The organism is Streptomyces sp. C10-9-1, assembly GCF_024497955.1.
Classification (GTDB): domain Bacteria; phylum Actinomycetota; class Actinomycetes; order Streptomycetales; family Streptomycetaceae; genus Streptomyces; species Streptomyces sanyensis.
The window spans coordinates 286,087-343,252 of the sequence record NZ_JANHKP010000002.1; the positions used below are offsets into that span (position 1 = coordinate 286,087).

The 57,166-nt window shown below is 73.3% G+C and carries 51 protein-coding genes (2 of these 51 running past the window's edge); 21 read left to right on the plus strand and 30 right to left on the minus strand.

Translation table 11 applies throughout. The features are described 5' to 3' along the window. Together NPS70_RS03785 and NPS70_RS03790 are read left to right on the plus strand one after the other, a co-directional pair. A protein-coding gene (locus tag NPS70_RS03785) for an MFS transporter (protein WP_256522508.1) crosses the window boundary here: on the plus strand, positions 1–83 show its final stretch. The gene continues 1,153 nt to the left of window position 1, outside the view; the window shows 83 of its 1,236 coding nt (coding positions 1,154–1,236); its start codon lies beyond the left edge, outside the window; it ends in the stop codon at positions 81–83. Between the two features lie 89 nt (positions 84–172). Then, positions 173–1,879, plus strand: a complete 1,707-nt coding sequence (locus NPS70_RS03790; protein ID WP_256522509.1) for an NAD(P)/FAD-dependent oxidoreductase — start codon at positions 173–175, stop codon at positions 1,877–1,879. Between the two features lie 170 nt (positions 1,880–2,049). Here NPS70_RS03790 and NPS70_RS03795 read toward each other — a convergent pair whose 3' ends face one another. The 15 genes from NPS70_RS03795 to NPS70_RS03865 form a co-directional block, all read right to left on the minus strand. Next, entirely contained in the window at positions 2,050–3,423 is a 1,374-nt protein-coding gene (locus NPS70_RS03795; RefSeq protein ID WP_256522511.1) for an FAD-binding oxidoreductase, read from the minus strand. Between the two features lie 2 nt (positions 3,424–3,425). Next, positions 3,426–3,812, minus strand: a complete 387-nt coding sequence (locus NPS70_RS03800; protein WP_256522513.1) for a VOC family protein — start codon at positions 3,810–3,812, stop codon at positions 3,426–3,428. Positions 3,813–3,931: 119 nt separating this feature from the next. Further along, positions 3,932–5,302, minus strand: coding sequence for an aldehyde dehydrogenase family protein (locus NPS70_RS03805; protein WP_256522514.1), 1,371 nt, complete (start codon positions 5,300–5,302; stop codon positions 3,932–3,934). After that, positions 5,303–6,409 carry an AMP-binding protein gene (locus NPS70_RS03810; RefSeq protein WP_256522515.1) on the minus strand — a complete coding sequence of 369 codons (1,107 nt, stop codon included), beginning with the start codon at positions 6,407–6,409 and terminating at the stop codon, positions 5,303–5,305. It lies immediately after the preceding gene. A 49-nt stretch (positions 6,410–6,458) separates the two neighbouring features. Then, entirely contained in the window at positions 6,459–6,896 is a 438-nt protein-coding gene (locus NPS70_RS03815) for a DUF4440 domain-containing protein (protein ID WP_308314974.1), read from the minus strand. A 5-nt stretch (positions 6,897–6,901) separates the two neighbouring features. Beyond that, the gene (locus tag NPS70_RS03820; protein WP_256522516.1) at positions 6,902–7,705 is read right to left on the minus strand and encodes an arylamine N-acetyltransferase; all 804 of its coding nucleotides are present in this window, start codon (positions 7,703–7,705) and stop codon (positions 6,902–6,904) included. Positions 7,706–7,727: 22 nt separating this feature from the next. Beyond that, on the minus strand, positions 7,728–8,657 hold the full coding sequence (locus tag NPS70_RS03825; protein WP_256522517.1) for a ketoacyl-ACP synthase III: 930 nt from the start codon (positions 8,655–8,657) through the stop codon (positions 7,728–7,730). Between the two features lie 328 nt (positions 8,658–8,985). Further along, positions 8,986–9,624, minus strand: coding sequence for a flavodoxin family protein (locus NPS70_RS03830; RefSeq protein ID WP_256522518.1), 639 nt, complete (start codon positions 9,622–9,624; stop codon positions 8,986–8,988). A gap of 240 nt (positions 9,625–9,864) precedes the next feature. Further along, positions 9,865–11,067, minus strand: coding sequence for an FAD-dependent monooxygenase (locus NPS70_RS03835; protein ID WP_256522519.1), 1,203 nt, complete (start codon positions 11,065–11,067; stop codon positions 9,865–9,867). A gap of 67 nt (positions 11,068–11,134) precedes the next feature. Further along, complete coding sequence (locus tag NPS70_RS03840) at positions 11,135–11,773, minus strand: transketolase C-terminal domain-containing protein (protein WP_256522520.1); 639 nt, start codon at positions 11,771–11,773, stop codon at positions 11,135–11,137. Between the two features lie 268 nt (positions 11,774–12,041). After that, positions 12,042–12,431, minus strand: a complete 390-nt coding sequence (locus NPS70_RS03845; protein WP_308314976.1) for a hypothetical protein — start codon at positions 12,429–12,431, stop codon at positions 12,042–12,044. Beyond that, positions 12,428–14,305, minus strand: a complete 1,878-nt coding sequence (locus NPS70_RS03850) for an anthranilate synthase family protein (RefSeq protein ID WP_256522521.1) — start codon at positions 14,303–14,305, stop codon at positions 12,428–12,430. The genes NPS70_RS03845 and NPS70_RS03850 overlap by 4 nt, the downstream gene beginning before the upstream one ends. After that, positions 14,302–14,964, minus strand: a complete 663-nt coding sequence (locus NPS70_RS03855; RefSeq protein WP_256522522.1) for an isochorismatase family protein — start codon at positions 14,962–14,964, stop codon at positions 14,302–14,304. Before NPS70_RS03855 ends, NPS70_RS03850 begins: the two co-directional genes overlap by 4 nt. A 202-nt stretch (positions 14,965–15,166) precedes the next feature. After that, positions 15,167–15,937: a 2,3-dihydro-2,3-dihydroxybenzoate dehydrogenase gene (locus tag NPS70_RS03860; RefSeq protein WP_256522523.1), complete on the minus strand. Its 771-nt coding sequence runs from the start codon at positions 15,935–15,937 to the stop codon at positions 15,167–15,169. Between the two features lie 22 nt (positions 15,938–15,959). Next, on the minus strand, positions 15,960–17,126 hold the full coding sequence (locus NPS70_RS03865) for a 3-deoxy-7-phosphoheptulonate synthase (protein WP_256522524.1): 1,167 nt from the start codon (positions 17,124–17,126) through the stop codon (positions 15,960–15,962). Between the two features lie 333 nt (positions 17,127–17,459). Between NPS70_RS03865 and NPS70_RS03870 the strand changes: the two genes are divergently transcribed. Further along, positions 17,460–18,476 (plus strand): transaldolase family protein, encoded by a 1,017-nt coding sequence (locus NPS70_RS03870; RefSeq protein ID WP_256522525.1) that lies wholly within the window; start codon positions 17,460–17,462, stop codon positions 18,474–18,476. Here NPS70_RS03870 and pabB read toward each other — a convergent pair. Together pabB and NPS70_RS03880 are read right to left on the minus strand one after the other, a co-directional pair. After that, positions 18,403–20,598: an aminodeoxychorismate synthase component I gene (gene pabB / locus NPS70_RS03875; protein WP_256522526.1), complete on the minus strand. Its 2,196-nt coding sequence runs from the start codon at positions 20,596–20,598 to the stop codon at positions 18,403–18,405. The two genes, NPS70_RS03870 and pabB, sit on opposite strands and share 74 nt — an antisense overlap. 28 nt (positions 20,599–20,626) lie before the next feature. Beyond that, the gene (locus NPS70_RS03880; RefSeq protein WP_256522527.1) at positions 20,627–21,397 is read right to left on the minus strand and encodes a class I SAM-dependent methyltransferase; all 771 of its coding nucleotides are present in this window, start codon (positions 21,395–21,397) and stop codon (positions 20,627–20,629) included. A 274-nt stretch (positions 21,398–21,671) separates the two neighbouring features. Here NPS70_RS03880 and NPS70_RS03885 point away from each other — a divergent pair, with 274 nt between their 5' ends. Then, positions 21,672–23,600, plus strand: coding sequence for a helix-turn-helix domain-containing protein (locus NPS70_RS03885; protein ID WP_256522528.1), 1,929 nt, complete (start codon positions 21,672–21,674; stop codon positions 23,598–23,600). On the opposite strand, the gene NPS70_RS03890 is transcribed toward NPS70_RS03885, so the two are convergent. From NPS70_RS03890 to NPS70_RS03900, 3 genes are all read right to left on the minus strand, one after another. After that, a complete protein-coding gene (locus tag NPS70_RS03890) occupies positions 23,557–24,750 on the minus strand; it encodes a transposase (protein WP_256522530.1) in 1,194 nt (397 codons plus the stop codon). The two genes, NPS70_RS03885 and NPS70_RS03890, sit on opposite strands and share 44 nt — an antisense overlap. A 429-nt stretch (positions 24,751–25,179) precedes the next feature. Next, positions 25,180–26,160, minus strand: coding sequence for a pirin family protein (locus NPS70_RS03895; protein ID WP_256522531.1), 981 nt, complete (start codon positions 26,158–26,160; stop codon positions 25,180–25,182). Between the two features lie 137 nt (positions 26,161–26,297). Beyond that, positions 26,298–26,744 carry an SseB family protein gene (locus NPS70_RS03900; protein ID WP_256522532.1) on the minus strand — a complete coding sequence of 149 codons (447 nt, stop codon included), beginning with the start codon at positions 26,742–26,744 and terminating at the stop codon, positions 26,298–26,300. A gap of 218 nt (positions 26,745–26,962) precedes the next feature. Between NPS70_RS03900 and NPS70_RS03905 the strand changes: the two genes are divergently transcribed. Together NPS70_RS03905 and NPS70_RS03910 are read left to right on the plus strand one after the other, a co-directional pair. Then, the gene (locus tag NPS70_RS03905; RefSeq protein WP_256522533.1) at positions 26,963–28,789 is read left to right on the plus strand and encodes an acyl-CoA dehydrogenase; all 1,827 of its coding nucleotides are present in this window, start codon (positions 26,963–26,965) and stop codon (positions 28,787–28,789) included. Positions 28,790–28,943: 154 nt separating this feature from the next. After that, a complete protein-coding gene (locus NPS70_RS03910) occupies positions 28,944–30,272 on the plus strand; it encodes a M18 family aminopeptidase (protein WP_256522534.1) in 1,329 nt (442 codons plus the stop codon). A gap of 54 nt (positions 30,273–30,326) precedes the next feature. Here the strand turns inward: NPS70_RS03910 and NPS70_RS03915 are convergent, their stop codons facing one another. The 7 genes from NPS70_RS03915 to NPS70_RS03945 all read right to left on the minus strand — a co-directional run bounded on the left by NPS70_RS03915 (position 30,327) and on the right by NPS70_RS03945 (position 38,219). Further along, positions 30,327–32,135, minus strand: a complete 1,809-nt coding sequence (locus NPS70_RS03915; RefSeq protein WP_256522535.1) for an NHL domain-containing thioredoxin family protein — start codon at positions 32,133–32,135, stop codon at positions 30,327–30,329. A 230-nt stretch (positions 32,136–32,365) separates the two neighbouring features. Further along, positions 32,366–33,043 carry a class I SAM-dependent methyltransferase gene (locus NPS70_RS03920; RefSeq protein WP_360650233.1) on the minus strand — a complete coding sequence of 226 codons (678 nt, stop codon included), beginning with the start codon at positions 33,041–33,043 and terminating at the stop codon, positions 32,366–32,368. A 91-nt stretch (positions 33,044–33,134) separates the two neighbouring features. Then, on the minus strand, positions 33,135–33,359 hold the full coding sequence (locus tag NPS70_RS03925; RefSeq protein ID WP_256522537.1) for a hypothetical protein: 225 nt from the start codon (positions 33,357–33,359) through the stop codon (positions 33,135–33,137). 223 nt (positions 33,360–33,582) lie between these two features. Continuing rightward, positions 33,583–33,948, minus strand: a complete 366-nt coding sequence (locus NPS70_RS03930; RefSeq protein WP_256522538.1) for a hypothetical protein — start codon at positions 33,946–33,948, stop codon at positions 33,583–33,585. A 96-nt stretch (positions 33,949–34,044) separates the two neighbouring features. After that, a complete protein-coding gene (locus tag NPS70_RS03935; protein WP_256522539.1) occupies positions 34,045–34,938 on the minus strand; it encodes a Yip1 family protein in 894 nt (297 codons plus the stop codon). Between the two features lie 281 nt (positions 34,939–35,219). Continuing rightward, entirely contained in the window at positions 35,220–37,490 is a 2,271-nt protein-coding gene (locus NPS70_RS03940) for a (Fe-S)-binding protein (RefSeq protein ID WP_256522540.1), read from the minus strand. Positions 37,491–37,619: 129 nt separating this feature from the next. Then, positions 37,620–38,219, minus strand: a complete 600-nt coding sequence (locus NPS70_RS03945; protein WP_256522541.1) for a sugar transferase — start codon at positions 38,217–38,219, stop codon at positions 37,620–37,622. A gap of 228 nt (positions 38,220–38,447) precedes the next feature. Between NPS70_RS03945 and dnaK the strand changes: the two genes are divergently transcribed. Genes dnaK through NPS70_RS03965 form a run of 4 tightly spaced genes read left to right on the plus strand, consistent with a single transcriptional unit; the run spans position 38,448 to position 42,611 of the window. Further along, positions 38,448–40,295, plus strand: a complete 1,848-nt coding sequence (gene dnaK, locus NPS70_RS03950) for a molecular chaperone DnaK (RefSeq protein WP_256522542.1) — start codon at positions 38,448–38,450, stop codon at positions 40,293–40,295. After that, a complete protein-coding gene (gene grpE / locus NPS70_RS03955; protein ID WP_256522543.1) occupies positions 40,292–40,939 on the plus strand; it encodes a nucleotide exchange factor GrpE in 648 nt (215 codons plus the stop codon). The genes dnaK and grpE overlap by 4 nt, the downstream gene beginning before the upstream one ends. A 30-nt stretch (positions 40,940–40,969) precedes the next feature. Then, positions 40,970–42,154: a molecular chaperone DnaJ gene (gene dnaJ, locus NPS70_RS03960; protein ID WP_256522544.1), complete on the plus strand. Its 1,185-nt coding sequence runs from the start codon at positions 40,970–40,972 to the stop codon at positions 42,152–42,154. A gap of 1 nt (position 42,155) precedes the next feature. Continuing rightward, positions 42,156–42,611, plus strand: coding sequence for a heat shock protein transcriptional repressor HspR (locus NPS70_RS03965; protein ID WP_256522546.1), 456 nt, complete (start codon positions 42,156–42,158; stop codon positions 42,609–42,611). 236 nt (positions 42,612–42,847) lie between these two features. Here the strand turns inward: NPS70_RS03965 and NPS70_RS03970 are convergent, their stop codons facing one another. Then, entirely contained in the window at positions 42,848–43,783 is a 936-nt protein-coding gene (locus NPS70_RS03970; protein WP_374211928.1) for a helix-turn-helix transcriptional regulator, read from the minus strand. Positions 43,784–43,984: 201 nt separating this feature from the next. Between NPS70_RS03970 and NPS70_RS03975 the strand changes: the two genes are divergently transcribed. After that, positions 43,985–44,233: a hypothetical protein gene (locus NPS70_RS03975; protein WP_256522548.1), complete on the plus strand. Its 249-nt coding sequence runs from the start codon at positions 43,985–43,987 to the stop codon at positions 44,231–44,233. Continuing rightward, complete coding sequence (locus NPS70_RS03980) at positions 44,230–44,547, plus strand: (2Fe-2S)-binding protein (RefSeq protein ID WP_256522549.1); 318 nt, start codon at positions 44,230–44,232, stop codon at positions 44,545–44,547. The genes NPS70_RS03975 and NPS70_RS03980 overlap by 4 nt, the downstream gene beginning before the upstream one ends. A gap of 145 nt (positions 44,548–44,692) precedes the next feature. Here the strand turns inward: NPS70_RS03980 and NPS70_RS03985 are convergent, their stop codons facing one another. Continuing rightward, positions 44,693–45,097: a pyridoxamine 5'-phosphate oxidase family protein gene (locus NPS70_RS03985; RefSeq protein WP_256522550.1), complete on the minus strand. Its 405-nt coding sequence runs from the start codon at positions 45,095–45,097 to the stop codon at positions 44,693–44,695. Between the two features lie 195 nt (positions 45,098–45,292). On the opposite strand from NPS70_RS03985, the gene clpB reads away from it, so the two are divergent. The 3 genes from clpB to NPS70_RS04000 all read left to right on the plus strand — a co-directional run bounded on the left by clpB (position 45,293) and on the right by NPS70_RS04000 (position 49,485). Next, positions 45,293–47,878 (plus strand): ATP-dependent chaperone ClpB, encoded by a 2,586-nt coding sequence (gene clpB / locus NPS70_RS03990; RefSeq protein ID WP_256522551.1) that lies wholly within the window; start codon positions 45,293–45,295, stop codon positions 47,876–47,878. A 355-nt stretch (positions 47,879–48,233) separates the two neighbouring features. Then, entirely contained in the window at positions 48,234–48,779 is a 546-nt protein-coding gene (locus NPS70_RS03995; protein WP_256522552.1) for a YbjN domain-containing protein, read from the plus strand. A 154-nt stretch (positions 48,780–48,933) separates the two neighbouring features. Continuing rightward, complete coding sequence (locus NPS70_RS04000) at positions 48,934–49,485, plus strand: Uma2 family endonuclease (RefSeq protein ID WP_256522553.1); 552 nt, start codon at positions 48,934–48,936, stop codon at positions 49,483–49,485. 196 nt (positions 49,486–49,681) lie between these two features. On the opposite strand, the gene NPS70_RS04005 is transcribed toward NPS70_RS04000, so the two are convergent. Further along, positions 49,682–50,872 (minus strand): pyridoxal phosphate-dependent aminotransferase, encoded by a 1,191-nt coding sequence (locus NPS70_RS04005; protein ID WP_256522554.1) that lies wholly within the window; start codon positions 50,870–50,872, stop codon positions 49,682–49,684. A gap of 814 nt (positions 50,873–51,686) precedes the next feature. Here NPS70_RS04005 and NPS70_RS04010 point away from each other — a divergent pair. From NPS70_RS04010 to fbaA, 6 genes are all read left to right on the plus strand, one after another. After that, positions 51,687–52,241, plus strand: coding sequence for a DUF2617 family protein (locus NPS70_RS04010; protein ID WP_256522555.1), 555 nt, complete (start codon positions 51,687–51,689; stop codon positions 52,239–52,241). Positions 52,242–52,290: 49 nt separating this feature from the next. After that, positions 52,291–53,838 carry a polyamine aminopropyltransferase gene (locus NPS70_RS04015; protein WP_374211929.1) on the plus strand — a complete coding sequence of 516 codons (1,548 nt, stop codon included), beginning with the start codon at positions 52,291–52,293 and terminating at the stop codon, positions 53,836–53,838. Between the two features lie 225 nt (positions 53,839–54,063). Beyond that, positions 54,064–55,200 carry an SRPBCC family protein gene (locus tag NPS70_RS04020; RefSeq protein WP_256522556.1) on the plus strand — a complete coding sequence of 379 codons (1,137 nt, stop codon included), beginning with the start codon at positions 54,064–54,066 and terminating at the stop codon, positions 55,198–55,200. A gap of 114 nt (positions 55,201–55,314) precedes the next feature. Next, positions 55,315–56,109 carry an aldose 1-epimerase gene (locus tag NPS70_RS04025; protein WP_256522557.1) on the plus strand — a complete coding sequence of 265 codons (795 nt, stop codon included), beginning with the start codon at positions 55,315–55,317 and terminating at the stop codon, positions 56,107–56,109. Between the two features lie 10 nt (positions 56,110–56,119). Then, entirely contained in the window at positions 56,120–56,659 is a 540-nt protein-coding gene (gene pyrE / locus NPS70_RS04030; protein ID WP_256522558.1) for an orotate phosphoribosyltransferase, read from the plus strand. A gap of 235 nt (positions 56,660–56,894) precedes the next feature. Continuing rightward, on the plus strand, positions 56,895–57,166 hold the beginning of the coding sequence (fbaA, locus tag NPS70_RS04035) for a class II fructose-bisphosphate aldolase (protein ID WP_256522559.1). 751 nt of this gene lie beyond the right edge of the window; the window shows 272 of its 1,023 coding nt (coding positions 1–272); its start codon is at positions 56,895–56,897; the stop codon falls past the right edge of the window.

Here is a 57,166-nt window from a genome sequence, read left to right on the forward strand (position 1 = left end):
ACCCGGTGCTGACGGCGGCCGCCGGTGCCCTCGCCCTCGCGGTCGTCCCGGCGGTCGCGATGAGCGGCCGCCGCCCCGCCTGACGGGCGGCCGACCGGGACCCACCCGGGAGGACGATCCGGCAGCCCCCGCCCCTTCCCCGCCCGTGACCCGGCAGAACAGGAGCCGCCCGATGAGCCGTCCGAGGATTTCGCCGACGAGCGCCCCGACGACGTCACGCAGCCGCCCGCCCGCCGACGGCGACCGGTTCGACGCCGTGGTCGTCGGGGCCGGACTCTCCGGCCTCTACCAGCTCCACCGGCTGCGGGAACTCGGCCTGACGGCCGTGGCCTTCGAGGCCGCCGACGACATCGGCGGAACGTGGTACCGCAACCGCTACCCCGGCGCCCGCTGCGACATCGAGAGCACGTCCTACTCCTACTCCTTCTCCCCGGAACTCGACCAGGAGTGGGAATGGCGGGAGCGGTACGCCGCCCAGCCGGAGATCCTGCGGTACGTCCACCACGTCGCCGACCGGTTCGGCCTGCGCAGGGACGTCGTCCTGGGAACCCGCGTCACCCGCGCCGCGTACGACGGCGACCGGCACCTCTGGCGGCTGTCCACGGACACCGGACGGGCCGTCACCGCCCGCTTCGTGGTCCTGACGACAGGCTGCATGTCCGTCCCGAAGGACCCCGCGATCCCCGGCACCGACAGCTTCGCCGGCGCCGTCCACCACACCGCGCGGTGGCCGCAGGAGGGCGTCTCCTTCGCCGGGAAGCAGGTCGCCGTGATCGGCACCGGGTGCTCGGGCGTCCAGGCCGTTCCCGTCATCGCCGAGGAGGCGGCCGCCCTGACCGTCTTCCAGCGCACCCCGGCCTACGTCCTGCCGGCCCGCAACCGTCCGCTGCGGGAGGCGGAGCGCGCGGCGCTCAAGGCCCGCTACCCCGAGTTCCGGCAGGCCCAACGGCTCTCACGCAGCGGGACCGTCTTCACGCCCCCGGCCCGCTCGGCGCTGGAGGCGGACGAGGCGGAGCGCACCGCCGCCTACGAGGCGGCCTGGGACGAGGGCTTCCTCAACGGGCTGCTGCGCACCTACACCGACATCCTCACCGACGAGAAGGCCAACGAGACCGTGGCGGAGTTCGTCCGGTCCAAGATCCGGTCGATCGTCACCGACCCCGCGACGGCGGAGCTGCTCTCCCCGCGCACCTTCCCGTTCGCGACCAAGCGCCCCTGCCTGGGGACCGGTTACTACGAGGCGTACAACCTGCCCCATGTGGCGCTCGTGGACCTGCGCGCGACCCCGATCGAGCGGATCACCCCCCGGGGCATCCGGACCCCGGACGGGGAGCACGACCTCGACGTGATCGTCCTCGCCACCGGCTTCGACGCCCTCACCGGCTCCCAGTCCGCCATCGACATCCTGGGCAGGGGAGGCGTGACGCTCCGGGAGCGGTGGGCCGACGGACCCCGCAACCACCTCGGGCTCGTCTCGGCCGGCTTCCCCAACCTCTTCACCGTCCTCGGGCCGCTCAGCCCCTCCGTACTCACCAACATCACGGTGGCCCTGGAACAGCAGGTCGAGTGGATCACCGGCTGCATCGCCCACCTGCTCGGGAACGGCCTCACCGAGATCGACGCCACCGTGTCCGCCGAGGCGGACTGGGGGGAGCGCGTCGCGGAGACCGCCGCCCGCACGCTCTACCCGGCGGTGGACTCCTGGTACACGGGAGCGAACGTCCCGGGCAAACCCCGCGTGTTCCTCGCCTACGCGGGCGGACTCGATCGGTACCGGGAGGAGTGCGAGGCCGTGGCCCGCGGCGGCTACACCGGCTTCGTCCTCTCCTCCTCCGCGGGCGGGCGTCCCGGCGCGGCGGTGTCTGGGCCCGGCCGCTGACGCCGCCGCACGGCGCGGGTGGCCGGGGCCGGGCCGGTCACGGGGGAGGGGGCACCGCCCGCCGCGAACACGACGCCCCCTCCCGGCCGGCGCCCCCGGCGACCGCGGCGCGGGCGGCCTCACCGTACGGCCGGCCGCCCGCGCTGCCCGGAACGCGGTCCGGTGCTCCGTCAGGCGCCCGCGGGCTCCACCGCGTAGGTGATCCGGAACAGGTTCCCGGGGTCGTAGGCGGCCTTGGCCCGGGCCAGCCGGGCGTGGTCGGACGGCGCGTAGGCCGTCAGCACGGTCGCCGGGTCCGTGTCGTCGACGCCGAAGAAGTTCACGAACGCCCCTCCCGTGCTCCACGGGCGCATCGCCGCGTACAGCCGGTCGTGCACCGCCCGTGCCGCCGCGGTGCCGCCGGGCTCCAGCAGCGAGGTGGTGAACAGCATGAACTCCGCGTCCCGCCCGGCGACGGCGTTCGCCGTGCGCGGCGGGCGCGCGTACGCGCCGCCGTGGTGGCGCACCTCGGCGAAGTACGGGGCCCCGGACGCCGGACCCGCCAGGCCGAGCAGGGTGTCCACCGCCTCCGGGGGCAGCGGGCCGAGTGCCGTGTTCCGGTCGTACACGGCCACCGGCATCGGCGGCTCGTGGTGGATCGAGCCGACCTCCCGGTACGGCATCCGCCCCACGGTGTCCCTCAGGACGGGACCCACCGCGCGCAGCGGGCGCACCAGCCTCTCCCCCTCGGCCGCGTCGCCGCACCAGGCGATCCGCAGATGGGTGACGAAGCGCCCGCGCAGCTCGGGCGGGACGACGGGCAGGTCGGGGTAGCGGATGAGCTGCACGGAGGAGGACATCTCCTCCGGGACCCCGCCCGTCCACCGGACGTAGGCGTGCAGCGCGGCCGCCGCCTGCTCCTCCCCGAAGTACAGGCCCCCGCCGTAGAGTTCGGCGACGGGGAACAGGTCGATCTCCATCGAGACGACGACGCCGAAGTTCCCCTTCCCGCCGCGCAGCGCCCAGAACAGCTCGGGCTCGTGCGCGGCGTCCACCCGGCGCAGCCGCCCGTCGGCGGTGACCACGTCCATGGAGCGCACATGGTCGGCGGCGTAGCCGTGGCGGCGGCCCAGCAGGCCCATGCCCCCGCCGACGGTGTAGCCGACGGCGCCCACACCGGGGTTGGAGCCGTTCAGCGGGGCGAGCCCGTGCGGCGAGGCCGCCTCCAGCACCTGCTCCCAGCGGGCGCCCGCCCCGACGGTCGCGGTGCGGGCTCCCGGGTCGACGCGCACCTCGTCCATGCGCCGGGTGCTGATCATCAGCTGCCCCTCGGCCGAGCGGGAGACGCCGTGGCCGGTGGCCTGGACGGCGACGCCCAGTCCGCGGGCGGCGGCCCAGCGCACCGCGGCCGCCACGTCCCCGGCGCTTTCGGCCCCCACGATCAGCGCGGGGTGGTGGTCGAGGGCCAGGTTGTAGCCCAGCCGCTCCTCGTCGTAGCCCGGGTCCCCGGGGCGCAGCAGGGGACCGGTCGTCACGATCTCGTCGGTGTGCGTGTGTCCGGCCACGGTCAGTCCATTTCGTAGGGGCGGGTCATGATCTCCAGGCTGTGGCCGTTCGGGTCGTCGAAGTAGACCCCGCGGCCCCCGTACCAGGTGTTGGTGCGACCGGGGTGGCGGTGGAAGGGGTCGGCCCAGAACGGCAGGCCGCGCTCCCGGACCCGGGCGAAGATCGCGTCGAACTCGGCGTCGTCGACGAGGAAGGCGTAGTGCTGTGAGGTGATCTCCCCGTCGCCCTCCGCCTGGAGGACGTCCAGGGAGACGTCGTTGGAGAGCTGTAGCACCAGGAACGGCGCGTAGGTGCGGGGTTGCTCCAGTCCCAGAACCTCCACCAGGAAGCGGGCGGTGGCATCGCGGTCCCGTGCGGTGAGGATCGTGTGGTTCAGGCGGATGGACATGTCTCTGCCTTCGTTCGGGGAGTGGATCGGTGTGGGGGGAAACGCCCGGACCCCGCGCCGTCGGCGCGGGGTCGGGAGCGGTGGGCCCGGTTGCCCGGCCCGCCGGTGTGCGGGGCCGCTCAGTGCCGGATCACCGTCTTGGTCCGCATCAGGAACTCGCCCAGGTAGCCGTCGTGGGGGACGCCCGGGCGGATCCAGTAGGTGGGGTGGTCGCCGAGGTAGACGTTGCTGATGGACGGCTCCTCGACGAGGGCGTCGACCAGTTTCTCGTCCTCGGTGAGGACCGTCAGCACCAGGCTCTCGCGCAGCGGTGCGATGCCGTCGGCCGGGGACCAGGGCCCCACCCACACGCAGGGGAAGGGGAGTTCGATGCCCGCCTGGCGGGCGTCGGCCTTCGGCAGCTGGTGGACCGCGGGCCGCAGCACAGCGCCGCCGCCCGGCAGCTCCTCGACGACCCCCTCGCCGCCGAGGTGCGCGACGGTGCCCTTCGCCTGGGCGAGCAGGAAGGACTCCATGGCCCGGGCCCCCTCCACCGGCTGCGCCGAGAGGACGGCCTTCTCGTCCTCGGGCGGCAGGCTGGGCAGGGCGGCCAGTCGCTCGGCGATGGCCGCCGCGAGCGGCGCCGGGTCGCCGTCGACCAGCACGGTGGTGGCGTTGATGCAGGCGACGCCGCCCTGGTGGCTGATGGAGTCGACGATGGTGTCGAGGTGGTCGCGCCAGTCGGCGTCGGCCGTGACGAGGATCTTGGACCGGCCGGGGCCCTGGGGCAGCACGGTGGAGCCCGCGTACTTGCGGACCACCTCGTCGCCGCCGTACACCAGACCGAGGTCGGCGCCGCGCAGGATCTCGTCCGCGGCCTCGTGGTCGGTGGGCAGCAGCACCACCTGGTCCTCGCCGAAGCCCGCCGACCGCAGCGCGGTGATCAGCCGGTGCGGGGTGAAGGGCTCGCGGCGCGAGGGCCGCACGGCCACCCGGTAGCCGAGCGCCAGGGCCTCCAGCCACAGCGAGTGGGGTCCGGGGTGGTTGCCCGCCGCGTGCACGGCGAACACGCTCCCGCGGCGGGTCCACACGGCGCTGCCGTCCCGGGTGCCCGGGTCCCGCCAGTCGCCGACCGCCCCGGCGGGGCGGGGCTGGGCGACGACGAACCCGGCCTGCTCGGCGGCCTCGGCGATGGCCGCGGTGGCCTCGCGGACCACGGAGATCGGCACCCCCGAGACCCGGGCGACCGTGCGGCGGTAGTCCTCGTAGGACAGTCCGCCGATCTCCTCTTCGGTGAAGACGCGGGCCGCGCGGGCGAGGGCGGCGATCCGCTCCGCCGCGGGCAGCGACTCCGCCCGGTGCAGGGCGGCCATGGTGCGCGACACGAACAGCTTGGGCACCAGGCCCAGGTCGGCCGCCGGAACCCCGGCGACGTCGGTGACGGTGACCCGGTTGCGGGCCCGGTAGGTCCCCTTGGGGCCGAGCGCGTCCAGGGCGATGAGCTCGGACATCTAGTACACCCCCTCGATGACGGTCTCGTTGTCGAACTCCCGGACCGGGGCGATGTCGGCCACGGAGTCGCCGGTCTGCGCCGCGCCGGGGGCCGGGCGGCAGCGGGTGGCGTGGTCGCGCTCCAGGTTGTTGGGCATCAGCAGGCTCTTGCTGACGTGGTGCATGACCACCTGCCCGCGCTCCCCGTACTCCACCGGGACGCCGGTCTCCGGGTCGACGACGGAGAAGGTCATGTAGGGGGACCACGGGTCGTACACGCACGGCTCGTCGTCGGTGAGCCCGGGACGCTCGCTGGCGTTGCCGAGGATCATGGTGCTTCCGTAGCCGCTGTACAGCCTGGCCCCGGGGAAGACCTCGGTCCGGTAGAGGTGGCGGGTGTCGGGGTCCATCTGGGTGCCGACCCAGTTGATCGCCTGCACCTTGTCCTCGATGAGCTTGGCGAGGTCGTCCCGGGCGGCGAGCCGCTCCAGGACCGGCGGGGTGCACATCAGCACGCCGACGTCCTGGGTGCGCAGCACATGGGCGACCTGGTCCACGATGTGCTCGGCGTAGGCGCCGGCCTCGGCGCCCTTCCCCTCGGAGATGAGCCTCTTCACCCAGCGGGGGTCGAGGTCGACGGTGAAGGCCAGGCCGCCGCGGAGCGCGGTCTGGTGCTTGATGACGTCGCCCACCATGTGCGGTCCGGTGGGGGCGACCACCAGCCAGTTCACACCCTGCGGCACCCCGTGGGCGTCGAGTTGGGCGCTGCTCCAGCCCAGCAGCCGGTCCAGCCAGTCGCGCAGCAGCACGATGCGCTTGGGGGCGCCGGTGGTCCCGCCGCTCTCGTAGACGCCGACGACGTCGGGGCGGTCGCCGTAGCCGCGGGGGACGAGGTCCTCGGCGCGCACCTCGCGCAGCTCCCCGGCGAGGTTGGGGAAGCGCGTCAGATCGGCGAAGGTGCGGATGTCGGTGAGCGGGTCGAAGTCGAGGAGGGAGGCGCGCTCCAGCCAGAAGGGGGAGCCGGTCTCCGGCGAGAAGTGCCAGCGCATCGCGGCGCGCAGGAACTCCTCGGGGTCGGGAACGGCGTCGAAGGGCAGGTCGAGGACGCTGTCGGCGGCGGTCGGCAAGGGAATCCTTCCAGTGGGGCCCGTGGCCGGGCCGGTGCGGTCGGCGGGACTACGGACGGTCCGTGCCGGACGGGTTGTCGATGAGGTAGCGCCAGCGGCCGTCCGGCCCCCTGCGGGCGACGTCGGTCGCGGAGCCCTCCAGGTGGACGGCGGTGCCGTCCCGGCCGGTGCCCGAGATCACGTAGTCGCCGATGAGCAGGGCGGTGTCGTCGCAGACGTAGGTGTGCCGCAGGGTCAGGGCGATGGGGACGCCCAGCGCCAGGAACGCGGCGTTGGCGGCGCGCCGCCCCTCTCCGGTGACGGCGGTGCCGGGCTCGGTCACGAACACGGCTCCGGGCGCGAACAGGCGGTCCACCGCGGCCAGGTCACCGGAGTTGAACGCCCGGGCGAACACGCCGGGGAGTTCGGCCGGGTCGGTCGGCGGCAGGACGGCCGCGGGGCCGGGGGCGGCCGGGGCGGCGGCCGCGGTGGCGGGTGCGTCGGCCACGGCGGTCAGCCCGTCTGGATGCCGGGCCGGCCCGTCTCGGGCCTCCGCGGGACGCGGTCGAGTTCGATGCCGAAGTACTTGCGGTACGCCGCCAGCACCTCCTCGTCGCCGGCGAGCTCCTCGGTGGTGCGCTCCTCGCCGGAGATCACGGTCAGCCGGTCGCCCTTGAGCGTGACCCGGCCGTCCTCGGTCGGCAGCGAGCAGAACAGGTCCTGGAGGAAGGGGGAGTCGGGGGAGGTGCGCCACCACCACAGCGTCGGCGCGAAGTCGGCGATCTCCATGGGGCGCTCGTCGACGCGGTAGAGCGGCTTGCCGTTCAGCAGCACGTCGTGGCCCCAGGCGCCCTCCCCCTCGGCGCGGACGACCTGGTAGCTGCCGTGCGCGTCGGCCTGCGGCCCGGGGTCGGAGAAGCGCAGCGGGGCACGGCTGTTGCGGCCGAAGCCCACGTCCACCAGCCACGGCTCGTCGAGGTGCACCCGCAGGGCCAGGTGCCCCAGGTAGGGGCCCGGTCCGTCCGGGCGGTAGACCTGGCCGGGCAGGACGTCCACCCGGTAGCCGAGGGCGCGCAGCAGATGCGCGAAGGACGGGTTCACCTCGTAGCAGCCGCCGCCGCGGCGCTGGTCCACGACCTTCTCCAGCGCCTTCAGGTCCATGTGGATCGGCACGTCGAGGTGGTAGTCCAGGTTCTCGAAGGGCACCGTGAGGCAGTGCCGCTCCTGGAGCAGGCGCAGGCTCTCCAGGTCCGCCCGCTGCGGCCGGGCGGCACCGATCCGCGCCAGGTAGGCGTCGATCTGGGCGTCGTTCAGCATGTCGTTCTCCTTGTCCGGGAAGTCACCAGGTGAGCAGGGTCAGGCCCATGGCCATCCCGCCGCCGAACCCGGCGAGCAGGATGAGGTCGCCGTCCTTCAGCGCACCGGCGCGGGCGGCGTCGTCGAGGGTGACGGGCACGGACGCCGAGCCCGTGTTGCCGTACTCCTCGAAGGTGGCGCGCATCCGGTCCGCGGGGATGCCGGCCCGCCCGGCGAGGTCCTCGACCATCCGGCCGTTGGCCTGGTGCGGGACGAAGTGGTCCACGTCCCCCGGGGACACCCCGTTGTCGTCGAGGAAGGCGCCGATGGCCGGGGCCACCTTCTCGGCCACGAAGGTGCGCACCTCGCGGCCGTTCATCGTGAAGTAGTGCAGCCCGTCCCGCAGGGTCTGAGGGGAGGCGGGCAGGCGGCTCCCCCCGGCGGGCACCTGGATCAGCTCGCGGTCGGCGGCGAAGCCCGCCAGGCGGGTGCTGTGCAGCCGCCCGGTGCCGCGGGCGGGGCCGACGACCACGGCGCCCGCGCCGTCGCCGAAGAGGATGGTGCTGCGGCGGTCGCGCGGGTCGAGGATGCGGGAGTAGACGTCCGCGCCCACCACGAGCCCGTAGCCGCCGGTGCCCTGGAGCATCCGCTCCGCGGTGCTCAGGGCGAAGACGAAGCCGCTGCACACGGCGTTGACGTCGAAGGCCGTGGTGCCGAAGCCCGCGCCGAGGGCGTCGGCCACCGTGCTGGCGGTCGGCGGCTGCGGGGAGTCCGGTGTGGAGGTCGCGACGATGACCAGCGACAGCTCGGCCCCGCGGACACCGGCCGCCTCCAGGGCGGCGCGGCCCGCGGCGGCGGCCAGGTCGGAGGTCGCCTCGTCGGGCTTGGCCCAGCGCCGCCGCCGGATGCCGGTCCGGGAGTGGATCCACTCGTGGTCCACCCCCGCCGGGGCGCCGACCTCGTCGTTGGTCACGACGTGGGACGGCAGCGCGGATCCGGTGCCCAGCACTCCCACGGCCGTTGCCGCAGGGCCCTCTCCGTATCGGCCAGTCGTAATCAAGGGTGTCCCTCTCCCTTCTCATGGGCCCGCCCCGCCTCCGGGGAATCGGGGCGCGCCGGATACCGCCGGGCCATGGTTTCCCGGGGAGCCGCCGGGGTGCCAAGGCCTGCCCGGGGACCTGTCAGGTGGGGTGGAATGTGTCAGGTGGCAGTGCTCCCGAATCCCGCCGCGCACGACCGGCGGCGCCATTCCTGCCGCCGGATTCCCTCCGCCGTCCGCGGGGACCTCTTTTCCGGGCGGCCTATTCGGCGGGGTTCTTCTCCACGGCGGCCTTTCCGGCGGCCACGAGGCGGGCGACCTCGACGACGCGCCGGGCCTGGAACCCGACGGCGGCCAGGTTGTCCTCGTGGACGTTGCCCGGGCGGTTGCGCGTGACGCTGCTGGTGCCGTAGGGGTTGCCGTTCTCCGGGCGGAACAGCACCTCGTCGGTGGAGCCGTTGGCCACGATCAGCGAACCCCAGTGGCAGACGGCGTTGTAGAGCGCCATCAGCGTGGTCTCGTGGCCGCCGTGCGGCGCGGAGCCCGAGGTGAAGGCGGAGACGACCTTGTCCGCCAGCAGTCCGGGGATGGACACCGGGGCGGTGGAGTCCAGGAAGGCGGAGACCGGGGCCGCGGGCAGGCCGAAGCGGACCGGGGAGCCGATGAGGATGCCGTCGGCCCAGACCAGGTCGTCCGGCGTGGCCTCGGGGACGTCCCGGACGGCCTCGCCGTGCGCGGCGACGGCGTCCTCCGTGCCGGGGACGACGGTCTCCGAGGGGAGCGCCGGAATGCGCAGCAGACGCACGTCGGCACCGGCCTTCACCGCCGCCTCGGCGGCCGCCTCGGCCATAGTGTGGACGTTTCCGGTGGACGAGTAGTAGACGACCGCGATGTTGAGCATGCCGGATTCAACTCCCTGCGGGAAAAAGGCTGGAGAAGTCAGCATCGAGCAGGCGCGCCGGGCCGTGAAAGCGCGTGCGAAAGGTCTGTCAGGTCGCGCCCGCCGCGGCATCGCGCAGGCCGCTGCACGGGGAAAGTCCCGGTACCGGGAAAACCCCGGAAACGGAATGCGGGGGGACCTGCCGGAGCGGCACCGCGGCCCTCGGCGTGCCGGCCGCCGGCGGCACCGCACCCCGCCCGCTCAGCCCCCGGCCCCCGCGCCCGCCCGGGCCGGTACACCGGCTCCACCGTGCAGCCAGGCCACCGCGTCGTACATCTCCCGGGGCGACAGCGCGCCGAGCATCGCGTTGCGCTCGCGCCGGGCCCGGCCCGCCGCGTGGTAGAGCCGCCGCCCCAGCTCCCGGGACACCCACTGGACCCGGGCCGTGCGCTCGCGGCGCTCCGCCGCGTACCTCCGCAGCCGCCGCTCGACGTCCGCGGGGCGGTCGGCCAGCGCCTCGCCCAGCGCCACGGCGTCCTCCACGGCCTGGCACGCGCCCTGGGCCGCGTACTGGAGCATCGGGTGCGCCGCGTCGCCGAGCAGCGCCACCCGTCCGTCCGTCCACTGCTCCACCGGTGCGCGGTCGTACAGGGCCCAGGCCCGCCAGCCGCGGGCGCGCTCCAGCAGCGGCCGTGCGGCGCCCCGCAGCCCGGGGAAGGCCGCCCGGACCCGGCCGGGCAGGACGGGCGCCCCGGCGGGGGCCCGCCGGGGCGCCTCCTCCCGGGTGGCCGCGAGGTTGAGGTGGCTGCCGCCCGCCACGGGGTAGTGGACGATGTGCCAGGAGGGCCCGGCCCAGAGGGTCACGACCGGTGAGCGCAGGCCCTCGGGAACCTCGTCCATCGGGACCAGCGCCCGGTAGACCGTGTGCCCGGCCCCCCGGGGCGCGCCGTCGCCGACCAGGCGGGAGCGGACGGCCGAGTGCAGCCCGTCCGCCCCGACCAGGGCGTCCCCGGTGAGCCGGCCCCCGCCGGCGAGCAGGGCGGTCACCTCGCCCCGGCGCTGCGTGTACCCCGTCACGTGGTGCTGCCCGCGCAGCACCACGCCCGGGTGCCGGCGGCACGCCTCCAGCAGCGGGAGGTGGAGGTCGACGCGGTGGACGACGGCGTACGGGTGGCCGAAGCGGGCCGTGTACGCGCCGTCCACCGGCATCGAGGCCACCGGCTCGCCGGTGGTTCCGTCCATGAAGCGCAGGGCGTCCACCCGCACCGCCCGGTCCAGGACCTCCCCGGCGACACCGAGGCGGGTCAGGGCGGCGAAGGCGTTCGGCCCGAGCTGGATCCCGGCGCCCGTCTCCGTGAACACCTCGCGGCGTTCGAGCACGGTCACCCGGTGGCCCCGGTGCGCGAGGCCGAGCGCCGCGGCGAGGCCGCCGACGCCGCCGCCGGCCACGAGGACGTCGGTCAACGTCCTTCACCTCCCCGGGCCGTCGGCTTTCGCCGGGACGCGTCGCCCCCGCCCGCGGCCGATCCGTTCACCGGCGCTCCCCGCGCCCGGCGCGGGCCAGGCTCGCGCGCGCGGCGGCGGCCACCCGCGCCGGGGTGAAGCCGTGCTGCCCGAAGAGCGCGGCGGCGGGCGCGCCCGCGCCGAACCGGTCCAGCCCCACCGGCACCCCGGCGTCCCCGAGCAGCTGGTACCAGCCCAGGGCGGACCCGGCCTCCACCGACACCCGGGCCCGGACCCGGCTCGGCAGCACCGCCTCCCGGTACTCCTCGCCCTGCTCCCGGAACTGCTCCGGGCACGGCATCGACACCACCCGGGTGCCGATGCCCTCCGCCAGCAGCAGCCTGCGCGCGTCCAGGGCGGTGTGCACCTCGCCGCCGGTGGCGACGAGCACCACCTCCGGCTCCCCGCCCGGCGCGTCCGCCAGGACGTACCCGCCGCGCGCCGCGCCGTCCCCCGGGGCCGGTCCGCTCCCGGCGGAGCGGTGGCGCAACGGCCGCCGGAGCAGCCGGTGGGCGGCGGGGGCCGGGCTCGTGACACCACGCGGGTGGCCGGGGCCGGCGGCCTCCACCGCGTCGGCGGCCGGGGCGCGTGCGGTGTCCGCACACCGGAGGTCCGGGTCGGTCCGTTCGAAGGGGCGGGGCGTCGTCCCGCCTCGGCTGCTGCTCACCGGCTTCTCAGTGCTCCTCTGGTCGGCGCTGTCTCGGCGTGCCGTGTCGTGCGGTGTGCCAGGTGTGCCCGGTGTCCCGGCGCGGGGTGCGGCGGGGCGCCCTGTCCGGCCCGGGGCCCGGACCGGGGTCTTCCCGGAGTCCCGCGGCCCCGTGCGCGGCCGTCCCCGCGGCGAAGGCGGCCGCGGGGACGGCCCGCCCGGATCCCGCGCGCCCGCACGGCCGGCGGGTGCCCGTCCGGACCGGGGGGTGCCCGCGGCGGGGCACCCCTCAGAGACCGGGCGCTCCGTGGACCAGGCCCGCGGGCAGCGGACCCGGCAGCCCCCCGGGCCCGGCCACCACGGCCTCCACGTCGAACAGCGTGTGCTGCACCGGGGGCCGGCCGATGAGCTCCGCCGCCCGGGGCGGCAGCGGACGGGCCGCGGCCGCGGCCGACTCCCACAGCAGCACCGCCCCCCAGCGCTCGGTCGCGGGGTCGGCGATCCACACCTTGGCCACCAGCCCCTCCACCCGGGCGAAGCGGTCGACCGCCTCCTCGGCCAGGTACCGGCGCATCGAGGCGGTGGTCTGCCCCGACCCGGACAGGTCCCACCAGGCGACCGTCGCCTTCATGCCGCCGCCCTCGCGCCCGCCGGGCGCCGGTGCGCGTCCGGCGCTCATACGAGCTGCTCCTCGACGAGCCCGGCCAGGGCCTCGCCGACGATCCGGACGCCGTCCTCGGTCAGCACCGACTCCGCGTGGAACTGCATCGAGCGGAACCGGGGCCCGCGCAGCGCGTGGACCTCGCCGGTCGCCGGGTCGCGGCAGACCTCGACCCGCCCGACCCCGGGCACCTCGACGCTGTCGGCCTCGCTGTGCGCCGCGAAGGTGTTGTAGAAGCCCACCCGCTCGGACCGCCCGAACAGGTCGATCTGCCGCTGCACCCCCTGGTTGGGCTGCTCGCGGCGGCGCAGTTCCAGCCCGAGGCGCAGGCCGAGCGTCTGGTGGCTCAGGCAGACCGCCAGGAAGGACCGCCCCTCGGCGAGGAGCAGGTCCACCGCCCCCCGCAGATGGGCGATCTTGGGATGGGCCGCGTCCCTCGGGTCCCCCGGTCCCGGCCCCATGACGACCAGGTCGTACGGGGCGAAGGAGTAGGGCTCGTCGAACCGCACCACCGTGACCTCGGCGCCCATCGCCCGCACCTGGTGCTCGATCATCGCGGTGAAGGTGTCCTCCGCGTCGACCACCAGGATCTTGCGGCCCGCCAGCCGGGCCACCGGGCGGGTGCGGTCCCGCTCGTCGTCCAGCCAGAACCCCGCGATGGTGTCGTTGCGCCGGGCCAGGGCCTCCCGTACGGCGGGGTGGTCGCCGAACCGGGGCCTGCCCGGCTCCCCGAGCACGGACAGCAGCCCGGCCGCCTTCGCCCGGGTCTCGCCCACCTCCGCGAGCGGGTCGGAGTGCCGCACCAGGGTGGCCCCGACGCCGATGCGCATCCGGCCGCGGGCGTCGATGTCCGCGGTGCGGATGAGGATGGCCGAGTCGAGGGTGCTCCCGCCCGCCGCGTCCCGGCCGATCAGCGCGAGCACCCCGCTGTAGTAGCCGCGGCCCTGCGGCTCGTAGCGGTTGATGACCCGGCTCGCGCTCTGGAGCGGCGACCCGGTGACGGTCGGGGCGAACAGCGTCTCGCGCAGCACCTGACGGGGGTCGCGGGTGGTGCGGCCCTCGATGAAGTACTCGGTGTGCGCGAGGCGGGCCATCTCCTTCAGGTACGGCCCCACGACACGGCCGCCCCCGTCGCAGAAGCGGGCCATCATCTTCAGTTCCTCGTCGACGACCATGTACAGCTCGTCGGCCTCCTTGCGGTCCGCCAGGAAGTCCATGACCCCCGGCAGGTCCGGCCCCGAGGCGGGGAAGCGGTAGGTGCCGCTGATGGGGTTCATCACGGCCCTGCCCCCGTGGACGCTGACGTGCCGCTCGGGCGAGGCGCCGACCAGCGTGCGCTCCCCGGTGTGGACGACGAAGGTCCAGTACGCTCCCGACTCCCGCTCCAGCAGCCGCCGGAAGAACCGCAGGGCGGCGCCGACGGAGTAGTCGCCGATGTCCGCCACGAAGGAGCGCCGCATCACGAAGTTGGCGCCCTCCCCCGTGCCGATCTCGTCGGCGATCACCCGGCGGACCGTCTCCGCGTAGGCGTCGTCGTCGATGTCGAAGGCCCCGCCCTCGGCGAGGTGCACGGGCGCGTCCGGGATGCGGCCCAGGACCGCCGACAGCGGCAGCGACACCTGCTCGGCCACGGACATGGCCAGCAGCGGCGTCCCGTCGTCCGGGGCCTCGAAACCGCGCTCGGCCAGCTGCCGGTAGGGCACCAGCACGAGCAGCTCCTGCCCCTCGCCGCCCCCCGGCTCGCCCGGCGGGAGGTCGGCCAGGGTCTCGTAGGGCGCGAACTCGCCCAGCAGCAGGTCCACCCGGTCCGCCCCGCCCGCCTCCGGGCGGTGGATCAGGGCGAAGGGGGCGGGGTCCCCGGCCAGCACACGTGCGAGCGGATCGCCGGTCATGCGGCCTCCTCCCCGCCGCCGCAGGGCAGCGCCGCCAGGAGCTCCTTGGTCGTGGTCACCGCGGCGCAGCGGCCGGCGGCGTACTCCAGGGCACCGCGGTGCTCGGCCCAGCCGAAGTCCGCGACGGCGTCGGCCACCAGGAAGGTCCGGATGTCGTGGGTGAACGCCTCGACCGCGGTGGCCAGGACGCCCACGTGCGCGTACACCCCGCAGACCACCAGCTGGTCCCGGCCGGCGCGGCGCATCCGCTCCAGCAGGTCGGTGCGGAAGAAGGCGCTGTAGCGCCACTTGGTGAGCATCCAGTCACCGGGGGCCGGGGCGACCGGTTCCACCACCTCGCGGTGCTCGGGGCTCGGCGTCATGCCCGGCCCCCAGAAGTCGGCCAGCAGACCGCGCTGCTCGGGGGTCATCCCGCCGGGCTGTGCGGTGTAGGCGACCGGCATGCCCAGGGCCGCGCAGCGGTCCCGCAGCTCCCCGGCGTTGCGCACCAGGTCGGTGACGGGCTGCTCCCCGGCGGGGAAGGGGGACAGGAAGAACTTCTGGAGATCGTGTACGAGCAGCACCGCGCGGTCGGGGTCGACCGCCCAGTCCACGACCGCGGCGGGCAGGTCGGCGGCCGACGGCATCGGATAGGGGCTGATCTCGGGTATTCCTGCCATGCGTTCCTCTCTCGGGTTCACGGGTGGTCCCGGTTCGCGCGGTGGCCCCGCCGGGCGGGCGGCCCCGTTCCGGGGGCCCGCCTCGCGGGCGTCGCGCTTCTCGGGGCGGACGGTTCTCGGGCGGGGCCGGTCCCCGGGCGGGGCCGGCCCCGCGGCCGGACGGAAGGCACGGCCGGGCGGGCCTCCCGCCGGTCGCGGTGGTTCAGACACCGAGGGCGGCACCGCCGTCGACGGTGAGGTCGTGCATGGTGATGTGCGCCGCCTTGTCCGAGAGGAGGAAGACGACCGCCTCGGCCACGTCCTCCGGGCGGGCCAGCTTCCCGAGCGGGATGCCCACCCGGTAGGCCTCCGGCACGCCCTCGATCGAGGCGCGCGCGCTGCTGTCGTCCTGCCACATCGAGGTCAGCATCGGTGTGTCGGTGGACCCCGGTGCGACCAGGTTGGCGCGGATGCCGTACTTGGCCACCTCCAGCCCGAGGCACTTGGTGAACATCGTCGCCGCGGCCTTGGAGGCCGCGTACGCGGACATCTCCGTACGCGCGGTGCCCGCCGCGTTGGACGCGACCGTCACGACGGCCCCCCGGCGCCGGCCCACCATGCGGTTGACGACGGCCCGGGACATGAAGAAGACACCCGTGGTGTTCACCGCGAAGGTGGTGCTCCACTCCTCGTCGGTCAGCGTGCGGGCCTCCCCGAGGCGCAGCACCCCGGCAGCGTTGACGAGGTAGTCCAGCGGCCCGACCGAGCGCTCGACCTCGTCGACGAGCGCCTCCACGTCGGAGCTGGACGTGACGTCGCCCGGGAACGCCTCGACCCGGCCGCCGTCCTCGGCGGCCTCCTTCGCCACTCTCGCCAGGCGCTCGGCGTCCCGGTCGACGGCGACGACGCGGACGCCCCGGGCGGTGAGGGAGCGCACGACGGACTCGCCGATGCCGCCCGCCGCGCCGGTGACCAGCGCGATCCTGTCATCCATGGTCACAGGGGACCCCTCTCCTTCAGCCACGCCAGGCGGATGCGGCCTCGACGGCCTGCTCCGGGTTGAGGCGCGGGTCGCAGAACGACGTGTACTTGTCCCCGAGTTCGGCCACGTGGAACTCGTCGTCCACGCACTCGCGGACCGGGTCGGGGGTGGTCTCCAGATGCAGTCCGGCGGCGGTGCCGCCGTGCCCGGACACGGCCTGGTGGAACTCCTCCACCTCGCCGATGATCGAGTCCAGGAAGCGCGTCTTGACCCCGCCCGCGACGCTCACGGTGTTGCCGTGCATGGGGTCGCACAGCCACAGCACCGGATGGCCCGCCGTCTTCACCGCGCGCACCAGCTCCGGCAGCCGCTCGGCGGCCCTGCCCCGGCCCATGCGGGAGATCAGGGTGAGCCGCCCGGGCTCCCGGAGGGGGTCGAGCCGCTCGCACAGCGAGACGAGGTCGCCGGGCGTCGTCGTCGGGCCGACCTTGCAGGACACGGGGTTGGCCACCGAGGCCAGCAGCGCCACGTGCGCGCCGTCCGGCTCCCGGGTCCGCTCCCCGATCCACGGCCAGTGCGTCGAGGTGAGCAGCAGCGAACCGTCGTCCTGCGTGCGCACCATGGGCTCCTCGTAGTCGAGGAGCAGCGCCTCGTGGCTGGTCCACACCGGCGCCTCGGCGCCGGAGGGCCGCCCGCCGGTCCAGCCGAGCAGGCCCATCGCGGCGGCGGCCGCCTCGTAGCCGGCGACCAGGCGCCGGGGGTCCGGGCGCCGCAGCAGCGGGTCCGGCTCCGGGCTGTTGACCATGTGGCCCCGGTAGGAGGGCAGTTCGACACCGTCGACGGTCTCGAAGGGGCTCGACCGGGGTTTGCCGAACTGTCCCGCGAGCCGGCCGACGCGCAGCACGGGCTTGAGCGAGCGCGCCTTCATCACGCCCGCGAGCACGTCCAGCAGCGCCGCCTTGCGGGCCACGTACCCGGCCGAGCACTCGGCGGGGTCCTCGGAGCAGTCCCCGCTCTGCACCACCTGGATCTCGCCGCGGGCGGCGTCCGCCAGCAGCGATCGCAGACGGGCCACGTCCTCCGCCCGCACCAGGGGCGGTGCGTCCGCGAGCCGTGCCCTGGCGTCCCTCAGCGCCTCCCCGTCCGGCCAATCGGGTTGCTGACCTGCCGGCAACGCCTTCCAGAGTGCAGCACCGTACATCCGGAACCTCCCAGTGACTGAATCCGCCGTGACATCAGATGCACCGAGGAGTGTGCGGAAACAGGGGAGGGAGCAACCATCAGAGTTCGGCCAGTACGTCAGGTGCCGAATATTTGATCAGGTCGCTCTGTGGTAAAGGGAATTGAGCTGACAGAGAACCGCGCGGAATTCCGCGGAGGATGCCGATGCGCCTTAGGGTCCGGCAGGCCGATCCGCCTCGGGAGGCCGCCGGGAACGTCCTCCGACACACCGTCCCGACTGCGCCGACAAGGACTTGACATGCAATCGCGCCCGCCTTGCCGCTCACAGAAAGCGCACTCTAGGCTCGGGAAGGTGGTGAGTCGAGAAGCTGAAGTCCTGCTGCGGCAGTTGGTGGCCGAGGGTGTCTCGCCCTGGTTTGCGGCATCCCGCTCCGAGCAGCTCGATGCCGCTGTGCTGAAGGGCCCGGATTTCCCATTCCAGGGCGTGGTGCTGCCGCCGGGCGGCACCAGGGACCTGGTCCGGGAGGTCTGTGACGCGCTCGCCCCGGCGTTCGCCACGAGCGGGGGCGCGGTCGGCCAGGTGTCGGCCCCGGTCGACCCCCGGTACGCCGAGGAGCCCGGCCCGCTGCTCGACGCGGCGCGGACCCTCCACCGCGGCGTCGCCCGCTCCAACCTGGTGGTGCGGATCCCGATGACCGCCGCCGGGGTCCAGGTACTGGCCGACTGCCTGGCCGAGGGCATCGGCGTGGACGCCACGCTGGTGTTCTCCACCGAGAAGTACGCCGAGGTGCTGGACGCCTATGTGGACGGGATGGAGCGCGCGCTCGTCTCCGGCCGCCGCCTGGCGTGCATCTCCGCCGTCACCACCTTCCCGGTCGGGGCCTTCGAGCAGGAGGTGGACGCCCGCCTGGAGCGCCTCGGCTCCCGCGAGGCGCGGGGCACGGCCGGGCAGGCCATGGCCCGCTGCCTCTACCGGCTGAGGGAGCAGCGGCTCGCCGAGGACTGGTGGCGGGTGCTCCGGGCCGGGGGAGCCATTCCGCCGCGCCTGCTGTGGGCGGGCGGGGGGCGCCGCAGCGTCAGCCGCCTGGTGGGGTGGCACACCGCGCACGCCCTGTCGGCCGGGGTCCTGGAGGACGCCGCCCGCTGCGAGGAGCTGCACGGGGACACCCTGCTGAACGCCGACCGCGAGGGCGCCGGGATGCTGCGGAGGCTGGAGCGGCTGGGCGCCCGCCTCGGTGAGGCCGTCGCCGCTCTGGAGGCGGCGGAGCTGCGCCGCCTCCGGAGCGACTGGGAGCTCAGCTCCGGATCGGCTCCGGCTGCCTGCGGGGGAAGCGCGCGTTCGACAGGGCCAGGAGCGGAGCGGACTTGACGGCCGTCTCCTCGTACTCCGCCTCGGCGTCGGACAGTGCCACCACCGCGCCGCCGACCCCGTAGCGCACCCGGTCGGCGGTGACGACCGCGGTCCGGATGACGATGCTCAGGTCGGCGGCCCCGGAGAGCGAGAAGTAGCCGACGGCACCGGAGTAGACGCCGCGCGGCCCGGCCTCCAGCCGGTCGATGAGCCGCATGGTGCGCACCTTGGGCGCGCCGGTCATCGAGCCGCCGGGGAAGGCGGCGCGCACGCAGTCCAGCGCCGTCGCCTCCGGCCGCAGCCGGGCCCGTACCGTGCTGACCAGCTGGTGGACGGTGGCGTAGCTCTCGACCTGGAACAGCTCGTCCGCGCGGACCGATCCGGGCACCGCGCAGCGGCCCAGGTCGTTGCGGACCAGGTCGACGATCATCAGGTTCTCGGCCCGGTCCTTCTCGTCGGAGAGCAGGTCCGCGACGAGGGCCGCGTCCTCGGCGGGGGTGGCGCCGCGGGGGCGGGTGCCCTTGATGGGGGAGGACTCCACCCGGCCGTCGGCGCCGACCTTCAGGAACCGCTCCGGCGAGGTGCTGAGCACCGACATGTCACCGAACTGGAGCAGCGCGGCGAAGGGGGCGGGGCTGACCCGGCGCAGCACCCGGTAGGCGGACCAGGGGTCCACGGTGCCCTCGGTCTCGGCCATGTTGGTGAGGCAGACCTCGTAGGTCTCCCCGGCCGCGATCTCCTCCAGGCAGGTGCCGATGAGACCCAGGTAGGCGTCCCGGTCGTGGCGCAGCCGGATCTCCCCCGCCGGGGCCGGCGGCCGCGGCGCGGGCAGGACGCGGCCCTCGGTGGCCGCGAGCCGCAGCTCCACCGAGTCCATCCAGCCGCGGGCCTCCTCCTCCGCCTCCCCTTCCACCAGGGCGAGCAGGTGGACGGTGCCCTCTGCGTGGTCGAAGACCAGTGCGCGGTCCGCGAAGACCAGGGTGGCGTCGGGCTCCTCGGAGCGGTGCACCAGGTCGCCCCCGCACTCGGCCTTGAGCTCGTAGCCGAGGTACCCCACCCAGCCGAGCGCGAAGTCGAAGGGCAGGTCCGGCAGTTCGGGGAGCCGGTCGCGCAGTGTGCGCAGGTCGCGGTCGATCCAGGTGAGCATGGGGCCCGCGACGATTTCGGCGGCGCCCCGGCTCGGGGTGACGGTGACCGTACCGCTCCACACGTCGGCGGTGGCGATCCGGGCGAGCGGTCCGGTGGCGTCGCCCATGACCGAGAAGCGGCCGCGGGCGCGGTCCGGGAGGCTGCTGTCGAGCCAGTAGGCGTGGTCGTTGCCCCGGAAGATGAGGTCGAAGGCGGTCTCGGCGTCGGTTCCCGCGGGCAGGACCCGGCTGAGCACCCGCAGGGCGGGTGCGGCCGCGGCGCTCCGCGGGCCGGAGGCCGCCGTGGCGGCGGGTGCACCGGCGGCGGACCGGGCGGCGGCGGGCGCGGTGCCCGGGGCGGCCCGGTGTGCGGCCCCCGGCCCGGGAGCGGGCGCGGTGCCCGGGGCGCGGGACGGTGCGGGGGCCGGGGCCCCGAGGGCGTCCCGGCTCATCCGGGCGAAGTTGCGCAGCAGCGCCAGGCCGTACTGGCTGGAGATCGACTCGGGGTGGAACTGCACCCCCCACAGGGGCCGGGTGCGGTGCCGCAGCCCCATCAGGACGCCGTCCGGCGTCCAGGCCGTCGCCCGGAGCTCCGGCGGGAGGTCGGTGACGGCCAGCGAGTGGTAGCGGACCACCTCGAACGGCGAGGGGAGTCCTTCGAACAGGCCGGTGCCCTCGTGCAACACGGGGGAGAGCCTGCCGTGCCGCGGCTCCGGCGCGCGCCCGACCGTCGCGCCGTGGTGCAGGCCGATGCCCTGGTGCCCGAGGCAGATCCCCAGGACGGGCCGGGACGCGTCCCGGACGATGCCGGCGCAGATCCCGAAGTCCTCGGCGCGGCCCGGGTGACCGGGTCCGGGTGAGATCACGACGGAGTCGAAGGCCGCCAGGTGCCCCGGCCGCCAGGACGGGTCGTCGTTGCGGACGACCTCGGGCTCCCGGCCGTTCACCTCGGTGAGGTGGTGGAACAGGTTGTAGGTGAAGGAGTCGTAGTTGTCTACCAGCAGTGTTCGCACGTTCAATCCCCCCTGGACCGGCCGTGTCTCAGACCGCGGCCGGCACGATCTCGATGAGCATGTGCTCCACCATGTCCTCGCCGTACTCGCCCTCGCGGACCCGCACGCTGCGCAGCGTCCGCAGCTCCCGGCCGCAGTCGTCGGCGATCCGGTGCAGGGCCGGAAGGTCGCCGCGGTCGCTGAAGTGCAGCAGCGCCGATCCCCCCGGCGTGACCCAGCGCGGCGCCTGCTCCACGAACCGGCGGTGGGTGCGGTAGCCGGTGTCGACGTAGGCCCGCTCGTGCACGGACTTGTACTCGTAGGTGTCCGGCCCCAGCACGTAGTTGGAGCTCCAGAAGACGGTGTCGAAGCGCTCGGACTCGCCGATCTCCGAGAACAGGTCGCTGTGCACCGTGCGCAGGCGGTCGTTGACGGCGTGCCGCTCGGCGTTGACCGCCGCGTTCTCCACCGCCCGGGGGTTGACGTCGGTGGCGACCACCCGCGGGGACCCGGCCAGCGCGGCCATCACGGCGATGACGCCCGAGCCGGTGCCGATCTCCAGGAAGGAGTCCGAACGCGGCCGCAGCGGCTCCCGGTTGAGGTCGAGCAGGGCGAGGGCCACTGCCGTCGACGGCGAGTACACGGGGGCGAACACCTCGGGGTGCAGGTCCCAGTCGAGCCCGGCGAGGGCGAAGCGGTCCGGCCGGTCCTGGCGCGTGAGCGACAGATGGCTGCGGAGCAGCGATCTCTCGTAGCTCTGGAGTGCCGCTTCCTCGGGGCGGCCGAGCTGCGGCGCGCCGATGTCCTGAAGCTGCGTCATGGTTCCCTCACAACGGAGTCGGTGATGACGGTGGTCCCCTCACCGGGGCGGACGCTGATCAGGTTGCCGGTGGAGCTGCGTCCTCAGAAGGTGTCCCGGTGACAGAGTGAGCGATCACCTGTGGTGACCCGGTCACACTCCGCGTCTCTGACCAGCTCACGTGCGTCGCCGGGACGGTTGACCATCACGTGACCCACCGATTACTTTCAGGCCCGCGAGACTCGGTCCGGGGGTGGTCCGTGGTGCGTGAAGGCACGAGGGGGCAGGGGGAGCCGTGGCTGACGAGGCCTTCGAGATACTGGAGCTGCTGGAGAAGGAGGCACCGGCCGCCGCGTTCGAGGATCTGGTCCGCAGAGCCCGCGAGGCGGGCGCCGGCGGCGCCGAACTCGCCCGGCTCGTCCGCGCCACCGACCTCAGCCTGAGCATCCGGGCCCTGTTCGCCCGGCGCCAGCAGCGCGAGGCCGGCCTCGCCGCCCTGGTCGACACGGCACGGGACCTCACCCTTCCCTACGACCTGGACGCCCTGCTCAAGGTCATCACCCGGCGGGCGCGGCTGCTGCTCGGGCTCGACATGTCCTGGGTGACCTTCGACGACCTCCCGGCGGCCTGCTCCCGGGTCCGCGCGGCCGACGGCCACGCCTCCGCGCTCACCATCGGCTTCACGGTGCCGCTCGACGGCGGCGTGGGGCGCAGGGCCTCGGACAGCACCGCGCCGTTCTGGACCTCCGACTACCTGCCCGACGAGACCTTCGTGCACAGCGAGGTGATCGACGAGGTCGTCCGGGCGGAGGGACTGCACGCCGTGATGGCCGTCCCGCTGCAGTACGACGGCTCCATCCTCGGGGTCCTGTACGTGGCGGACCGCCATGTGCGGCACTTCTCGCCCGACGAGGTGTCGCTGATGAGCTCGCTCGCCGACCTGGCCGCCGTGGCCATCGAGAAGGCGAGGCTCCTCGAACAGACACGGCACGAAGTGGTGGAGCTGGAACAGGGCACCACCCGGGCCCTGGACTCCTCCGCCGCGGCCGTGCACCTGCGCCGGGTGCACGGCCGTCTGCTCGATCTGGTGCTGGGCGGCGGCGGGCTGGGCGTCCTCGCCGCCAGCTCCTCGGAGGAGCTCGGCGGCGCGCTGGTGATCCGCGACACCGCCGGACGCACCCTGGCCGCCCACCCGCCGAAGGCGGAACCCGGGGCGGACGAGGCCGAGCTGCGGCGGCTGCTGCTGGACGCGCACACCGAGCGCCGGCCGCTCCGCCTCGACGACCGGACCTGGGCGGCCTCCGTCTCGGCGGGCGACGAGATGCTCGGCGCGGTCGTCCTCGCGGCCGAGGACACCGTCACCGACCACCAGGTGCAGCTGCTGGAACTGACCGCCCAGGTGACGGCGGTGGTCCTGCTGCTCCGGCACGGGGTGGCCGCCACCGAGGGCCAGTTGCGGGAGGAGTTCCTGCGCGACCTGCTCCGCGGCTCCTCGCAGTCCGCGCAGGCGCTCGTGGAGCACGGCCGGCGCCTGTCGGTGGACCTGGACGAGCCCCATGTGCTCGTGGCGGCCCGGCCCGAGCAGGGCGTCCGCGGCCGTGCGGTGACCTGGACCTCCTCCTACGCCCACCGTCACCACGGCCTGAAGGCCGTCGACGGCGACGTGGTCGTCCTGCTGCTGCCGGGCACCGACCCCGAGGGGTGCGCCCGCAGGGTCGCGGGTGAACTGGGCGAGGTGCTGGGCGTTCCGGTGACCGCCGGGGCGGCCGGTCCCACCGCCGACCCGACGGCGATCACCCGCACCCACGCGGAGGCGCGGCGCTGCCTGGACGCCCTCACCGCCCTGGGCGGTCCCGGCGGCACGGCGACCCCCGGGCAGCTCGGCTTCCTGGGGCTGCTGCTGGCCGACGAGCCCGACGTCGCCGGCTTCGTCGACGGCACCATCGGGCCCGTCCTGGACTACGACGACCAGCAGTACACCGAGCTGGTCCCCACCCTGGAGGCGTACTTCGACTCCTCCAGCAGCCCGTCACGGGCCGCGGAGAGCCTGCACGTGCACCCCAACACCGTCTCCCGGCGCCTGGAGAGGATCACCGAACTGCTGGGCGAGGACTGGCAGAAGCCCGCGCGGCTGCTCCAGGTCCAGCTCGCCCTCCAGCTGAACCGCACCCGCCAGGTGCTCAGCCGAGGGCGCCGACCGCGGAGCGGCCAGGCCGCCGGCTGAGCGCCTCGGCCTCGGCCAGGGTGAGCATCCGCACCGTGTGGGCGGCGGACGCCAGGGTGGTGTGCCGGTGCCACCCCTCGAAGGACCGCCCGCCGAAGTCGGTGAGCCCGACCTGCCGGGAGATGCCCTCGAAGTCGCGGTCGACGACCTTGGAGAGCTTGGCCAGCCGCAGCAGCGCCCCGGGGGAGACGTTCCCCAGGTCGCTGACCCAGCAGCGCTCCGGCCAGCCCCGCGGGTCCGTCCACTCGCCGAGCAGCAGCATCGTCCGCGCGGACTGCGGGAGGTGCACCCGGACCTGTGCCACCAGGCTGGTGCGGGACCGGAGGGTGTCCGGGTCCGTCCAGGTGACCGGGCGGCGCAGGGTGCGGATCTGCAGCAGCAGCTGGTGGGCCGCGAGGTCGGTGGTGCCGCTGCCGGGCACCGCCGGGTCCACGCAGCGGACCCGGGTCGCGCCGCGGACCGGCACCACGAACCCGGTGCGGGTCCCGGCGAACCGGCGGGCCACCGCGACCGGGTCCAGCTCCGGCAGGTCCAGCACCACCGGGCGGTCCACCCCGCCGGTCCAGTCGCGCAGTTCGAGCACCGCGGAGGCGGCCCGCTCCAGCGGGGTGGTCAGCCGGGCCTCGGAGGCGTAGGAGGCGCGGGGACCCGGCCCGCCGCCTCCCTCCTCGCCGAGCGCGAGCCGCCAGTTGACCGGGCAGCTGTGCTCCTCGCCGACCGCCCAGGCGCCGTAGGCGACCTGGCTGTTGACCGTCTGCCCGAGGTCGGAGATGAACCTCCGTGCCACCCCCACGGACTCCGTCCCGGCCTTGGAGATCACCACCGGCCGCACCACCCAGGCCCCGGGCCGCAGGGCACGTTCCACCGCGCGGGTCAGAGCCGCGCGCACGGGTCCCCAGTCCCAGGTGGACGAGGCGATGAAGTGGTGCAGGCTCTGCTCGGCGGCGCGGTCGCCGACGCAGGCCGCGATGTTGCGGATCGACTTGCGCCCCTCGGCGGTCAGCAGCCCCCTCAGATACATCTCCCCCTTGCGCCGCTGGTCGCTGCGCGGAAGCGAGGCGAACAGCTCCGCACTGAGCTCCCCCACCAGCCCTTCGGGCACGAACCGCCGGCCCTGTCCCGACGCCAGCCCGAGTCCTGTCACGCTCATCGGTTCTCTCCCTCTCCCCCTGGGGCCGATCTCAGCCACTTCACCGTGCGGCCTTCCGGGGTGCGCGGCCCAGGTGCAGCGGTCACACAGATCCGGCCGCCGGTGCACCGCGGACCATCAGGGCCGCGGGGCTCGCGGGGCGGGAGGGGGAGGCGGCGGGGCCCCGTGGGCGCTTCGGGGGGCTTCGCGGTGCCCCGGGGCACCGGAGGGGGGCCGGGCTCCCCGCCCTTCCGTGCCGCGGTGGTGGCCGGGTCACACCGGGCGTGCGTCGCGATGGTGCTCCGGTCACCACCATGAAGTGGATGCTTCCGGGAGCAGGCTCCCCAAAAGGGGCGCCCGTGGCGGGGCCGTACGGGCGTGGCGGCGGACGGCCCCGCCGCGCCCGCCGGGGTGGCGGGTGCGGCGGGGCCGTGCCGGGAGGTGCCGGGCTCAGCCTCCGGCCGGGCCGGAGGGCCGCATCCCGTGGACCGCGGGGACGGTGCCCAGCAGGCCCCTGCGGAAGTCGTCGAAGGCCTGCTGCAGCTCGGCGCGGGTGTTCATCACGAACGGGCCGTAGTGGGCCATGGGTTCGCGGATCGGCCGTCCGCCGAGGAGGACGACGTCGAGGTCGGGGGCGGGGGAGTCCTGCTTCTCGTCCGCGCGGACGGTCACCGAGCCGCCGTGGCCGAAGACGGCCGTCTGGCCCAGCCGGATCGGCCGGCGCTCGGCGCCGACGGTGCCGCGGCCCGCGAGGACGTAGGCGAGGGCGTTGAAGTCCTCGCGCCACGGCAGCGTGACCTCCGCGCCGGCGGCCAGGGTCGCGTGGACCATGGTGATCGGGGTGTGGGTGATGCCGGGGCCCTGGTGGCCGTCCAGCCCGCCCGCGATCACGCGCAGCAGGGCTCCGCCGTCGGGGGAGGTGAGCAGCCGGACGCTGCCGCCGCGGATGTCCTGGTAGCGGGGCGCCATCATCTTGTCCGCGGCCGGGAGGTTCACCCACAGCTGGAGGCCGTGGAAGAGGCCGCCCGAGACGACCAGGTGCTCGGGGGGCGCCTCGATGTGCAGCAGGCCGGAGCCCGCCGTCATCCACTGGGTGTCGCCGTCGGTGATCGTGCCGCCACCGCCGTGGGAGTCCTGGTGGTCGAAGATCCCGTCGATGATGTACGTGACCGTCTCGAAGCCGCGGTGGGGGTGCCAGGGGGTCCCCTTCGGCTCGCCGGGCCGGTACTCCACCTCGCCCATCTGGTCCATCATGATGAACGGGTCGAGGTGGCGGTAGTCGATCCCGGCGAACGCGCGGCGAACCGGGAAGCCCTCCCCCTCGAAGCCGCCGGGCGCCGTGGTCACGGCGTGCACGGGCCGGGCGGCGGCCTCGGCGGGAGCCTCGACACGGGGCAGGGCCAGGGTGTTCTCGACCGTCACGGCGGGCATGGCGGGACCTCCTTGTGCGACCAGGTTAGTTGAAGAATGAACTTCTTGCCACCGGTAACGCGCAACGCCCGGGGAGGATTCCCCGGGCGTCGTCCCGTTCTTCCCGCGCGCCGGCCCGGTGGCCGCCGCGCGGTCGCTCAGCCGTACATCCGCCGCATCGCGAAGTCCACCATCTGCTCGACGGCCTTGGCGTCGAAGACCATGCGGTGCTCCCCCTCCATGTCGAGGACGAAGCCGTACCCCGTCGGCAGCAGGTCGATCACCTCGGCGCCGGTGATCACGAAGTACTTGGACTCCTTCCCCGCGTACCTCCGCAGCTGCTTCAGGGTGGTGAACATGGGGATGACCGGCTGCTGCGTGTTGTGCAGCGCGAGGAAGCCGGGGTTGTCCCCGCGGGGGCAGTACACCTTGGAGGTGGCGAAGATCTGCTGGAAGTCCTCGGCGGACATCGCCCCGGTGGTGAAGGCCCGCACCGCGTCGGAGAGGGAGGGCGGCGACGGTTCCGGGTACAGCGGCTGCTGCCCGTAACCGGGCTGCTGCGGCACGTACTGCTGGGCGCCCGGGGGCTGGTCGTAGCCGTACATGTGCGCAAGGGTACCGACTGCGAGCGCCCCGCGGGGGCCCCTGGCGCACTCCGTCCGCACCCTTCGGGGCGCCCCCGGGAACCGGGTCCGGTGCGCGAGCCGTGTCACAGATGGCCGGGTGGGGCTTGCATCTTATTACCGGTCGGTAGCATCATCGAAGCTACTAACTGGTACATGGACCACCCGTCCATCTCCCGATTGCTTACGGAGCCGTCGCCATGGGGCACTACAAGTCGAATCTCCGCGACATCGAGTTCAACCTCTTCGAGGTCCTCGGGCGCGACAAGCTGTACGGCACCGGCCCGTTCGAGGAGATGGACGTCGACACGGCGAAGTCCATCCTCGAGGAGATCGCCCGCCTCGCGGAGAACGAGCTCGCCGAGTCCTTCGCGGACGCCGACCGCAACCCGCCGGTCTTCGACCCGGCCACCAACACCGCGCCCGTCCCGGCGTCCTTCAGGAAGAGCTACGAGGCCTTCATGGACTCCGAGTACTGGCGCCTGGGCCTGCCGGAGGAGATCGGCGGCACCACCGCGCCCCGCTCGCTGGTGTGGTCCTACGCCGAACTGCTGCTCGGCTCCAACCCGGCCATCTGGATGTACTCCTCCGGCCCCGCCTTCGCCGGCATCCTCTTCGAGGAGGGCAACGAGGCCCAGAAGAAGATCGCCCAGATCGCGGTCGAGAAGCGCTGGGGCTCCACCATGGTGCTCACCGAGCCCGACGCCGGCTCCGACGTCGGTGCCGGCCGCACCAAGGCCGTCCAGCAGGAGGACGGCTCCTGGCACATCGAGGGCGTGAAGCGCTTCATCACCTCCGGTGAGCACGACATGGAGGAGAACATCCTCCACTACGTCCTCGCCCGCCCCGAGGGCGCCGGTCCGGGCACCAAGGGCCTCTCCCTCTTCCTCGTGCCGAAGTACCACTTCGACTGGGAGACCGGCGAGCTCGGCGAGCGCAACGGCGTCTACGCGACCAACGTCGAGCACAAGATGGGCCTCAAGGCGTCCAACACCTGCGAGATCACCTTCGGCGACCGCCACCCCGCCAAGGGCTGGCTGATCGGCGACAAGCACGACGGCATCCGCCAGATGTTCATGATCATCGAGTTCGCCCGGATGATGGTCGGCACGAAGGCCATCGCCACCCTCTCCACCGGCTACCTGAACGCCCTGGAGTACGCCAAGGAGCGCGTCCAGGGCCAGGACCTGGTGAACTTCATGGACAAGACCGCCCCCAAGGTCACCATCACGCACCACCCCGACGTGCGCCGCTCCCTCATGACGCAGAAGGCGTACGCCGAGGGCATGCGCGCCCTCGTCCTCTACACCGCCGCCGTCCAGGACGAGATCGCCCTCAAGGAGGCCGCCGGCGAGGACGCCAAGTCCCTGGTGGCCCTCAACGACCTGCTGCTGCCCATCGTCAAGGGCTACGGCTCCGAGCGCTCCTACGAGCAGCTCGCCCAGTCGCTGCAGACCTTCGGCGGGTCCGGCTACCTCCAGGAGTACCCGGTCGAGCAGTACATCCGGGACGCCAAGATCGACACCCTCTACGAGGGCACCACCGCCATCCAGGGCCAGGACTACTTCTTCCGGAAGATCGTCCGCGACCAGGGCCAGGCGCTGAACACCCTCTCCGAGGAGATCAAGAAGTTCCTCGCGGTCGGCACCGGCGGCGAGGAGCTGGCCGGCGCCCGCGACGCCCTCGCCAAGGCCGCCGTCGACCTGGAGGCGATCGTCGGCACGATGACCAACGACCTCATCGCCACCGGCGAGGACGTCAGGAGCATCTACAAGGTCGGCCTCAACACCACCCGCCTGCTGATGGCCTCCGGCGACGTCGTCGTCGGCTACCTGCTGCTGCGCGGCGCGGCCGTGGCCGCCGAGAAGCTGGAGACCGCCTCCGCCAAGGACAGGGCCTTCTACCAGGGCAAGATCGCCGCCGCGAAGTTCTTCGCCGCGAACGTCCTGCCCGGCGTCTCCGTCGAGCGCTCGCTCGCCGAGAGCGTGGACGGCTCCCTGATGGACCTGGACGAGGCCGCGTTCTAGTCTCTACCGGTACACAGGCACCAGGCCGCCGCCCGACCCGTCGGGCGGCGGCCCTGTCATGTCAACTGCCCGCAGGCGGCCCACACGGCCTCCCGACCGGGGGCGAGCGCGCAAGGCAACCACCGCCCGCACGCCCCTCGTTAAGGTGAACCACATGAGCAGCAGCGAACCCGCCCCCACGCCGGCCGCGACCTCCCCCTTCGACCGCGGCCACACGGACGACCTGATGTCCTTCCTCAGCGCCGCTCCGACCCCCTACCACGCGGTCGCGGCAGCCGCCGAGCGCCTGGAGAAGGCGGGGTTCCGCCAGCTCAGGGAGACGGACGCCTGGGACGGCTCGTCCGGCGGCCGGTACGTCCTGCGCGGCGGGGCGCTGATCGCCTGGTACGTGCCCGAGAGCGCCTCCGCCCACACCCCCTTCAGGATCGTCGGCGCCCACACCGACTCCCCCAACCTGCGGGTCAAGCCGCTGCCCGACTCCGGCTCGTACGGCTGGCGCCAGATCGCCGTCGAGATCTACGGCGGCACGCTGCTCAACACCTGGCTCGACCGCGACCTCGGCATCGCCGGCCGGCTCACCCTCCGCGACGGCTCCCACCGCCTCGTCTCCGTCGACCGCCCGCTGCTGCGCGTCCCCCAGCTCGCCGTCCACCTCGACCGCTCGGTCAACACCGACGGCCTCAAGCTCGACCGCCAGCGCCACATGCAGCCCGTCTGGGGACTCGGCGAGGCCGAGGAGGGCGACCTCCTCCGCTTCCTGGAGGCGGAGTCCGGTGTCCCGGAGGGGGAGACCACCGGCTGGGACCTGATGCTCCACTCCGTCGAACCGCCCGCCTACCTCGGCCGCGACCAGGAGCTGGTGGCCGGGCCCCGCATGGACAACCTGGTCTCCGTGCACGCCGGGACCACCGCCCTCTGCGCGGCCGCCACCGGCCGCGGCGCCGAGGAGCTGCCCGTCATCCCCGTGCTCGCCGCCTTCGACCACGAGGAGAACGGCTCCCAGTCCGACACCGGCGCCGACGGCCCGCTGCTCGGGTCCGTCCTGGAGCGCTCGGTGTTCTCCCGCGGGGGCACCCTGGAGGACCGCGCCCGCGCCTACGCCGGCACCGTCTGCCTCTCCTCCGACACCGGCCACGCGGTCCACCCCAACTACGGCGAGCGCCACGACCCCACGCACCACCCGCGCGCCAACGGCGGCCCCATCCTCAAGGTCAACGTCAACCAGCGCTACGCCACCGACGGTTCCGGGCGCGCGGTGTTCGCCGCCGCCTGCGAGAAGGCCGGCGTGCCGTGGCAGACCTTCGTCTCCAACAACGCGATGCCCTGCGGCACCACCATCGGCCCGATCACGGCCGCCCGCCACGGCATCCACACCGTCGACATCGGCATCGCGATCCTCTCCATGCACAGCGCCCGCGAGCTGTGCGGCGCGGACGACCCGCACCTGCTCGCGAGCGCCCTCCTCGCCTTCCTGGAGGGCTGAGACCGGCGCGCCCCCCTGCCCCGGCGCACCGGGGCAGGGGGGCGCGCCGCGGCCCTACGCCTCCGCGTCCATGCCCGCCAGGACCAGCGGCAGCCGGGCCGAGCCGCCCTCGACCACCCGCACGGGCACGCCCCAGTCCTGCTGGTGCACATGGCAGGCCGGGTACGCGTTCGCGGGATCGTCGTCGCAGGACGCCGCCATCGCCGAGACGTGCAGCACCCCCTCGCCGACCGACGCGTCGACCTCCACCTCCCGGCTCAGGTCCGTCCCCGCACCCTCACCGGACCGCAGCAGCCCGGGCGGCGTGGAGGAGACCAGCAAGCGGGTCGACGGACCGTAGCGGGTGTCCAGCTTCTGGCCCGCCGGGGCCTGGAAGACCACGTCCACGCGGAGCACGCCCGGGGCCACGTCCGTCGCCGCCCGCCGGGTGCGGTGGGCGACCGCGTCCACCCGCACCGCCTCCTCGGGAAGCCTCAGCCGGGTCAGCCGGTGCCGGGCGGACTCCACGACCACGATCTCCTCGCCGTCGAGCACGGCGCCGCTCGGCTCGCGCAGGTCCGTCGCCAGCGTGGTCACCGCGTCCGCCACCGGGTCGTAGCGGCGCAGCGCGTGGTTGTAGGTGTCGCTCACCGCCACCGAGCCGTCCGGCAGGGCGGTCACCCCGAGCGGGTGCTGGAGCAGCGCCTGCCCCGCCTCGCCGTCCCGGTGGCCGAAGTCGAACAGGCCGGTGCCCACGGCCGTGTGCACGGTGAGTTCCCGGTCGATCCAGCGCAGCGCGGAGGTCTCCGCGTCGGCGATCCAGAGCCGGTCCCCGGCCGCCGCGAGCCCCGAGGGCTGCGCGAACCACGCCTGCTCCGCCGGGCCGTCGACGAGCCCCTCGTTCGTGGTGCCCGCCGCCGCCGCCACCGTTCCCGCGGCCGGGTCGTACGTCCACAGCTGGTGGACGCCCGCCATCGCGATCCACAGGCGGTCGCCCCACCAGGCCACGTCCCACGGCGAGGACAGCGACACCTCGCGGGCGGGCCCCGCGACCGGCTCGCCCTGCCACCACTGGCGCCCGGTGCCCGCGAGCAGTTCCACGGCCCCGCTCTCCGGGTCGAAGGCGCGGATCGCGTGGTTGACCGTGTCGGCGACCGCCACCCGCCCGTCCGGCAGCAGCGCGAGTCCCTGGGGCTCGTTGAACACGCCCCGGCCGACCCTGCGGACCACCGTCTCGCCGTCCGCCTCCAGCTCCACCAGCTCGCTGCGGGTGGAGTCCGAGACCAGCAGGTTGCCCGAGGGCAGCCGCAGCGCCTTGCCGGGGAAGCGCAGGTCGGTGGCGACCGGCTCCGGAGGCACGTACGGACCGTCCCCGCGGCGCAGCGTCCCCTTGGCCTCGTGCTCGGCCTCCAGCTCCGTGACGAGCCGCTCGATGGCGTGGGCATGACCCTCGCCCGCGTGCTGGGCCACCACGTACCCCTCGGGGTCGATCACCACCAGTGTGGGCCAGGCGCGCACGGCGTACTGCTTCCAGGTGGCGAGCTCGGGGTCGTCCAGCACGGGGTGGTGCACCTGGTACCGCTCGACGGCGTCGACGACCGCCCGGTGCTCGGCCTCGTGGACGAACTTGGGCGAGTGGACGCCGACGACGACCACCGTGTCGCGGTGCCTCTCCTCCAGCTCGCGCAGCTCGTCCAGCACATGGAGGCAGTTGATGCAGCAGAAGGTCCAGAAATCGAGGACAACGCACTTGCCCCGCAGGTCGGCGAGGGTCAGCTCGGTGCCCCCGGTGTTGATCCAGCCGCCCTTGCCGATCAGCTCGGGGGCACGGACACGGGCACGGCGGCGGGGCGCGGGGGTGGGCGCCGGGGCGGCATCGTTCATGGTTCAAGCTTGCCATTCGCCCATGAACGCCGGATCACGGCCGTACGACGCCGTTGCCCAGCACACCTATGGGATCCGCTCCACCACGGCGACCTCCGAGAATTCTCGGAGGTAGGTCATGTGCCCGGTCCGGCCAGTGACCGGCCGGAGCGCTTCTGGCCACCGCCCCGGCGGCTGTCCTGACGGGTGGCTGTCGGAGGCTCTCGTCGGTTCAGACCAGTACCCCTGCCCTAGCCTCCTTGGATGCCCCGGACGAACAGGGTGCCTGTGCGGCGACTCCCCGGGGGCGGGGCAAGCACGGACGCTGACACGTCCACGAAGCCGTGTTCCTTGAGAATCAGCGCCCACACATCGGGTTCGTAGTCCCACCTCTTGACGACAGCGGGGTCTTCTTCGGGTCCGCGCGGGATGTATGACGCCTGGCAGCCGTAGCACCCTTCAACCGGGGGCCGTTGGGAGAAGGCGAACACGCCACCCGGCTTGAGGTTCGCGCCAACGACCGGCAGCAGTAGGCCGGGGTCGGTGAACCAGGCAGCGCCGAACACGCTGTAGACCGCATCGAAGATCGTGAACGTGTCTCCGAGGTAGGTGAGGGCGTCGGCCTGGTGGAGTTCCATCCCGTCCACGCCCGGCCACCGCTCGCGTGCCTTGTCGAGCTGCTTGGCGGAGAGGTCGATCCCGACGGACGTCATGCCGAGCGTTGCGAGGTGAGCGGCGTTCCCTCCAGACCCGCACCCGAGGTCGAGTGCACTGTCTCCCGGGTTGAGCTGGAGCACATCAGCCCTGGGGCCGTGGTCCGGGTACTGGGTCCAGTTGAACCACGTGGTCTCGCCCTCGGCGTTGGTCTTCCGCCGCTGGGGCTTGCTCTGCGAGTACGTGTCCCATGCGGTGCTGCGAGCGTCAGTCACTACCTGTCCGTTCTCGTTCACGGCGTCAGCCGCCCGGCACGATACCGGGCGGCTGAAGCACTGAGGTTCGGTCGCTCCGCTTGTGCCGGAGCTACTTGGCGACGGGGCTGTCGGAGCAGCCCGCGTAGCTCTGGGTGCAGTCGGCCGCGCCGTCGATCGGCCAGAACTCCGGGTCCACGTCGAAGCCGGCCGATCGGATCATCTCGGCCGTCCGACGCATCGCGGCCCGGCCCTCGGCCGGGTTGTGGCCGCTGTTGCGGTCGGGGACGTGGTGGATGAACCCGCCGCCGAGCGCGTCGCAGAAACGACGGGGCACCTGATGGGACGAAGGCCCACCCCCACCGTCCCGATCAGGGGCGACGAGCACGGGGCCCATGGTGTTCCACCGCCCGGTTCAAGCCTGCCATTCGCCCCTGGACGGCCGGTCTCGACCCTGCGGGCGGGGCGCGTCCGCTGACGGTGGCCGGACCCGCGTGCCCACCCGGGCCCGCGGGCCGCCGCGGGGCGGCGCGGCCGGGCCGGCCGGGCGCGCGGGCCGTTCAGCGCTCGGCGGATACGCCGAGGTGCTTGATCCTCTCGAACGGGTAGGCCCCCACGACCACCACGACCAGGCCGTACAGGGCGAGGGCGACCAGCCCCGGGGTGGAGAGGGACCCGCTCCCGCCGCGCAGGACCACGCTTCCCAACGGCACCAGCGCAGCGAAGCTCAGCAGCGCGGACCCGGTGCACCAGAAGGCCACCAGCCCGTTGGCGCGCGCCCGCAGGACGGGGTCGGACGCCACACAGGCCGGGACCTCGTAGCCGTTGGCCCGGTCGGGGACCCCGCCCCGGTACCCGGTGCGGGCCGCCAGTGAGCCGGCGACGCCCAGCAGCAGGAAGCAGCCGAAGGCGAAGTAGTGGGCCATGCACGCTCCTTGACCCTGCCTCGCCTGCCCCCGTGGAGCCGCGTGGGGCCGGGCGGTGGAGGACGCGACCGGGCTCGCTCCGGCCCCGGCGGTGGATCAGATGGTGCCGAGCTTGATGATCGACAGCAGGGCGATCAGCTGGATGGCCGACGCCCCGAGCGCCTTGGGCCACGGCAGGTCGTGGGACTTGCTCACCATGGAGGTGAACAGCGCGCCGGCGGCCAGCCAGGTCAGCCAACCCACCACCTGGACCAGGGAGTTCTCCCCGCCCAGGAACATCGCGAAGACGAGTCGCGGGGCGTCCGTGAGGGACATGACCAGCATGGAGAGGCCGACGGTCGGCTGCCAGGACCCGGTGCCCCCGATCTGGCGCGCCAGGGTGTGGGTGACCGCGCCGAGGATCAGACCGCCGACGACGAAGGTGACGCCCACGCTCAGCACCGCCGGGACGGCCGTGGAGAGCGTCGCGTTGATCACCTCCTCGCGGGGCTCGTCGAAGCCGAAGAGCGCGAGCAGCCCGTAGAGGAAGGTGACGACCAGCGCCGGTCCCCAGACGGGGTAGTCGCGCATCTGGAGGAAGGTGGGGCCGGGGCGCAGCACGATGCCGCTCAGCAGCTGCTTCCAGTGCAGCCGCGGGCCGGTGGGGGCGGCGGGGGCGGAGCCGGCGCGGTAGGTGGCGCCGTCGCCGTACACGTCGTCGTCCTGGATGCTGAAGGCCCGCGTGTGCCCGGGGTTGTCGGCCGCGGCGCGGTACGGGTCGTGACCGCCCTGGTGGGCGGGGTGGTGCGGCTCGCCGAAGTACTCGGGCTCCTCGCTCCCGCCGTGCGTCCCGCCCTGCCGGTACGCCTGCGGTCCGCCGGTGTGCTGCCACTGCGGCGGCTGCCCGTACGGAGGCGTGCCCTGGTAGGGGCCGGGCGCCTGGGGCGCCTGGGCCTGCGGTTGTTGCGGGGTGCGGTTGTCCCGGCCGCGTCCGATCCTGAATCCAGCCACGTCATCGAACGTACCCGGTCCGTGCACCGCCGGTGGCCGCGGGTGGGGATCCGGGGGGCCTTTGCGGCCGACCTGTGACATCCCCTAAGGGATGCCCGCGGGGGGGGGCGAGAGGCCCGAAGTCCGCCGAGGTCAGGCAGGGTCCGGGCCGCGCGGGGCGGCTGAGCCGCCCCGCGCGCCGGGAACGGCGTCCCCCGCCGGGAACGGCACGAGCGGCCGGTCCCGCCCCCGAGGCGGGTCCGGCCGCTCCCCGCCCGTGGCGGTGCGTTCGGCGCGTGGTGCTACTTCACCGGCTCCGGCTCCGGGGCGTCCTCCGCCTCGGCGCTGGGATCCGGGTCGGTCGGCGGGGTCTTGACCGAGTCGAGCAGCAGCTGCGCGACGTCGACCACCTGCAGGGACTCGGGCGCCTTGCCGTCGTTCTTCTTGCCGTTCACCGAGTCGGTGAGCATCACGAGGCAGAACGGGCAGGCGGTGGAGACGATGTCGGGGTTGAGCGACAGCGCCTCGTCCACGCGCTCGTCGTTGACGCGCTTGCCGATCCGCTCCTCCATCCACATCCGGGCACCGCCGGCGCCGCAGCAGAAGCCGCGCTCCTTGTGGCGGTGCATCTCCTGCTGGCGCAGGCCGGGCACCTTGTCCATGATCTCGCGCGGCGGCGTGTAGACCTTGTTGTGGCGGCCCAGGTAGCAGGGGTCGTGGTAGGTGATCAGGCCCTCGACCGGGGTGACGGGGACCAGCCGGCCCTCGTCGATGAGGTGCTGGAGCAGCTGGGTGTGGTGGATGACCTCGAACTCGCCGCCGAGCTGCGGGTACTCGTTGGCGATCGTGTTGAAGCAGTGCGGGCAGGTGGCGACGATCTTCTTGGCCGACGTGGGCTTCCTCGTCGACTCGTCCTCGTCGTCCTCGCCGAAGGCCATGTTGAGCATGGCCACGTTCTCCTGGCCGAGCTGCTGGAAGAGCGGCTCGTTGCCGAGGCGGCGGGGCGAGTCGCCGGTGCACTTCTCGTCGCCGCCCATGATCGCGAACTTCACGCCCGCGATGTGGAGCAGCTCGGCGAAGGCCTTGGTGGTCTTCTTGGCCCGGTCCTCCAGGGCGCCCGCGCAGCCGACCCAGTAGAGGTAGTCGACCTCGCTCAGGTCCTCGACGTCCTTGCCGACGATCGGGACCTCGAAGTCGACCTCCTTGGTCCACTCGACGCGCTGCTTCTTGGCCAGGCCCCAGGGGTTGCCCTTCTTCTCCAGGTTCTTGAGCATCGTGCCCGCCTCGGACGGGAACGAGGACTCGATCATGACCTGGTAGCGGCGCATGTCGACGATGTGGTCGATGTGCTCGATGTCGACGGGGCACTGCTCGACGCAGGCACCGCAGGTGGTGCAGGACCACAGGACGTCCGGGTCGATGACCCCGTTCTCCTCGACGGTGCCGATCAGCGGGCGCTCGGCCTCCGCCAGTGCGGCCGCGGGCACGTCGCGCAGCTGCTCCTCGGAGGCCCTCTCCTCGCCCTCCATGTCCTTGCCGCCGCCGGCCAGCAGGTAGGGGGCCTTGGCGTGCGCGTGGTCGCGCAGGGACATGATCAGGAGCTTGGGGGAGAGCGGCTTGCCGGTGTTCCAGGCGGGGCACTGCGACTGGCAGCGGCCGCACTCGGTGCAGGTGGAGAAGTCGAGGATGCCCTTCCAGGAGAACTGCTCGACCTGGGAGACGCCGTAGACGTCGTCCTCGCCCGGGTCCTCGAAGTCGATCGGCTTGCCGCCGGAGGTCATCGGCTGGAGGCCGCCGAGGGCGGAGGCCCCGTCGGCGTTGCGCTTGAACCAGATGTTCGGGAAGCCGAGGAAGCGGTGCCAGGCCACACCCATGTTGGTGTTCAGCGAGACGGTGATCATCCAGATCAGCGAGGTGCCGATCTTGACCATGGCGGTGAAGTAGATCAGCGTCTGGAGGGTGCCGAGGTCCAGTCCGTCGAAGGCGAGGACCAGCGGGTACGACACGAAGTACGCGGCCTCGTAGCCCGCCACGTGGTGGATCGCGCCCTCCAGGCCGCGCAGCACCAGGATGGCCAGGCCGATGACGAGGATCACGTACTCGACGAAGTACGCCTGCCAGGCCTTCGAGCCGGCGAAGCGGGACTTCCGGCCGGCCCGCGAGGGCAGGCTCAGCAGCCGGACGGCCATCAGCACGAGGATGCCGACGACCGTCATCAGGCCGATGAACTCGATGTACATCTCGAACGGCAGGAAGCCGCCGAGGACCGGGAGCACCCAGTCGGCCTGGAAGAGCTGCCCGTAGGCCTGGAGCAGGGTGGGCGGCAGCGTCAGGAACCCGATGGCCACGAACCAGTGCGCGAATCCGACGATGCCCCAGCGGTTCATCCGCGTGTGGCCGAGGAACTCCTTGACCAGCGTGGTCGTGCGGGCCTTCGGGTCGTCCGTGCGGCTGCCGGCGGGGACCGGCTGGCCGAGCGTGACGAACCGGTAGATCTGCGCGACCGCTCGGGAGATGAGCGCGACGCCGACCACGGTCAGGGTCAGCGACACGATGATCGCGGCGAGTTGCATGGGAGGCTCCTCGGGCCTGCGAGGGTGGGTGGTCCGGCACTACTACTAAGCGGTAACTTATTTAGTCCGTGCTGAGACTACCCAGTTATTCCGCCGCACTGTAGTTGGGCGGGCGGTGATCTGTGTCGCTCAGGCAACCCTGACCGGCACCGCTCGCACCGCCGGCGCGGGCCGGCGCCCGCGGATCACCGCGGGCACCGTGCGGACCAGGATCAGCAGGTCCAGTCCGAGCCAGTGCTGCTCCACATAATGCAGGTCGAGCACGCCCATTTCCTCCCAGGGCAGCTCCGAGCGCCCGCCGACCTGCCAGAGGCCGGTCATGCCGGGGCGGACCGCGAGGCGGGCGCGGGCCGCCGCCGAGTGCCCCGGGGGGCCCGCCAGGGGCCGGGGCCCGACCAGGGACATCTCCCCGCGCACCACGTTGACCAGCTGGGGGAGCACGTCGAGGCGGCGGCGGCGCAGCAACCGCCCGGCCGGGGTCAGGGTGCCGTCGCGGGTGGTCCGGAAGGTCAGCATCGTGAAGGTGCGGCCGCCGAGGCCCAGCCGCTCGCTCCGCCGCAGCGCCGGCCCTCCGGACGCCGCCGCGGCCACGGCGGCACCCAGCAGCAGCGGTGACAGCGCCAGCAGCAGAAGCAGGGCCCCCGTGAGGTCGACGGCCCGCTTGAGAGGGTGGCCGGTTCCCGCCGCCGACAGCGGGTGCGGGGTGCGCGGGGTCGACCTGGCTGCCATGGGTGCCCGCCCTTCGGCGTCGGGGGAGTGGATCCTGACCGATTTATCCGTGTATGACTCTGGCAGAGGGGTGCGGGGCGGGCGGATGCGCCACGCGGGCGGGCGGAGGTGCCTGTAAGGGCGGGATAAAAGTTGAGTGCCCTCGACTCAGGTCTGTTGACTCCTCGGGGGGCGTCATGCATCCTTGAGCCAGATCCACTCAAGTCAGGTCAGCTGGAGGAATCGAAAATGGCACGTGCGGTCGGCATCGACCTGGGCACGACTAACTCCGTCGTCAGCGTTCTCGAAGGCGGCGAGCCCACCGTCATCACCAACGCCGAGGGCGCCAGGACCACGCCGTCCGTCGTCGCCTTCGCCAAGAACGGCGAGGTGCTGGTCGGCGAGGTCGCCAAGCGCCAGGCGGTCACCAACGTCGACAGGACCATCCGCTCCGTCAAGCGCCACATGGGCACGGACTGGAAGATCGAGCTCGACGGCAAGACCTTCAACCCGCAGCAGATGAGCGCCTTCATCCTGCAGAAGCTGAAGCGCGACGCCGAGTCCTACCTGGGCGAGAAGGTCACCGACGCGGTGATCACCGTCCCCGCGTACTTCAACGACTCCGAGCGCCAGGCCACCAAGGAGGCCGGCGAGATCGCGGGCCTGAACGTCCTGCGCATCGTCAACGAGCCGACGGCGGCCGCGCTCGCCTACGGCCTCGACAAGGACGACCAGACGATCCTCGTCTTCGACCTCGGCGGCGGCACCTTCGACGTCTCGCTGCTGGAGATCGGCGACGGCGTGGTGGAGGTCAAGGCCACCAACGGCGACAACCACCTCGGTGGTGACGACTGGGACCAGCGCGTCGTCGACTACCTGGTCAAGCAGTTCCAGAGCGGCCACGGCGTCGACCTGTCCAAGGACAAGATGGCCCTCCAGCGCCTGCGCGAGGCGGCGGAGAAGGCCAAGATCGAGCTGTCGTCCTCCACCGAGACGTCCATCAACCTGCCGTACATCACGGCCTCCGCCGAGGGCCCCCTGCACCTCGACGAGAAGCTCACCCGGGCGCAGTTCCAGCAGCTCACCTCGGACCTGCTGGAGCGCTGCAAGCACCCCTTCCACAACGTCATCAAGGACGCCGGCATCGAGCTGTCCGAGATCGACCACGTGGTCCTGGTCGGCGGTTCCACCCGCATGCCCGCCGTCGCGGAGCTCGTCAAGGAGCTGACCGGCGGCAAGGAGGCCAACAAGGGCGTGAACCCGGACGAGGTCGTCGCCATCGGCGCCTCGCTCCAGGCCGGTGTCCTCAAGGGCGAGGTCAAGGACGTCCTGCTCCTCGACGTCACCCCGCTGTCCCTCGGTATCGAGACCAAGGGCGGCATCATGACCAAGCTGATCGAGCGCAACACCACGATCCCGACCAAGCGGTCCGAGATCTTCACCACGGCCGAGGACAACCAGCCGTCGGTGCAGATCCAGGTCTACCAGGGCGAGCGCGAGATCGCGGCGTACAACAAGAAGCTCGGCATGTTCGAGCTGACCGGCCTCCCGCCGGCCCCGCGCGGCGTCCCGCAGATCGAGGTCTCCTTCGACATCGACGCCAACGGCATCATGCACGTGACCGCGAAGGACCTGGGCACGGGCAAGGAGCAGAAGATGACCGTCACCGGCGGCTCCTCGCTGCCGAAGGACGAGGTCGACCGGATGCGCCAGGAGGCCGAGCAGTACGCGGACGAGGACCACCGCCGCCGCGAGGCCGCCGAGAGCCGCAACCAGGGCGAGCAGCTCGTCTACCAGACCGAGAAGTTCCTCAAGGACAACGAGGACAAGGTCCCCGGTGACGTCAAGACCGAGGTCGAGACCGCCGTCGCCGAGCTGAAGGAGAAGCTCAAGGGCGAGGACACCGCGGAGATCCGCACCGCCACCGAGAAGGTCGCGGCCGTCTCCCAGAAGCTCGGCCAGGCCCTCTACGCCAACGCCGCCCCCGAGGGCGCCGCGGCCGGTGCCCCCGGCGGCGAGCAGCCGAAGGCCGACGACGACGTCGTCGACGCCGAGATCGTGGACGACGAGAAGGACGCCAAGGGCGGTGCCGCGTGAGTGAGGAGACTCCGGGCTTCGAGGAGAAGCCCGACGTCCCCTCGGGCGCCACACCCGACGACGCCGCGGAGACCGCCGAGTCCCCCGAGAAGGAGGACACGGCGGCCCCGGCAGGGGACGCAGCGCAGACGGCCGGCCTCACGGCCCAGCTGGACCAGGTCCGCAGCGCGCTCGGCGAGCGCACCGCCGACCTCCAGCGGCTGCAGGCCGAGTACCAGAACTACCGCCGCCGGGTCGAGCGGGACAGGGTCACGGTCAAGGAGATCGCCACGGCGACGCTGCTGACCGACCTCCTGCCCGTGCTCGACGACATCGGCCGCGCGCGGGACCACGGGGAGCTGGTGGGCGGTTTCAAGTCCGTCGCCGAGTCCCTGGAGACCGCGGTCGCCAAGATGGGGCTCCAGCAGTTCGGCAAGGAGGGCGAGCCCTTCGACCCGACCGTGCACGAGGCCCTGATGCACTCCTACGCACCGGACGTCACCGAGACCACATGCGTCGCGGTGCTCCAGCCGGGGTACCGCATCGGCGAGCGCACCATCCGCCCCGCGCGGGTCGCCGTGGCCGAGCCCCAGCCGGGCGCGGCTCCGGCGGGCAAGGAAGACAAGCAGGCCGACGAGGAGAGCGGTGGCCCCGAGGAGGGCTGACGCACGAAACGTCCGGAAGGAGGGACGTCGATGAGCACGAAGGACTTCGTCGAGAAGGACTACTACAAGGTTCTCGGCGTCCCCAAGGACGCCACCGAAGCCGAGATCAAGAAGGCGTACCGGAAGCTCGCCCGCGAGAACCACCCGGACGCCAACAAGGGCGACGCCAGGGCCGAGGCGCGCTTCAAGGAGATCTCCGAGGCGAACGACGTCCTCGGCGACCCCAAGCGGCGCAAGGAGTACGACGAGGCGCGCGCCCTGTTCGGCAACGGAGGCTTCCGGGCCGGGCCGGGTGCCGGCGGCGGCAACTTCAACTTCGACCTGGGCGACCTCTTCGGGGGCGCCCAGGGCGGGGGCCAGCCGGGCGGCGCGGGCGGCTTCGGCGGCGGTCTCGGGGACGTCTTCGGCGGGCTGTTCAACCGCGGCCCCGGCGGCGGCACCCGCACCCAGCCCCGGCGCGGCCAGGACGTCGAGTCCGAGGTGACGCTCAGCTTCACCGAGGCCGTGGACGGGGCCACCGTGCCCCTGCGGATGTCCAGCCAGGCGCCGTGCAAGGCGTGCTCGGGCACCGGCGACAAGAACGGCACCCCCCGGGTGTGCCCGACCTGCGTCGGTACCGGGCAGGTCTCGCGCGGCGGCAGCGGTTCCTTCTCGCTGACCGACCCGTGCGTGGACTGCAAGGGGCGCGGCCTGATCGCCGAGACCCCCTGCGAGGTCTGCAAGGGCAGCGGCCGTGCGCGCAGTTCGCGCACCATGCAGGTCCGCATCCCCGCGGGCGTCTCCGACGGGCAGCGCATCCGGCTGCGCGGCAAGGGCGCGCCGGGCGAGCGCGGCGGCCCGGCCGGCGACCTGTACGTCGTCGTCCACGTCGACACCCACCCCGTCTTCGGCCGCAAGGGCGACAACCTCACCGTCACCGTGCCGGTCACCTTCGCCGAGGCCGCGCTCGGCGGCGAGGTCAAGGTCCCCACCCTGGGCGGCCCGCCGGTGACACTGAAGCTGCCCGCGGGCACCCCCAACGGGCGGACCATGCGCGCCCGGGGCAAGGGGGCCGTACGCAAGGACGGCACCCGCGGCGACCTGCTGGTGACGGTCGAGGTCACCGTCCCCGTGGACCTGGGCGACAAGGCACGGGAGGCACTGGAGTCCTACCGCGAGGCCACCGCGGAGGAGGACCCGAGGGCAGAGCTGTTCCAGGCAGCGAAGGGAGCGTGACATGGACGGCCGTCCGGGGCGCAGCCGCAACCCCTACGAACTGACCGACGACTCACCGGTGTACGTGATCTCGGTGGCCGCGCAGCTGTCGGGGCTGCATCCGCAGACCCTGCGTCAGTACGACCGCCTGGGGCTCGTCTCCCCGGACCGCACCGCCGGCCGCGGTCGCCGGTACTCGGCCCGGGACATCGAGCTGCTGCGCACCGTGCAGCAGCTGTCGCAGGACGAGGGCATCAACCTGGCGGGCATCAAGCGCATCATCGAGCTGGAGAACCAGGTCGCCGCGTTGCAGAGCCGGGTCGCCGAGCTGAGCGCGGCCGTGGAGGGCGCCGCGGCGGCCATGCGGCAGCGCGAGGCCCAGGTGCACGCCTCCTACCGCCGCGACCTGGTGCCCTATCAGGACGTGCAGCAGACCGGCGCCCTGGTGGTCTGGCGCCCCAAGCGCCGCGGGGACTGAGCGGGCAGGACGACGACGGACGGACGGCGGGGGCCGGGGCGCGGCAGAGCGCCCGGGCCCCCGCCGTCGTCGTGCGGGGGCGCGCGCCTTCCCGTGCGACGGCCCGTCAGGGCCCCTGGAGGGCCGCTCACGGCCCTCGGCCGGGTCCCGGCGGGTCCGGGCCCGGCCGGGGCGCCGCCGCGGTGGACGCCGCGTCAGGGAGGCCGTGCGGGGGCGCCGGGCGGCTCCCCGGGGTCTCAGGCGTCGCTGTTGAGGATGCCGGACTGCGCGATGAGGTAGCCGAGTTGGGCCCGGCTCCCGCTCCCGAGCGCGGCGGCCAGCTTGGCGATGTGCGCGCGGCAGGTCCGGACGTTCATGCCCAGCCTGCGGGCGATCGCCTCGTCCACATGGCCCTCGATCAGCAGTTTGGCGATCGAGCGCTGCACCCCGGAGATGCCGTCCGGGGTGGGCTGGTACGGGGCGTCGTCCATCAGCGGGACCGCTCGCTGCCAGAGCTGCTCGAACACCTTGATGAGGTACTCGACGAGCCCGGGGTGCCGCAGCTCCAGGGCGACGCGCCGGTCGTCGCTCGCCGGGATGAAGGCGACGGTGCGGTCGAAGACGATGAGCCGCTCGATCAGCTCCTCCAGGGTGCGGATCTGCGCCTTCCCGGCCGATATCCGTTCCACGTAGGCGAGCGTGCCCTGGCTGTATCTGACGGTGTGCTGGTAGAGAGTCCGGATGCTGACGCCCCGGTCGACGAGCAGCCTGTCTCGTTCCAGTGCCTCGGTCAGGACGTCGGCGCTGCGTCCGCCGCCGGGCTGGATCGTCAGCATCTCCGTGTGGCACTCGGCGGTGGCGAGGTTGAGCGCGGCGTTGATCCGGTCGAATCCCTCCAGCACCGTGATCGCGTGGGTGCTCGCCGGGGCCTGCGCGCTGACGGCCATGAAGGGTTCGAAGGTGTCCGTCAGTTCTATCGACAGGCGGCGGCGGTCCAGGATCTCCCGCTCGATCGGGTGCAGACGTTGCGCAAGGGCGACTGACGGCGGAACCGGACGCAACCAGTGGGGATCGTCCGGATCCGGGTGGAGCAAGGCCAATTCGAGCAGGCATGGTGCGGCTTCCACGTCGATTCGAGCGATTCGTCCCGTGCTGAGCGCGCTGACGTAAAGTCTCGATCCCTCGGTGCACATCTCCGTGACCCCATGGGGATGTGACTGTTTTGTCTCGTTCCTAGGCAATGCTCCACCCCCCAGGGTCCTGTAGCTACAGGAACATGATGCATCGGGGCTGTGGCATTGACATGCCTGCATGGGTCATCGTCTGTGGTGCGGGGGAGAAGAAACCATCAAGTAAGGACGAAGCCGACTATGCGCAAGAGAATGCTTCGCTCGGTGCTTGCCACTGTCTTCTCTGCGACCGTGGTCTTCGGTGCCGCCAGTGCCCTGGACCCGGCCCTGGGCAGTGTCACGGCGGCGGCCGTGCCTCCGCCGGACAGCGGCTGGGACTCGACCCCGACGGACAGTGGCTGGAACTCGGCCGCCCTGGACAGTGGCTGGAACTCGGCAGCGCTGGACAGCGGCTGGAACTCCGCACCGATGGACAGTGGCTGGAACTCCGCCCCGGCGGGTGCAGCAGCATGACCATCCCTCCGGACGACCGTGTTTTCCGGCGCGAGATGGCCTCGGCCTACCGTTCCGGGTGGCATTTCATCGACCTCGTCACGGCCATCCCCCACCGTGGCGACTCGTTGATGGTCACCCTGTTCGGCGAGCCGATCGTCGTCGCGCGCGAAGAGGACGAGGATGTCCGGGCGTACCGGTGCCTTCGTCGGCCGCGAGGTGCACCGCAGCCCGTCCGGTGTGCGATCCGGTACGGAATGATCTTTGTCAACCTCGACGCGCGGGACCACCAGCTCGTCGAAACCGACACCACCGCCACCCCCCGCAGTGCCTGAGCGGTTCCCCCGTCGTTACAGACCGCTCAGGTGCTTCCCCCACACAGCGGCGCCATCGTGGACCTGAAACACGATGGCGCCGTTGTGCTGCCCCCGGACGGGCCCGGCGCAGGCCGCCGCGGCACCGCTCCGGGCGCCGCACCGCTCAGGTGCGCCCCATCGCCCGGGTGAGGGCGATCTCGATCACGACCCTGTCCGGGTTCGGCCGCGGCGTGCGGCGGTAGCGCGCCGTGTGCCGCGCGACCGCGTCGGCGACCGCGTCCGCCTCGGTGCGGATGCGTGCCACGCCCTCCAGCGTCGCCCAGCGCTTCCCCTCCACCTGGCAGACCGCGACCCGTGCCCCTTCCGGGCCGGCCGCCAGCACATGGGCGACCTTGCGGCTGTGCCTGCCCGTGATCACCCGCGCGATGCCCGCCCCGGGGTCGTAGGTGACGCACACCGGGACCATGTGCGGCGTGCCGTCGGGCCGGGGCGTGGTCAGGGTGCACAGCAGGGGCTCGCCCCAGAACTCCAGGTACGAGGCGTCGGGGCTGCGGGGATCGATGGCCATGCACCGGAACCTATCCCCGGCCGCCCTTCCGGGCGAGCGTGCACCCCCCTGAGCTGCGGCCCAGCGCTCCCGGTCCCGTGCGGGGGCACCTCATGGCCCGACCTTGAGCGCAATCGACTCAACTTTGTGTATGCTTGCTGAGTCAGTAGAAGTGACCCAAGGGGCGGACCCGCAGGCGAGGAGGAGACACCGGACGTGGATGCCGAGCTGACCAACAAGAGCCGTGACGCGATCAACGCCGCGAGCAACCGGGCCGTACAGGGCGGACACGCCGACCTGACCCCGGCCCATCTGCTGCTGGCGCTCCTCGCGGGCCAGGACAACGAGAACCTCGTCGACCTGCTGGCGGCGGTCGACGCCGACCAGGCCGCCGTGCGCGCCGGCACCGAGCGGGTGCTCGCCCAGCTCCCCAGCGTCACCGGCTCCACCGTCGCCCCGCCGCAGCCCAACCGCGAGCTCCTCGCGGTGATCGCGGACGCCTCCCGTCGGGCCAAGGAGCTGGGCGACGACTACGTGTCCACCGAGCACCTGCTCGTCGGCACCGCGGCCAAGGGCGGGGCGAGCGCCCGGATCCTGGAGGAGCAGGGCGCGACCGCCGCACGCCTCCTCGACGCCTTCGAGAAGACCCGCGGCGCCCGCCGGGTCACCACCCCCGACCCCGAGGGCCAGTACAAGGCGCTGGAGAAGTTCGGCACCGACTTCACCGCCGCCGCCCGCGAGGGCAAGCTGGACCCGGTGATCGGCCGCGACCAGGAGATCCGGCGCGTCGTGCAGGTGCTCTCCCGCCGCACCAAGAACAACCCGGTGCTCATCGGCGAGCCCGGTGTCGGCAAGACCGCCGTCGTCGAGGGGCTGGCCCAGCGCATCGTCAAGGGCGACGTGCCGGAGTCCCTGCGCGACAAGCGCCTCGTCTCGCTCGACCTGGGCGCCATGGTCGCCGGGGCCAAGTACCGCGGAGAGTTCGAGGAGCGGCTGAAGACCGTCCTCTCCGAGATCAAGGAGAGCGACGGGCAGATCATCACCTTCATCGACGAGCTCCACACGGTCGTCGGTGCGGGCGCCGGCGGGGACTCGGCGATGGACGCGGGCAACATGCTCAAGCCGATGCTGGCCCGCGGCGAGCTGCGCATGGTCGGCGCCACCACCCTCGACGAGTACCGCGAGCGGATCGAGAAGGACCCCGCGCTGGAGCGGCGCTTCCAGCAGGTGCTGGTCGCCGAGCCGACCGTCGAGGACACCGTCGCGATCCTGCGCGGGCTCAAGGGCCGCTACGAGGCGCACCACAAGGTGCAGATCAACGACAGTGCGCTGGTCGCCGCCGCCACCCTCTCCGACCGGTACATCACCTCCCGCTTCCTGCCCGACAAGGCCATCGACCTCGTGGACGAGGCCGCCTCCCGGCTGCGCATGGAGATCGACTCCTCGCCCGTCGAGATCGACGAGCTCCAGCGCTCCGTCGACCGCCTCCGCATGGAGGAGCTGGCGCTGAAGAACGAGTCGGACCCGGCCTCCAGGGAGCGCCTGGAGAAGCTGCGGCGCGACCTGGCCGACCGGGAGGAGGAACTGCGCGGGCTCACCGCCCGCTGGGAGAAGGAGAAGCAGGGCCTCAACCGGGTCGGCGAGCTGAAGGAGCGCCTCGACGAGCTGCGGGGCCAGGCCGAACGCGCCCAGCGCGACGGCGACTTCGACACCGCCTCCAAGCTGCTCTACGGGGAGATCCCGGCCCTGGAACGCGACCTGGAGGAGGCCTCCGAGGCAGAGGAGGAGGCCGCCAAGGACACCATGGTCAAGGACGAGGTAGGCCCCGACGACATCGCCGACGTGGTCGGTTCCTGGACGGGCATCCCCGCGGGCCGCCTGCTGGAGGGCGAGACGCAGAAGCTGCTGCGCATGGAGCAGGAGCTGGGACGCCGCCTCATCGGCCAGTCCGAGGCCGTGCAGGCCGTGTCCGACGCGGTGCGCCGCACCCGGGCCGGGATCGCGGACCCGGACCGCCCCACGGGCTCCTTCCTCTTCCTCGGCCCGACCGGTGTCGGGAAGACCGAACTGGCCAAGGCGCTCGCGGACTTCCTCTTCGACGACGAGCGGGCCATGGTCCGCATCGACATGAGCGAGTACGGCGAGAAGCACAGCGTCGCCCGGCTGGTCGGCGCCCCTCCCGGCTACGTCGGCTACGAGGAGGGCGGCCAGCTCACCGAGGCCGTCCGCCGCCGCCCGTACAGCGTGGTGCTCCTGGACGAGGTGGAGAAGGCCCACCCCGAGGTCTTCGACGTCCTGCTCCAGGTGCTCGACGACGGCCGGCTCACCGACGGCCAGGGCCGCACGGTGGACTTCCGCAACACGATCCTGATCCTCACCTCGAACCTGGGCAGCCAGCACCTCGTCGACCCGGCGCTGGGCGAGGAGGAGCGCAGGGAGCGGGTCCTGGCGGCCGTCCGCGCCGCGTTCAAGCCGGAGTTCCTCAACCGGCTGGACGACCTGGTGGTCTTCTCCGCGCTCACCCGCGACGAGCTGACCCACATCGCCGGGCTCCAGATCGACCGGCTGGCGGCGCGGCTCGCGGAGCGCCGGCTCACCCTGGACGTCACCCCGGCCGCCCTGGAGTGGCTGGCCGACGAGGGGAACGACCCCGCCTACGGGGCGCGGCCGCTGCGGCGCCTGGTCCAGACGGCGATCGGCGACCGGCTCGCCAGGGAGATCCTCTCCGGCGAGATCCGCGACGGTGACTCCGTCCGGGTGGACCGCGGCGAGGACGGGCTGGTGGTGGGCCCGGCGCGGTGACCCCGGCGGTCGCCCGCCGACCGGCCCGGCCCTGCTCCGCCGCCCGGCGGAGCAGGGCCGGGCCGTGACCGCTGCGGACGCGGACGGCCCTGGCACGGACCGGCGGCGTGCCCCCGCCGCGGCTGCGCGGAACCGCGCCCGGCGGGGGAGGGCGGTCGCGTCCGCGGCCTGCGGGCCCCACCGGCACCGGGCCGTCGCCGCCGGCCCGGACCCGCGGCGCCCGCTCCCGGGCGCTCCCCCTCGGTCCACCGTCCGGCCTTCCTGTCAGCTCGCAGCGGATCGGGCGCGGCGGGGCTTGCGTCGGGCGGGCGGGCATGGGAGAGGATGGCCGCATCCGTACGAAGGGAAATTCACGGTGACCATCGATCCGTCCTCGATTCCGAACTTCGGGGGCCAGCCCCAGCCTCAGGCCGCAGGACCGGCGGGCCCCGTCGTTCCCGACCAGGACCTGGTCAAGCAGCTGCTCGACCAGATGGAGCTCAAGTACGTCGTCGACGACGAGGGCGACCTCGCCGCGCCGTGGGAGGACTTCCGCACGTACTTCATGTTCCGCGGCGAGAAGGAGCAGCAGATCTTCTCGGTGCGGACCTTCTACGACCGGCCGCACCCGGTCGAGAAGCGGACCGAGATCCTCGACGTCATCGACGACTGGAACCGCCGCACCCTCTGGCCGAAGGTGTACACCCACCTCCACGAGGAGGACGAGGCGGCGCCGACGCTCCGCCTCATCGGCGAGGCGCAGATGCTGATCGGCACCGGCGTCAGCCTGGAGCACTTCGTCTCCTCGACGGTCAGCTGGGTGCGCGCCTCGATCGAGTTCGACAAGTGGCTGGTCGAGCGCTTCGGCCTGGCCGAGGGCGAGAAGCCGGCCGAGGGCGAGGAGCCCTCCGGCGGGGCCTGAGCCCCGGGGGCGTACGACGGCAGGGCCCGGGGGAAGGCGTCCGACGCCTTCCCCCGGGCCCTGCCGCGTCCGCCCGCTCTCGCAGCAGCATCGCCACGCTCGACGACGGGGCGCTGTCCGCCGTATCCCGACCACACACGGGAGGGTGCCGTCCGTGAGCGTCGAAGCGCTCGTGCACACCGAGTTCCCCCAGGGGTACACGGTCCTGTTCGGGGCCGGCGGAAAGGTGGTCACGACCCCGCGGAGCGAAGAGCACTCCAGCACCACCGGGCCGATGCGGATCGACTCTCCCGCCCTCGGCCGTCACGCGAAGGTCGCCTCCGGCGCCTGCGTCGGCTTCCCCGCCGACGAGAACTCCGCCCCCGACCCGGCGGTCCTCCGTGAGGACGCCCGCCGGGAGGGCAAGCGCCACGGCTTCGAGGACGTCCTGCCGATCCCCGGGGCCGTCTCGACCCCCTCGGCTGGCGGGGACGACGACGACTGCACCGCGACGTACGGCCGCTACGGCATCCCGGTCCACCCGGTGGTGGATCCCGACGCCCAGGACGCAGTCCGCCACACCCGGCCGACCGGCTCCGGCCACATCGCGGCGCGCACCCACACGTACGGCACGGGCAAGCGTCCCGTCCCCCCGGCCGGCGGGCGTACCCTCACTCTCGACCTCGACGAACTCCCGGTTCCGGAGGCCGAGTCGAGCGCCCGCTGACGGCGCTCCGTCAGCTGTCGCGGCGGTGTCGCCGCCGAGTGGTCGGGACGCCGTCCCCGGTGGCCGTGTGGATCGGCCGGTGCCCGACGTCGATACGGCGCGACCGGTGCCCCGGAGTCCGCGCTTGAGGGCGCGAGGGTTCCGTGGGGGACGGCAGGCGGGGAAGGAGGCGGCTGCCGGCCCCACGGGCCCGCGGTCAGTGCGCGAACGCCTTGCGGAGCCGTTCCGCCGCGTCCGTCAGCACCTCGGCGCGTTTGCAGAAGGCGAACCGGACGAAGGGGGCGCCGGCCTCCTGGTGGTCGTAGAAGACGGCGTTCGGGATGGCGACGACGCCCGCCCGTTCGGGGAGGGTGCGGCAGAAGGCGAAACCGTCGGTGGCACCGAGGGGGCGGATGTCGGCGGTGATGAAGTAGGTGCCCTGGGGCGCGTAGACCCCGAACCCCGCGGCGCGCAGGCCGTCGGCGAGCAGGTCGCGCTTGCGCCGCAGGTCGGCGCGGAGGCCGTCGAAGTACGCGTCCGGCAGGCGGAGCGCCTCGGCGACCGCGTACTGGAAGGGGCCCGCGCTGACGAAGGTCAGGTACTGCTTGGCGGTCCGGACCGCGGCCACGAGTTCCCGGCTGCCCGTCGCCCAGCCGACCTTCCAGCCGGTGAACGCGAAGGTCTTGCCCGCGCTGGAGATGGTGACCGTCCGCTCGCGCATGCCGGGGAAGGACGCGAGCGGCAGGTGCTCGCCCTCGAAGACCAGGTGCTCGTAGACCTCGTCGGTGACGACGAGCAGGTCCCGTTCCACCGCCAGCGCCGCGACGGCCGCGAGCTGGTCGCGGCCGAGCACCGTGCCCGTCGGGTTGTGGGGGGTGTTGAGCAGCAGCAGCCGGGTGCGCGGGGTGACCGCGTTCCTGAGCTCGTCCGGGTCCAGCTGGTAGGAGCCGTCGCCGGGCCGCAGGGTCACCGGCACCCGGACGCCCCCGGCCATGGCGATGCAGGCCGCGTAGGAGTCGTAATACGGCTCCAGGGCGATCACCTCGTCACCGGGCTCGACCAGGGCCAGCAGAGCCGCGGCGACCGCCTCCGTGGCGCCCGCGGTCACCAGGACCTCGGTGTCGGGGTCGACGTCCAGCCCGTGGAAGCGGCGCTGGTGCTCGGCGACGGCGGTGCGCAGCTCCGGTACGCCCGGCCCGGGCGGGTACTGGTTGCCCCGGCCGTCGCGCAGGGCGCGCACCGCCGCCTCGCGGACCTCCTCGGGGCCGTCGGTGTCGGGAAAGCCCTGGCCGAGGTTGATCGACCCGGTGCGCGCGGCCAGTGCGGACATCTCGGCGAAGATCGTCGTGCCGAACTGGGCCAGCCGCCGGTTCAGCAGCGGTCGTGGTGCCGTTTCGCGTCCTGTCATGGCTGCATCCTGGGTGAACCTCTGGACTTGCTCAAGTCTGCTTTGGGTCCGGGGGCCCGAGGGCATTCCCCCGGCACGCGCGAACATCGCGCGGGGAAAGCACATCCGTCAGGAGGCGGGCGGCGCGTGGCGCCACCGCTTCGGGGGAGACGCAGAAACGGGGGAAGCGATGGAGGCATTCGTGATCGTCTGCATCCTGGTACCGGCCGTGATCATCACGGTGATGGTGTCCGCGGCACGCAGCGGCCCGAGGAGGCGGGGGCGCCGGCGGGCGGGCGGCGGGTCCGGCGGCTGGTGGGCCGGGTCCGACGGCGGCGGGACCTCGTCCTGCGGTGGCGGCGGGTCGTCCTCCTGCGGCGGCGGTGGCGGGTCCTCGTCCTGCGGCGGCGGCGGTGGCGGTGGTGGCGGGTCCTCGTCCTGTGGTGGTGGAGGCGGCTGCGGGGGAGGCAGCTGAGAACCCGAGGTCCCGCGGAAAGGCTCCGGCGGTGAAATGCCTTCGGAGCCCTTCCTGTTGACGGGAGAATATTCCGCGGGCAGCAGTGGCGTTACCCCGAGTCGGAGCCCAGCGGGCTTTTACCGGTGAACAGTTGAACCGTTGGGCCCCCGGGGGGATGGAAACCGCGGCAAGTTGGTAAAAACCCCTGTGGACGACCAGCCGTTCATGATTCCCTCGGAGTCGGAACCGAGTGGTTCCAGTCAGCCCTCGGACCAGTCGTGGACCCGAGCAGGCCACCCCCTCGATGCCATGCCTCCGCTTCCGGAGTGCCCGGTCCACGTGTCCACCCCGCCGATGCGCGTCCTGCGGAGCCGACCCATGCTCACGACCATCGATACCCCCTACACCGACACCCGAGCCGACGACCTCGCCTGGGCGCTCGGCAGGGAACCGCTGCCCGCCCTGGCCGTCCTCGACCTCGAACTGTGCGGCGCGGCAGTGCAGTTGCGCCTTCTCGGCGCCTCCCACCAGGTGCTTCTCAGGGAGGCCGGCGTCTCCTGCTCGGAGACCGTCGCGTGCATCCCCGGCAGCAGCACGCCCCTGCCGCTCGGAGTGGCCGAGCGGATCGGCGACCGGGAGTACGCGTTCGCGGCCCGCGTCGAGACCCTGTCGCGGCGCGCCTTCGCGGGCCGCGCACAGGAGCTCCTCGCCCTGGTGGCCGATCATCCCCACGGTCTCGCGGGCACGTTCCCCGGTGACCCGCACGCCTTCACCGCGATGCTCGCCCGGTACGCCGACGGCCGGGTGCAGTGGCGGACGTGGCACGCCTACCCGCAGGAGGGCCGTCTGGTCGTCACCCGGACGAGGTTCGGGGGGCTGCGCCGGGCCGCTCCGGTGGCCGCGCGGGAGCGGCGCGCCACCGTGGCGAGTTAACTCGTGTGGGTGACCATACGTGGGGCGCATGTAACGTAGCGTTACAGAGGTGATCGACCAGCGGCAGCCCTCATCCTCCACGGACGGGGTGCCGCTGCCCGTGGGGCCCGACGTCGGCCGATTCCTCGTCCTGGCGGTGGTGTTCGTCTGCGCGGCCTGCGGCCTCGTCTACGAGCTCGAACTGGTCGCGCTCGCCTCCTACCTGATCGGGGACTCGGTCACCCAGGCGTCGGTCGTGCTGTCCGTCATGGTCTTCGCCATGGGCATCGGCTCCCTGCTCGCCAAGCGGCTCCGCTGCCGGGCCGCGGTCGGGTTCGGCGTGCTGGAGTCCGTGCTGGCGCTGGTCGGCGGCAGCTCGGCCATGGTGCTCTACGCCGCCTTCGCCTGGACGGGCGGGTCCCGCGTGGTGCTGGTGGTGTTCTCCCTGGCGATCGGCGTGCTCATCGGCGCCGAGATACCCCTGCTGATGTCCCTCATCCAGCGGGCCTCGCGCAGGGACGCGGAGGGCACCGTCGCCGACCTCTTCGCCGCCGACTACGTGGGCGCCCTGGTCGGGGGGCTCGCCTTCCCCTTCCTGCTGCTGCCCTGGCTCGGCGAACTGACCGGTGCCCTGGCCACCGGGGCGGTCAACGCGGTCGCCGGGGCGGTGCTGGTGCTGTGGCTGTTCCGCCGCGACCTGGCCCCGCACTGGCGCCGCCGCCTGCTCCTGCTCAACGCGGCCGTCCTCGGGCTGCTCGGCCTCGCGGCCGTGCTCGCCGGAGACTTCGAGGCGGCCGCCCGCCGCGCCGTCTACGGGGACGAGGTGCGGGTCGCCGTCCGCACCGAGGCGCAGGAGGTCGTCCTGACCGGCCCGCCCTCGGGGCCGCCCGACCTCTTCCTCGACGGCCGCCTCACCGTCCGGGGGCGGGACGCCCACCGCTACCACGAGGCCCTGGTGCACCCCGCGATGAACGGCCCGCACGCCCGGGTCCTCGTCCTCGGCGGGGGAGACGGCCTCGCCGCGCGCGAGGTGCTCCGCTACCGGGACGTCCGCTCGGTCACCGTCCTCGGGGCCGACCCGGGCCTGGTGGACCTCGCCCGGACGGACCCCGGGCTCGCCGGACTCAACGGCCGGGTCTACGGCGACCCCCGGCTGGAGGTCGTGCCGGAGGACCCCTTCTCGCGTCTGCGGCTCGCCGAGCCCCGCGCCTACGACGTGATCGTCTCCGATCTGCCGGATCCGGCCGAGGCAGCGGACACCAAGCTCTACTCGCTGGAGTTCTACGGCCTGGCCCGCCGGGCCCTCGCGCCCGGCGGGCGGCTCGTGGTGCACGCGGGCCCGCCCGGCACCCGGCCGCGGAGCTTCTGGACGGTGGAGGCCACACTCGCCGCGGCGGGGTTCGCCACCACCCCCTACCGGGACCGCTCGGCGCCGGGCGGTGACCGCGGCTTCCTCCTCGCCGCGCCGGGCGCCGCACCGCACCTGGAGCTGTCCGAGGGCGCGCCGCCGCTGCGCTCCGGGCTCCGGGAACGGCTGCCCGCCGCCGTCCCCGCCGCCGAGCGGACCCGGCTGAGCGGGCTGGAGCCCTCCACCCTGGTCCGTCCCCGCTACCGGTGACGCCCGGAGTCCGCCCGGGTCCGCCCGGGTCCGCTCCGGGCCCGTCCGCGCGGACCTCCCCGGTGGGCGCGGGGCGCCCTGCCTACCCGGCCGGCGTCCGTCGCGGCCGTGCACACGCCGCCCTGCTCCGTTGGCGCAGCGCGCCTCTGCCGTTCGTGCGGTCCGCCGGAGCGTGCGCCGGGGGAAGGGCAGACGGGGCCGGTCCGGCTGAGTAGGCTCGTTTCCATGGAGCATGAGGCGTTCGTCCCGGTGCCCGCTGAGACCCTGCGACAGGCCCTGAGGGACCCCGCGCGGGTCGCCCGGTGCGTTCCGGGGCTGCAACGCGACGCCGACGCGGAGGCCGGTCCGCTCTCCGGCAGGCTCAAGCTCCGGGTCGCCAACCACTCGATCACCTACCGCGGGGAACTGCACCTGGTGGAGCAGGGCCGCGCCTTCGTCGTCGAGGGCGAGGGCACCGAGGTCCGCGGAGGCGGCTCGGTGAAGATCACGCTCGCCATCCGTCCCGAACCCACCGACGGCGGGACGACGCTCACCTTCACGGGCTCGGCCAGGGCCGAGGGGCGGCTCGCGGAACTCCCCGCCGGTCCGCGGACCGCCGCCGGGCACCGGGTCCTCGACCGGTTCGCCGAGTCCCTGGCGGCGGCCGCCTTCGAGGAGCCCCCGCTCGGCGGAGCGCGGCCGCCCCGGGCCGGCGGTACCGAGGGAGGGGCCGGCGGCCCCCGTGGCACCGAGGGCCCGGACGACGGGACGGATGCCGGGAACGGCACCCCGGTGGAGGGCCGCGGGCCCGAGGACTCCGCCGCGGGTGGGCCCGCGCCCGGGCCGCGGGAGCCCGGTGCCACCGGTGCGGCCGGCGACCGGGACCGGCACGAGGCGGCGGAGCCCGGTGCCGAGGACGGGGGGCCCGGCGTGGTCGAACCGCCCGTCGAGGACCCGGACACCGCCCCGGGCGCCGTCTTCGACGTGCCGGTGCCGCCGCCCTCCCTGGGCCCCGACACGGAGGACGCCTTCGACGACGGCTCGGACGACGACGCCGACGGGGAGGCGCGGCACCTCCGCGACGAGGACGACGAGGACGACGAGGACGACGTGGTCGACCTCGACGGACTCGGTGACCTCCAGGACATCGAGGGCTTCCGTACGCTGGGCGACCCCGACGCCGAGGCCGCCCACGCCCGGCGCACGATGATCGGCCGCAGCGCCGAGGAGGTCGACCACGCCCCGCCCCGCGGCCGCTACGCGCCCACCCCGGCACCGGCCGCATCCGGCTCGGCCGCGGCCCTGCGGTGGATCGCCCCGGCCGCCGCCCTGGCCCTCGCCTCCGCCGTCGTCGTCAGCCGCATCCTGCGCCGCCGGGGCTGAACCGGCACCCGTCGGCGTGCTCCCGCCGGCCCGGTCCGCGGCCGGACCGGCTGCCGTGCGCCGGGCCCGGCCGAGCTGACCGTCCGGGCGCGACCGCGCGGCTACTGTCGTGGGGTGAACAGCAGCGAACAGAGCATCCGGCTGGCCGCCGGGGACGTCGAGTTGACCGTGCATCCGGAGAACGGCTGCCGTATCGGAAGCCTGCGTGTCGGCGGCACCGAACTGCTGCGCCAAGGGGCCCACTACGGGACCTTCCCCATGGTGCCCTGGTGCGGTCGGCTGAGGGACGGACGCTTCCGCGACGGCGCCGCCACCCACCAGCTCCCGCTGAACGCGGCCCCGCACGCCATCCACGGCACCGGCCGCGACACCGTCTGGCGGACGGCCCGCAGCGACGGGAGCGAGGCGGCGTTCACCTACGAGCTGGCCGACCCCTGGCCGTACGCGGGCCGGGTCACCCAGACCTTCGCCCTCGCCGAGGACTCCCTGACGGTGGCCATGGGCGTGGAGACCGCGGAGACCTCCTTCCCCGCCCAGGTGGGATGGCACCCGTGGTTCCTGCGCACCATCGGCGGCGAGCGGGCGCGCCTGGACTTCTCCCCCGAGTGGCAGGAGGAGCGCGGGGAGGACCACCTGCCGACGGGGAAGCGCATCACCCCCCTGCCCGGCCCGTGGGACGACTGCTTCGGGATGCCCGACGGGGTGCGTGCCACGCTGACCTGGCCCGGCTTCCTGGAGCTGGAGGTCTCCAGCCGGGCCCGGTGGGTGGTGGTCTACGACGAGCAGGAGGAGGCCGTCTGCGTGGAGCCCCAGTCCGGGCCGCCGGACGGCCTCAACACCGATCCGGAGCTGGTCACGCTGATCGACCCGCTGGAGCTCGCGATGACCTGGACCTGGCGGCGGCTTTAAGCTCTGGGGCATGACTGACGTTCGTGCGGAGCTGCTCCAGCAGATCAAGGACAAGGCCGTGGTGCACGGCAAGGTGACCCTCTCCTCGGGCATCGAGGCCGACTGGTACATCGATCTGCGCCGGATCACGCTCGACGGCGAGGCCGCCCCGATGGTGGGCCAGGTGATGCTGGACGCCACCGCCCACCTCGACTACGACTGCGTCGGCGGCCTCACCCTGGGCGCCGACCCCGTGGCGACCTCCATGCTGCACGCCTCCGCCGCCCGAGGCCGGCGCCTGGACGCCTATGTGGTGCGCAAGGCGGGCAAGGCCCACGGTATGCAGCGCCGGATCGAGGGCACGGACGTGAAGGGCCGCCGCTGCCTGGTGGTCGAGGACGTCTCGACCACCGGGGGCTCCCCGCTGACCGCCGTCGAGGCGGTCCGCGAGGCGGGCGGCGAGGTGGTGGCCGTCGCCGTGATCGTCGAGCGCGGTGCCGCGCCCAGGATCGCCGAGGCGGGACTGGAGTACGTCAGCGCCTACGGGCTCCCGGAGCTCGGGCTCGCCTGACCCCACCCGTCCGACCCGGGTCGCGGCCCTTCTGCCGGACCCGGCTGATCCGCCCGCGACCTGCGCAATCACCCAGGGGCGTCCTGTTTCACGTGAAACAGGACGCCCCTGGCGCATCCGGGCACACGGGCCCTGTGGTGCCGGACCCGGAGTCTGGAAAGATAAGGCCCGACGATGACGTCGCCCACAGGTCAGGGCCAGCACCACACACCCGCACATCACAAGGAGCGGACACATGCCCATCGCGACTCCCGAGGTCTACAACGAGATGCTCGACCGGGCGAAGGCAGGCAAGTTCGCCTACCCGGCCATCAACGTGACTTCGTCGGGGACCCTGCACGCCGCGCTGCGCGGCTTCGCGGAGGCCGAGAGTGACGGCATCATCCAGATTTCGACCGGTGGCGCCGAGTTCCTCGGCGGCCAGCACAACAAGGACATGGTCACCGGCGCCGTCGCCCTGGCCGAGTTCGCGCACATCGTCGCCGCCAAGTACGACATCACCGTCGC

Excerpts from the sequence above, each read along its gene's own strand:
- dnaK (WP_256522542.1), top strand. The coding sequence starts at position 38,448 with ATGGCACGTGCGGTCGGCATCGACCTGGGCACGACTAACTCCGTCGTC.
- NPS70_RS03845 (WP_308314976.1), bottom strand. The coding sequence starts at position 12,431 with ATGAGCGCCGGACGCGCACCGGCGCCCGGCGGGCGCGAGGGCGGCGGC.
- NPS70_RS03805 (WP_256522514.1), bottom strand. The coding sequence starts at position 5,302 with ATGTCCGAGCTCATCGCCCTGGACGCGCTCGGCCCCAAGGGGACCTAC.
- NPS70_RS03910 (WP_256522534.1), top strand. The coding sequence starts at position 28,944 with ATGAGCAGCAGCGAACCCGCCCCCACGCCGGCCGCGACCTCCCCCTTC.
- NPS70_RS03905 (WP_256522533.1), top strand. The coding sequence starts at position 26,963 with ATGGGGCACTACAAGTCGAATCTCCGCGACATCGAGTTCAACCTCTTC.
- pyrE (WP_256522558.1), top strand. The coding sequence starts at position 56,120 with ATGACTGACGTTCGTGCGGAGCTGCTCCAGCAGATCAAGGACAAGGCC.
- NPS70_RS03830 (WP_256522518.1), bottom strand. The coding sequence starts at position 9,624 with ATGCTCAACATCGCGGTCGTCTACTACTCGTCCACCGGAAACGTCCAC.
- NPS70_RS03820 (WP_256522516.1), bottom strand. The coding sequence starts at position 7,705 with ATGCTGAACGACGCCCAGATCGACGCCTACCTGGCGCGGATCGGTGCC.
- NPS70_RS03880 (WP_256522527.1), bottom strand. The coding sequence starts at position 21,397 with ATGACGCAGCTTCAGGACATCGGCGCGCCGCAGCTCGGCCGCCCCGAG.
- NPS70_RS03800 (WP_256522513.1), bottom strand. The coding sequence starts at position 3,812 with ATGTCCATCCGCCTGAACCACACGATCCTCACCGCACGGGACCGCGAT.
- NPS70_RS03970 (WP_374211928.1), bottom strand. The coding sequence starts at position 43,783 with ATGTGCACCGAGGGATCGAGACTTTACGTCAGCGCGCTCAGCACGGGA.
- NPS70_RS04010 (WP_256522555.1), top strand. The coding sequence starts at position 51,687 with ATGCTCACGACCATCGATACCCCCTACACCGACACCCGAGCCGACGAC.
- NPS70_RS04020 (WP_256522556.1), top strand. The coding sequence starts at position 54,064 with ATGGAGCATGAGGCGTTCGTCCCGGTGCCCGCTGAGACCCTGCGACAG.
- NPS70_RS03940 (WP_256522540.1), bottom strand. The coding sequence starts at position 37,490 with ATGCAACTCGCCGCGATCATCGTGTCGCTGACCCTGACCGTGGTCGGC.
- NPS70_RS03890 (WP_256522530.1), bottom strand. The coding sequence starts at position 24,750 with ATGAGCGTGACAGGACTCGGGCTGGCGTCGGGACAGGGCCGGCGGTTC.
- NPS70_RS03790 (WP_256522509.1), top strand. The coding sequence starts at position 173 with ATGAGCCGTCCGAGGATTTCGCCGACGAGCGCCCCGACGACGTCACGC.
- NPS70_RS03855 (WP_256522522.1), bottom strand. The coding sequence starts at position 14,964 with ATGGCAGGAATACCCGAGATCAGCCCCTATCCGATGCCGTCGGCCGCC.
- NPS70_RS03915 (WP_256522535.1), bottom strand. The coding sequence starts at position 32,135 with ATGAACGATGCCGCCCCGGCGCCCACCCCCGCGCCCCGCCGCCGTGCC.
- NPS70_RS03865 (WP_256522524.1), bottom strand. The coding sequence starts at position 17,126 with ATGTACGGTGCTGCACTCTGGAAGGCGTTGCCGGCAGGTCAGCAACCC.
- NPS70_RS03980 (WP_256522549.1), top strand. The coding sequence starts at position 44,230 with ATGACCATCCCTCCGGACGACCGTGTTTTCCGGCGCGAGATGGCCTCG.
- NPS70_RS03985 (WP_256522550.1), bottom strand. The coding sequence starts at position 45,097 with ATGGCCATCGATCCCCGCAGCCCCGACGCCTCGTACCTGGAGTTCTGG.
- NPS70_RS03900 (WP_256522532.1), bottom strand. The coding sequence starts at position 26,744 with ATGTACGGCTACGACCAGCCCCCGGGCGCCCAGCAGTACGTGCCGCAG.
- NPS70_RS03965 (WP_256522546.1), top strand. The coding sequence starts at position 42,156 with ATGGACGGCCGTCCGGGGCGCAGCCGCAACCCCTACGAACTGACCGAC.
- dnaJ (WP_256522544.1), top strand. The coding sequence starts at position 40,970 with ATGAGCACGAAGGACTTCGTCGAGAAGGACTACTACAAGGTTCTCGGC.
- NPS70_RS03850 (WP_256522521.1), bottom strand. The coding sequence starts at position 14,305 with ATGACCGGCGATCCGCTCGCACGTGTGCTGGCCGGGGACCCCGCCCCC.
- NPS70_RS03930 (WP_256522538.1), bottom strand. The coding sequence starts at position 33,948 with ATGGCCCACTACTTCGCCTTCGGCTGCTTCCTGCTGCTGGGCGTCGCC.
- NPS70_RS04005 (WP_256522554.1), bottom strand. The coding sequence starts at position 50,872 with ATGACAGGACGCGAAACGGCACCACGACCGCTGCTGAACCGGCGGCTG.
- NPS70_RS03860 (WP_256522523.1), bottom strand. The coding sequence starts at position 15,937 with ATGGATGACAGGATCGCGCTGGTCACCGGCGCGGCGGGCGGCATCGGC.
- NPS70_RS03945 (WP_256522541.1), bottom strand. The coding sequence starts at position 38,219 with ATGGCAGCCAGGTCGACCCCGCGCACCCCGCACCCGCTGTCGGCGGCG.
- NPS70_RS03895 (WP_256522531.1), bottom strand. The coding sequence starts at position 26,160 with ATGCCCGCCGTGACGGTCGAGAACACCCTGGCCCTGCCCCGTGTCGAG.